This is a genomic window from Pseudomonas sp. B21-047, assembly GCF_024748775.1.
GTDB classification, from domain to species: domain Bacteria; phylum Pseudomonadota; class Gammaproteobacteria; order Pseudomonadales; family Pseudomonadaceae; genus Aquipseudomonas; species Aquipseudomonas capeferrum.
The window spans coordinates 2903236-2959446 of sequence record NZ_CP087169.1; the positions used below are offsets into that span (position 1 = coordinate 2903236).

General features: G+C 63.6%; 53 protein-coding genes and 1 pseudogene (1 of these 54 only partly in view). 18 read left to right on the top strand and 36 right to left on the bottom strand.

Features of this window, described 5'->3' with window-relative positions; translation table 11 throughout:
* Positions 1-281, top strand: partial view of a FadR/GntR family transcriptional regulator gene (locus LOY26_RS13040; protein WP_047583192.1) — the final stretch only. It extends 463 nt beyond the left edge of the window; 281 of the gene's 744 nt are visible here — the last part of the coding sequence; the start codon falls outside the window, past its left edge; its stop codon occupies positions 279-281.
* Here the strand turns inward: LOY26_RS13040 and LOY26_RS13045 are convergent.
* The 8 genes from LOY26_RS13045 to LOY26_RS13080 all read right to left on the bottom strand — a co-directional run bounded on the left by LOY26_RS13045 (position 269) and on the right by LOY26_RS13080 (position 10328).
* On the bottom strand, positions 269-2065 hold the full coding sequence (locus LOY26_RS13045) for a glycoside hydrolase family 28 protein (RefSeq protein WP_258714866.1): 1797 nt from the start codon (positions 2063-2065) through the stop codon (positions 269-271). The two genes, LOY26_RS13040 and LOY26_RS13045, sit on opposite strands and share 13 nt — an antisense overlap.
* Before the next feature lie 41 nt (positions 2066-2106).
* Complete coding sequence (locus LOY26_RS13050) at positions 2107-2883, bottom strand: ABC transporter ATP-binding protein (protein ID WP_258714867.1); 777 nt, start codon at positions 2881-2883, stop codon at positions 2107-2109.
* A 10-nt stretch (positions 2884-2893) separates the two neighbouring features.
* Positions 2894-3733, bottom strand: a complete 840-nt coding sequence (locus LOY26_RS13055; RefSeq protein ID WP_033697926.1) for an ABC transporter ATP-binding protein — start codon at positions 3731-3733, stop codon at positions 2894-2896.
* Positions 3734-3744: 11 nt separating this feature from the next.
* Entirely contained in the window at positions 3745-4662 is a 918-nt protein-coding gene (locus LOY26_RS13060) for an ABC transporter permease (protein WP_033700042.1), read from the bottom strand.
* Positions 4663-4724: 62 nt separating this feature from the next.
* Entirely contained in the window at positions 4725-6335 is a 1611-nt protein-coding gene (locus tag LOY26_RS13065; protein ID WP_186653351.1) for an ABC transporter substrate-binding protein, read from the bottom strand.
* Positions 6336-6389: 54 nt separating this feature from the next.
* Positions 6390-7427 (bottom strand): ABC transporter permease, encoded by a 1038-nt coding sequence (locus LOY26_RS13070; protein ID WP_033697928.1) that lies wholly within the window; start codon positions 7425-7427, stop codon positions 6390-6392.
* A 66-nt stretch (positions 7428-7493) separates the two neighbouring features.
* Positions 7494-9053 carry an ABC transporter substrate-binding protein gene (locus LOY26_RS13075; protein ID WP_227697305.1) on the bottom strand — a complete coding sequence of 520 codons (1560 nt, stop codon included), beginning with the start codon at positions 9051-9053 and terminating at the stop codon, positions 7494-7496.
* Positions 9054-9173: 120 nt separating this feature from the next.
* Positions 9174-10328 carry a mandelate racemase family protein gene (locus LOY26_RS13080; RefSeq protein ID WP_033697930.1) on the bottom strand — a complete coding sequence of 385 codons (1155 nt, stop codon included), beginning with the start codon at positions 10326-10328 and terminating at the stop codon, positions 9174-9176.
* 359 nt (positions 10329-10687) lie between these two features.
* Here LOY26_RS13080 and LOY26_RS13085 point away from each other — a divergent pair, with 359 nt between their 5' ends.
* On the top strand, positions 10688-11413 hold the full coding sequence (locus LOY26_RS13085) for an oligogalacturonate-specific porin KdgM family protein (protein WP_186653364.1): 726 nt from the start codon (positions 10688-10690) through the stop codon (positions 11411-11413).
* A gap of 78 nt (positions 11414-11491) precedes the next feature.
* The gene (locus tag LOY26_RS13090; protein ID WP_095064466.1) at positions 11492-12322 is read left to right on the top strand and encodes an NAD(P)-dependent oxidoreductase; all 831 of its coding nucleotides are present in this window, start codon (positions 11492-11494) and stop codon (positions 12320-12322) included.
* 20 nt (positions 12323-12342) lie between these two features.
* On the opposite strand, the gene LOY26_RS13095 is transcribed toward LOY26_RS13090, so the two are convergent.
* Positions 12343-13260, bottom strand: a complete 918-nt coding sequence (locus LOY26_RS13095; protein WP_258714868.1) for a LysR family transcriptional regulator — start codon at positions 13258-13260, stop codon at positions 12343-12345.
* Positions 13261-13365: 105 nt separating this feature from the next.
* On the opposite strand from LOY26_RS13095, the gene araD1 reads away from it, so the two are divergent.
* From araD1 to LOY26_RS13140, 9 genes are all read left to right on the top strand, one after another.
* Positions 13366-14364, top strand: coding sequence for an AraD1 family protein (araD1, locus tag LOY26_RS13100; RefSeq protein WP_258714869.1), 999 nt, complete (start codon positions 13366-13368; stop codon positions 14362-14364).
* Between the two features lie 64 nt (positions 14365-14428).
* Complete coding sequence (locus tag LOY26_RS13105) at positions 14429-15748, top strand: MFS transporter (protein ID WP_177447951.1); 1320 nt, start codon at positions 14429-14431, stop codon at positions 15746-15748.
* A 28-nt stretch (positions 15749-15776) separates the two neighbouring features.
* Positions 15777-17330, top strand: a complete 1554-nt coding sequence (locus LOY26_RS13110) for a UxaA family hydrolase (protein WP_258714870.1) — start codon at positions 15777-15779, stop codon at positions 17328-17330.
* 43 nt (positions 17331-17373) lie between these two features.
* On the top strand, positions 17374-18954 hold the full coding sequence (locus LOY26_RS13115) for an aldehyde dehydrogenase (NADP(+)) (RefSeq protein WP_258714871.1): 1581 nt from the start codon (positions 17374-17376) through the stop codon (positions 18952-18954).
* Positions 18955-19086: 132 nt separating this feature from the next.
* On the top strand, positions 19087-21582 hold the full coding sequence (gene ligD, locus LOY26_RS13120; RefSeq protein WP_258714872.1) for a DNA ligase D: 2496 nt from the start codon (positions 19087-19089) through the stop codon (positions 21580-21582).
* On the top strand, positions 21582-22625 hold the full coding sequence (locus tag LOY26_RS13125; RefSeq protein WP_258714873.1) for an acyl-CoA dehydrogenase family protein: 1044 nt from the start codon (positions 21582-21584) through the stop codon (positions 22623-22625). The genes ligD and LOY26_RS13125 overlap by 1 nt, the downstream gene beginning before the upstream one ends.
* Positions 22622-23371 (top strand): PIG-L deacetylase family protein, encoded by a 750-nt coding sequence (locus LOY26_RS13130; protein ID WP_047583198.1) that lies wholly within the window; start codon positions 22622-22624, stop codon positions 23369-23371. The genes LOY26_RS13125 and LOY26_RS13130 overlap by 4 nt, the downstream gene beginning before the upstream one ends.
* 10 nt (positions 23372-23381) lie before the next feature.
* Positions 23382-23981 (top strand): bifunctional 2-polyprenyl-6-hydroxyphenol methylase/3-demethylubiquinol 3-O-methyltransferase UbiG, encoded by a 600-nt coding sequence (locus LOY26_RS13135; protein WP_258714874.1) that lies wholly within the window; start codon positions 23382-23384, stop codon positions 23979-23981.
* Positions 23978-24640, top strand: a complete 663-nt coding sequence (locus LOY26_RS13140; protein WP_033697942.1) for a glycosyltransferase family 2 protein — start codon at positions 23978-23980, stop codon at positions 24638-24640. Before LOY26_RS13135 ends, LOY26_RS13140 begins: the two co-directional genes overlap by 4 nt.
* A 98-nt stretch (positions 24641-24738) precedes the next feature.
* Here LOY26_RS13140 and LOY26_RS13145 read toward each other — a convergent pair whose 3' ends face one another.
* The 10 genes and pseudogenes from LOY26_RS13145 to LOY26_RS13190 all read right to left on the bottom strand — a co-directional run bounded on the left by LOY26_RS13145 (position 24739) and on the right by LOY26_RS13190 (position 33565).
* A complete protein-coding gene (locus tag LOY26_RS13145) occupies positions 24739-25599 on the bottom strand; it encodes a Ku protein (protein WP_258714875.1) in 861 nt (286 codons plus the stop codon).
* A 112-nt stretch (positions 25600-25711) separates the two neighbouring features.
* Complete coding sequence (locus LOY26_RS13150; protein WP_033697944.1) at positions 25712-26293, bottom strand: nucleosidase; 582 nt, start codon at positions 26291-26293, stop codon at positions 25712-25714.
* A gap of 72 nt (positions 26294-26365) precedes the next feature.
* On the bottom strand, positions 26366-27487 hold the full coding sequence (locus tag LOY26_RS13155) for a carboxylate-amine ligase (RefSeq protein WP_258714876.1): 1122 nt from the start codon (positions 27485-27487) through the stop codon (positions 26366-26368).
* 3 nt (positions 27488-27490) lie between these two features.
* The gene (locus LOY26_RS13160) at positions 27491-28444 is read right to left on the bottom strand and encodes a class I SAM-dependent methyltransferase (RefSeq protein WP_258714877.1); all 954 of its coding nucleotides are present in this window, start codon (positions 28442-28444) and stop codon (positions 27491-27493) included.
* Positions 28444-29778, bottom strand: a complete 1335-nt coding sequence (locus tag LOY26_RS13165) for an iron-containing redox enzyme family protein (RefSeq protein WP_258714878.1) — start codon at positions 29776-29778, stop codon at positions 28444-28446. The genes LOY26_RS13160 and LOY26_RS13165 overlap by 1 nt, the downstream gene beginning before the upstream one ends.
* Before the next feature lie 17 nt (positions 29779-29795).
* The gene (locus tag LOY26_RS13170) at positions 29796-29993 is read right to left on the bottom strand and encodes a hypothetical protein (RefSeq protein ID WP_258714879.1); all 198 of its coding nucleotides are present in this window, start codon (positions 29991-29993) and stop codon (positions 29796-29798) included.
* A 62-nt stretch (positions 29994-30055) separates the two neighbouring features.
* Positions 30056-30175: pseudogene (locus LOY26_RS13175) on the bottom strand (general stress protein); the annotation flags it as partial.
* 222 nt (positions 30176-30397) lie between these two features.
* The gene (locus LOY26_RS13180; protein WP_258714905.1) at positions 30398-31681 is read right to left on the bottom strand and encodes an NTP/NDP exchange transporter; all 1284 of its coding nucleotides are present in this window, start codon (positions 31679-31681) and stop codon (positions 30398-30400) included.
* A 4-nt stretch (positions 31682-31685) separates the two neighbouring features.
* Positions 31686-32594 (bottom strand): aldo/keto reductase, encoded by a 909-nt coding sequence (locus LOY26_RS13185; protein WP_186665412.1) that lies wholly within the window; start codon positions 32592-32594, stop codon positions 31686-31688.
* Positions 32595-32683: 89 nt separating this feature from the next.
* A complete protein-coding gene (locus tag LOY26_RS13190; RefSeq protein ID WP_186653410.1) occupies positions 32684-33565 on the bottom strand; it encodes a Dyp-type peroxidase in 882 nt (293 codons plus the stop codon).
* Positions 33566-33761: 196 nt separating this feature from the next.
* On the opposite strand from LOY26_RS13190, the gene LOY26_RS13195 reads away from it, so the two are divergent.
* Positions 33762-34661 (top strand): bile acid:sodium symporter family protein, encoded by a 900-nt coding sequence (locus LOY26_RS13195; RefSeq protein ID WP_186665414.1) that lies wholly within the window; start codon positions 33762-33764, stop codon positions 34659-34661.
* A 2-nt stretch (positions 34662-34663) separates the two neighbouring features.
* Here LOY26_RS13195 and LOY26_RS13200 read toward each other — a convergent pair whose 3' ends face one another.
* Entirely contained in the window at positions 34664-35131 is a 468-nt protein-coding gene (locus tag LOY26_RS13200) for a sterol desaturase family protein (RefSeq protein ID WP_186665424.1), read from the bottom strand.
* 414 nt (positions 35132-35545) lie between these two features.
* On the opposite strand from LOY26_RS13200, the gene LOY26_RS13205 reads away from it, so the two are divergent.
* Both LOY26_RS13205 and LOY26_RS13210 read left to right on the top strand, forming a co-directional pair.
* Positions 35546-36259, top strand: coding sequence for an MgtC/SapB family protein (locus tag LOY26_RS13205; RefSeq protein WP_033697956.1), 714 nt, complete (start codon positions 35546-35548; stop codon positions 36257-36259).
* A 34-nt stretch (positions 36260-36293) separates the two neighbouring features.
* The gene (locus LOY26_RS13210; RefSeq protein ID WP_186653433.1) at positions 36294-36800 is read left to right on the top strand and encodes a GNAT family N-acetyltransferase; all 507 of its coding nucleotides are present in this window, start codon (positions 36294-36296) and stop codon (positions 36798-36800) included.
* A gap of 27 nt (positions 36801-36827) precedes the next feature.
* Here LOY26_RS13210 and LOY26_RS13215 read toward each other — a convergent pair whose 3' ends face one another.
* From LOY26_RS13215 to LOY26_RS13225, 3 genes are read right to left on the bottom strand one after another with little or no spacing between them, the layout of a single operon-like run.
* Complete coding sequence (locus LOY26_RS13215) at positions 36828-38396, bottom strand: sensor domain-containing diguanylate cyclase (protein WP_186665426.1); 1569 nt, start codon at positions 38394-38396, stop codon at positions 36828-36830.
* Positions 38397-38439: 43 nt separating this feature from the next.
* Positions 38440-39234 (bottom strand): exodeoxyribonuclease III, encoded by a 795-nt coding sequence (gene xth, locus LOY26_RS13220; RefSeq protein ID WP_186653439.1) that lies wholly within the window; start codon positions 39232-39234, stop codon positions 38440-38442.
* Entirely contained in the window at positions 39231-39473 is a 243-nt protein-coding gene (locus LOY26_RS13225; protein ID WP_033697960.1) for a hypothetical protein, read from the bottom strand. The genes xth and LOY26_RS13225 overlap by 4 nt, the downstream gene beginning before the upstream one ends.
* A gap of 169 nt (positions 39474-39642) precedes the next feature.
* Here LOY26_RS13225 and LOY26_RS13230 point away from each other — a divergent pair, with 169 nt between their 5' ends.
* A complete protein-coding gene (locus LOY26_RS13230) occupies positions 39643-40143 on the top strand; it encodes a DUF4142 domain-containing protein (protein ID WP_033697962.1) in 501 nt (166 codons plus the stop codon).
* A gap of 8 nt (positions 40144-40151) precedes the next feature.
* Positions 40152-40403, top strand: coding sequence for a hypothetical protein (locus tag LOY26_RS13235; RefSeq protein WP_186653441.1), 252 nt, complete (start codon positions 40152-40154; stop codon positions 40401-40403).
* A gap of 37 nt (positions 40404-40440) precedes the next feature.
* On the opposite strand, the gene LOY26_RS13240 is transcribed toward LOY26_RS13235, so the two are convergent.
* From LOY26_RS13240 to codB, 5 genes are all read right to left on the bottom strand, one after another.
* The gene (locus LOY26_RS13240; RefSeq protein ID WP_167334456.1) at positions 40441-40611 is read right to left on the bottom strand and encodes a DUF6021 family protein; all 171 of its coding nucleotides are present in this window, start codon (positions 40609-40611) and stop codon (positions 40441-40443) included.
* Positions 40612-40677: 66 nt separating this feature from the next.
* Positions 40678-41670, bottom strand: coding sequence for a DNA-binding protein (locus LOY26_RS13245; protein WP_258714880.1), 993 nt, complete (start codon positions 41668-41670; stop codon positions 40678-40680).
* Between the two features lie 246 nt (positions 41671-41916).
* Positions 41917-43158, bottom strand: a complete 1242-nt coding sequence (codA, locus tag LOY26_RS13250; protein WP_186665430.1) for a cytosine deaminase — start codon at positions 43156-43158, stop codon at positions 41917-41919.
* A 4-nt stretch (positions 43159-43162) separates the two neighbouring features.
* A complete protein-coding gene (locus tag LOY26_RS13255; RefSeq protein WP_186653467.1) occupies positions 43163-44380 on the bottom strand; it encodes a PucR family transcriptional regulator in 1218 nt (405 codons plus the stop codon).
* Positions 44377-45642, bottom strand: a complete 1266-nt coding sequence (gene codB, locus LOY26_RS13260) for a cytosine permease (RefSeq protein ID WP_186665432.1) — start codon at positions 45640-45642, stop codon at positions 44377-44379. Before codB ends, LOY26_RS13255 begins: the two co-directional genes overlap by 4 nt.
* A gap of 320 nt (positions 45643-45962) precedes the next feature.
* Here codB and LOY26_RS13265 point away from each other — a divergent pair, with 320 nt between their 5' ends.
* Complete coding sequence (locus LOY26_RS13265; protein ID WP_033697968.1) at positions 45963-46928, top strand: endonuclease; 966 nt, start codon at positions 45963-45965, stop codon at positions 46926-46928.
* A gap of 18 nt (positions 46929-46946) precedes the next feature.
* Here LOY26_RS13265 and LOY26_RS13270 read toward each other — a convergent pair whose 3' ends face one another.
* The 8 genes from LOY26_RS13270 to LOY26_RS13305 all read right to left on the bottom strand — a co-directional run bounded on the left by LOY26_RS13270 (position 46947) and on the right by LOY26_RS13305 (position 56064).
* Complete coding sequence (locus LOY26_RS13270) at positions 46947-47921, bottom strand: D-glycerate dehydrogenase (RefSeq protein ID WP_186665440.1); 975 nt, start codon at positions 47919-47921, stop codon at positions 46947-46949.
* Complete coding sequence (locus LOY26_RS13275; RefSeq protein WP_033697970.1) at positions 47918-49225, bottom strand: MFS transporter; 1308 nt, start codon at positions 49223-49225, stop codon at positions 47918-47920. The genes LOY26_RS13270 and LOY26_RS13275 overlap by 4 nt, the downstream gene beginning before the upstream one ends.
* 63 nt (positions 49226-49288) lie before the next feature.
* Positions 49289-50239 carry a sugar kinase gene (locus LOY26_RS13280; protein ID WP_186665441.1) on the bottom strand — a complete coding sequence of 317 codons (951 nt, stop codon included), beginning with the start codon at positions 50237-50239 and terminating at the stop codon, positions 49289-49291.
* Complete coding sequence (locus tag LOY26_RS13285) at positions 50232-51005, bottom strand: sugar phosphate isomerase/epimerase (protein ID WP_258714881.1); 774 nt, start codon at positions 51003-51005, stop codon at positions 50232-50234. Before LOY26_RS13285 ends, LOY26_RS13280 begins: the two co-directional genes overlap by 8 nt.
* Positions 51006-51069: 64 nt before the next feature.
* The gene (locus LOY26_RS13290; RefSeq protein WP_258714882.1) at positions 51070-52092 is read right to left on the bottom strand and encodes a LacI family DNA-binding transcriptional regulator; all 1023 of its coding nucleotides are present in this window, start codon (positions 52090-52092) and stop codon (positions 51070-51072) included.
* 138 nt (positions 52093-52230) lie between these two features.
* Positions 52231-53514: a c-type cytochrome gene (locus LOY26_RS13295; RefSeq protein ID WP_408980773.1), complete on the bottom strand. Its 1284-nt coding sequence runs from the start codon at positions 53512-53514 to the stop codon at positions 52231-52233.
* Positions 53515-53535: 21 nt separating this feature from the next.
* Positions 53536-55320: a GMC family oxidoreductase gene (locus tag LOY26_RS13300; RefSeq protein ID WP_186653491.1), complete on the bottom strand. Its 1785-nt coding sequence runs from the start codon at positions 55318-55320 to the stop codon at positions 53536-53538.
* A gap of 3 nt (positions 55321-55323) precedes the next feature.
* Positions 55324-56064 (bottom strand): gluconate 2-dehydrogenase subunit 3 family protein, encoded by a 741-nt coding sequence (locus tag LOY26_RS13305; protein ID WP_258714884.1) that lies wholly within the window; start codon positions 56062-56064, stop codon positions 55324-55326.
* Positions 56065-56211 lie beyond the last annotated feature (147 nt).

Here is a 56211-nt window from a genome sequence, read left to right on the forward strand (position 1 = left end):
ACCTGAAAATCGCCAAGGCCGCTGGCAACCCCTACCTGATCGACATCATGAAGCACCTGGGTACCAAGCTGATCCCCCGCACCCGGATGAACTCGGCCTACACCGGGCAAAGCAATCGCAGCACCTACCTGGCAGGCATCAACGCCGAACATCAGCAGATCTTCGACGCCATCGTCAGCAGGCAGGTCGATGCCGCCCGTGCGGCGATGTTCCTGCACTTGAGCAACAGCCGCATGCGCCTGCGTGAGGCGCAGAAGCTTCAGGCGGTCTACAGCGAGTGAGCGGGCTCAGGGGCTGGCCGTACATCCTTGAACACCAGCCCTTCGCTGCTACCGACCTGCCAGGGGTTGCCGGTGCCGGCTTCGCTGAAGTGAACCGCCTCGAACCGTGAGCCTTGCAGGCCGTCGATCTTCACCTTGGCGGGCCCGCTGAAGCGCACGCGCTCGAAGGCCAGGCCTTGGTGATAAGCGCCATGCAGGCTGTCGCCCTTGACCTCGATCGCCGCCAGTTGGGCGTTCTCGACGGTGACATCGCTGACCCGCACATCGCGGAACTGCCCCGCTATCGTCGACTTCTGGTAGTCCAGCTTGGCATTGGGGTCGTTGTAATCGAGGGTAAAGATAAACGCCTGCTTGACCGTGTTGCGCATCGCCGAATCGCGGAATACCACGTTACGCGCCCCACCCCCCATGAAGTTGGTGCTCTTCATGCGCAAGCCGGTATCGGTGCCGTCGGAGACGTTGTCCTCGGCCAGGATGTTCTGGATCCACGCCCCGGTGTGGCTGCCGGCGACGACCATGCCGTGGCCCTTGCGGAAGTAGTTGTTGAAGATCCAGGCGTCTTCCTGGGGCTTTTGCCTGACCGCATCGGCGCCCGTGCCGGCAGCGAAGTTGACGCAGTCATCACCGGTATCGAAGAAGTTGTTGAACACCATGGCGCCACGGCTGTTGGCGAACTCGATGCCATCGCCGTTGTTGGCGTCGTAGGTCTTGTGCGTGGTGTTGGCCAGCACCACGTTTTCGGTCTCCAGGTTCATGATGCCGTGGTAGGCCGGGTTAAGCACGGTGAAGCCACCGTAGAAGACGTTGGTGACATTGCGCAAAGTGACCAGCGACGAGCGCATCTGGCCATAGGCGTCCTTGACGTTCATGCCCTCGGCTACTGCTCGTTCGACCTGGGCTTTGGCCAGCAGGCCGTCCTGCAGGTAACGGGTATTGTCGCTGGGCAGGTAGAACGGCAGCGCCTGGCCACGCTCGTCGAGCACGTCGGCGTGGCGCTTCCAGCCGTTGCCGTCGATGACGCCCTTGCCGACAATGCGGATGTTCTCGAATGCCTGGTGCTTGCGTGGGTCACGCGGCAAGGCGTTGATCAGCGAGGCCGGGCGCACGGTGGTGGAGTACGGGTACTGGATGTAGCCTTGGCGTGGATAGTCCTCGGCGCGCTCGGAGCCCAGCAGCGTCGCGCCCTCGGCGATTTCCAGGGTCATGTTGCTTTTGAGGTACAGCGAGCCGCTCTTGTAGGTGCCGGCGGGCAGCAGCACTTTGCAGCCTGCTGTGCAGGCATCGATGGCACGCTGGATCGCGACAGTGTCGAGGGCGCGGCCGTCTCCCTTGGCGCCGTACTGTTTGACATCGAACAACGCCGGCACGGCGGTGGTGCGTTGGGTGATGACGGGGCTATCAGCCGACTCTTTGCCGTCGCGGCCCACCGAACGCACGGTGAAGCGGTATTCGGTGTCGGGCGCCAGGCCCTGCGCGGTGTAACTGTGGATGGCGATGCGGTGATGGAAATTGCGCGTGTCCTGCTGGTAGAAGTGGTCGATGTAGGGTTTGGCGGGCGATACCTGGCCGTTGTTGGTGTTGCTGCCACCGAGCAGCTTGCCGTTGGCGTAGACGTGGTAGTCGGTGATGGCGGCGTGGTCGGCCGGTTTTTCCCAGACCAGGATGATCTGCTGGTCGTCATAGGCCAGCGTCGGCACCTGCAGCTTGGTGGGGGGCTCCATCGCCCACAGCGGCAGGCTGCAGCTGATGGCCAACGTGGTCAGAAGTGGTCTTGCGTACGGCATTTTTATCTTCCTTGTAGTTGCCATTGCGGTGAGGTGGCTGATCAGGCGGATGCCACGCGCGGCGACTCGGCACTGAAATCGCGGCTGGCTTGCACCAGCATGCGGGTGTAGTCGTGGCTGGCCAGGTCCTGGCTCAAGGCCTGGCTGTCCAGGCGCTCGACAATCCGCCCCTGCTGCATCACCGCCACCTTGTCGCACAGGTGGCTGACCACACCCAGGTCGTGGGTGACCATCAGGTAGGTCAGCTTCTCGCGCTGACGCAGGTCCGCCAGCAGGTTGAGAATCTCGGCCTGCACCGACACATCCAGCGCCGACGTCGGTTCATCCAGCAACAGCACGCGCGGTTCGAGGATCAGCGCCCGGGCGATGGCCACGCGCTGGCGTTGCCCGCCCGACAACTGGTGCGGGTAGCGGTAGCGGAAGCTGTCGTTAAGCCCGACCTTGAGCAAAATGTCGTTGATGCGGTCGTCGCGTTCGCGCATGCCATGGATGGTCAGCGGCTCGCGCAACGCGGTGTCGATGGTGTGCCGCGGGTGCAGCGAGCCGTAAGGGTCCTGGAAGACCATCTGCACCTTGCGAAAATGTTCCTTGCTGAGCTTGTGTTGCAGGGGCGCCCCGGCAATGCTCAGCGCCCCGCTCCAATGCCGGTACTGGCCGGCCAGGCAGCGCAAGACCGTGGTCTTGCCCGAGCCCGACTCGCCGACCAGGCCGAACGACTCGCCGTCTTCTACCGTCAGGTCGACGTCGTGCAGCACCTGGTTGCAGGCAGCGCCCACACCGAAGCTCAGGTTCAGCGATTGTGCTTGGATCATGGTCATGTCAGTTACCTCAGCAGGTGAGCCACAGCGGGTCGCGTTGCAAGACCGGCAAGCGCGGCCGGCGGTTGTCCATGCTCGGCAAGGCTGCCAGCAGGCCACGGGTGTACGGGTGTTCGGCGTACTGCAGGTCGCAGGCGGCCAGCGATTCCACCACCCGCCCGGCGTACATCACCAGCACCCGGTCGCAGTAGTTGCGGACCAGGTTGAGGTCGTGGCTGACGAAGATCAGGCCCATCTGCTGCTCGACCACCAGCTCTTCGAGCACGTTGAGCACTTGCTGGCGTACCGACACATCGAGTGCCGAGGTCGGCTCGTCGGCGATGATCACTTCCGGGTTGGTGATCACCATCATGGCAATCATGATGCGCTGGCCCATGCCGCCGCTGACTTCATGCGGGTACAGGTTGTAGACCCGCCCGGGGTCACGGATATGAACCTTTTCCAGCATCAGCAAGACCCGCTCGCGCGCTTCGCTGCGGCTGGCCTTGTGGTGCGCGAGGTACGCCTCGGCGATCTGCTCGCCGACCTTTACCACCGGGTTGAGCGAGTACTTGGGGTCTTGCATGATCATCGAGATGCGCTGGCCGCGAATCTTCTGCATGGCCTTCTCGCTGGCGCTGAGCAGGTCGACATCACCGAACTGCAGGGCCTTGGCGGTGATCTGCGTGCTACCGGGGTGCAGCTTGAGCAGGCTGCGCCCGACCGTGGACTTGCCCGAGCCGGACTCGCCGACGATGGCCAGTTTTTCCCGGCCCAGGGTGAACGACACGTCGCGCACCGCATGGGTTTCTTTCTTGCCATTGACGAAGCGCACGTTGAGCGAATCGACAGTGAGTTTGAGCGTCGACATAAAGCCTCCAGTTACTCGCTACGCGGGTCGAGAATGTCCCGCAGGCCATCGCCCAACAGGTTGAACGCCAGGCTCACCAGCATGATCGCGGCCCCCGGCACGGCTACCAGCCACCAGCATTCGAGCATGTAGCGCCGGCCGGTGGAGATCATTGCGCCCCACTCCGGCAGCGGCGCCTGCGCACCCAGGCCAAGAAAGCCCAGCGCAGCGGCGGTCAGAATGATGCCGGCCATGTTCATGGTCAGGCGGATGATCACCGACGACAGGCACATCGGCACGATGTGGCGCAGGATGATCCGCGTCGGCGAGGCGCCCTGCAGCTCGACCGCGACGACAAAGTCGGCCTTGCGCAACGACAGCGTTTCGGCGCGCGCCAGGCGTGCGATCGGTGGCCACGAGGTCAGCGCGATGGCGACCACGGCATGTTCCAGGCCGGGGCCCAGGGCCGCGATGAACGCCAGCGCCAGGACCAGGCTGGGGAAGGAGATGAAGATATCGGTGATGCGCATGAAAACGGTGTCGACGACGCCGCCGAAGTAACCCGACACGGTGCCGATGAACAACCCGATCGGGCCGACGATGACGGTTACCAGGGTAATGATGTACAGGGTGATGCGTGAGCCATACACCAGCCGGCTGAAGATATCGCGGCCGTATTCGTCGGTGCCGAACCAGTGCGCTGCACCGGGTGCCTGCAAGGCATTGGCGAGGTTTTGCACCACCGGGTCATGGGTGGCGATCCAGGGTGCGAAGGCAGCCACCACGACCAGCAGCAAGGCCACCAGCAGGCCCGCCAGGGTCATCGGGTTGCGCAGCAGGTGGCGCAGCACCCGCAGGCTGCTCTTGTACAGCGCGTCGACGCTCGACGCGGGTGCGCGGTCGGCCTGCGCCTTGTCGCTTGAAACGGTAGAAGACAGGTTGGCAATCATCGGCATGCTCTCGATGTGAACTCATGGCCACCTGGGGCACCCGCAGGCGCCCTCGGCAGTGTTCAGCGTTGCTTGTAGACGCCCAGGTAACGGGTCGCCTCGGCGTCATCGCCGGTGAAGCCCTTGACGTCCACCGCGCTGACTGCGGTGTCGGTCATCTGCGAAATCATCATGATCGGGCCGACCTGTTCGTCGTAACGCTTCTGCGCCTGGTGGTACAGGTTCAGGCGCTTGCCAGGGTCTCGCTCGACCCCGGCCTGCTCGATCAGCGCATTGAGCGGTTGATCGAAGAACGATGCACGCCAGCCCTGGAAGTTGGGCAGGCCGGCCGCGTCACTGTTGTCGGGGTTGTAAGCGAAGGTGCGCAGGCTGAAGTAAGGGTGCGGGTAGCGCTCGGCGCCGCGGGCGACGATCATCTCGAAGTTGCGTGCGCGCATTGCGCCGTACACCTGGTTGCCGGTACCGGTGACGATGCTGGCCTTGATGCCGCCCTCGGCCAGGGTCGCTTGCATGCGTGCGGCAATGTCGATGAAAGGCGGTTCGGACAACGTCCGCAGGGTGGTGCTGAAGCCTTGCGGGTAGCCAGCTTCGCTCAGCAACGCCTTGGCCTTGGCCACGTCGAGCCGGTAGCCAGGGTCTGGCAGGCGTGCGTCCAGGCCCAGTTGCATCGGCTGCTGGTTGAGCAGGCCATAGTGCGGCATGACCTGCTCGTCGATGCCTTTGTAGTCGATCAGGTAGCGCACGGCCTCGCGCACTTTCGGGTTGGCGAACTCGGGCTGTTTCATGCTCATCGCCACGTAGTACAGGGTGCCCCGTTGCAAGGGCTGAACCTGCAGCGTGCCGGTGCGCTCGACGGCCTTGATGTCGGGCGCGGCCATGCCATAGGCCAGGTCCAGGTCGCCGCGTTCAAGCATCAGGCGCAGCGACTGTGATTCGGTCATGTGTCGCACCAGCACCCGCTTCATCTTTGCCGGGCCTGCCCAGTAGCCGTCGAAACGGTTCATCACCAGCGCATCGTTGGCGCTCCACTTGGCCAAGGTGAACGGGCCGCTGCCGGCTTCGTTGGTGACCAGCCAGGCGGCGCCGAGGTCGCCATTCTTTTCATGTTTCAAGGCCTGCAGGCGGTCGACGATGACCGCACTGGGCGAAGTTGCCAGCGAGTCGATCAGCAGCAGCGGGTCGGTCGGCTGTGGCAGGCCGATGACCAAGGTGTGTGCGTCGCTGGCGCGAATCAGTGCCTGAATGTTGTCGACGGTGTAGCCGTAGGCCTTCCAGGTAGTGGCCAGGCCGTAGTTGAGCTTCATCACGCGGTACAGCGACCAGGCCACGTCCTCGGCGGTAAGGGGGTTGCCGGAATGGAACGTAACGTCAGTGCGCAGGTGGAAGGTGATCTGCTTGCCGTCTTCGCTGATGGCCCAGCGTTCGGCCAGCTGTGGCAGGTGTTTTTCCGGGTTGCCCTGGTCGCGCTTGACCAGCGTGTCGTACAGGTTGGCATTGACTCCGGAGGCATCCAGGCCCGGCGCGTTGGCCGGGTCGATGGAAAACAGGTTGACCATGCTCATGCCGACGATCAACTGGTCGGCGGGGGTCTTGGCCTGCACGGCAGCCATTGGCCCAAGCGCCAGGATCGCACCCAGCAGGCTCATGTGCAGCGGGGGGAGTACAGTCTTCATGTGGGCGTCCTTCTTTTTATAGTTATGCAATGTGTTCACGCGGCCCGCTGGGGCTCAGCGGGTCCTTGGGTCGAACACCTTGTACAGGGCATCGCTGATCAGGTTGAGGGCGACGAAGATCAGGCCGATCACCAGCACGCAGCCCATCACCGCGTTCATGTCACCGAGCATCAGGCTGCTGGTGAGGTATTGGCCGAAACCGGGCCAGGCGAACACGGTCTCGATCAGTACCGCGCCTTCGAGCAGCGAGCCGTAGGCCAGCGCGACGACGGTCAGCAACTGCACGAGGATGTTGCGAAACGCATGGCCCCAGACCACCTGGCGCCGCGACAGGCCCTTGACCCGCGCTGTGATGATGTATTCCTGGGAGAGCTGCTCGAGCATGAAGCTGCGCGTCATGCGGCTGATATAGGCCACCGAGTTCAGCCCGAGGATAAGCCCCGGCAAGATGATGTGGCGCAGCGCACTGCTGAAGGCTTCCCAGTCACGCGCCAAGGCAGTGTCGATCAGCAGCAGGCCGGTCACGTCGGGGACCATGCCGTCGTAGGCAAGGTCGATGCGCCCTGCCCCGCCGGCCCAGCCAAGCCAGGCGTAGAACACCAGCAGGCCCATCATGCCGACCCAGAAAATCGGCGTGGAGTAGCCGAACAGGGTGATGACCCGCGCCACATGGTCGCCCAGCCGGCCCTGGTTGCTGGCGGCGACCACGCCCAGTGGCAGGCCGATGAGGATGCCGAACAGGATCGCCAGCGTGGCCAGCTCGATGGTCGCCGGGAACACCCGCTTGATGTCGTCCAGCACCGGGTGGCCGGTGAGCAGCGCATTGCCGAAATCGCCGTGCAGCAAATCGTTGAGGTACAGCCCGAACTGGGTCCAGATCGGTTTGTCCAGGCCCATGGCCTGGTAGACCTGCTCATAGGTGGAGCTGTCGGCATCCGGACCGACCACGGCCAGCACCGGGTCCAGCGGCATCACCCGACCAATGAAGAACGTCAGCGCCAACAGGCCAAGCAAGGTCACCAGCACCGTGCTGGCCCGTCGGGCAGTGGCAGACACGCGGGTGCCCAGCACAGAGGCAGTCGAAAGCAACATAACAGGCTCCTGAAAAAGCGTTCAGCAAACACCGAGGCGTCAGGGGCGCGCACGCCCCCGTCCCGCTCATCGCGACTTGTAGACGTCTTTGTAACGGGTGGTGGCCGCGCTGTGGGCCTGATAGTTCTGCACGTCGTGGTACAGCACCACGGTGTCGGTCATCTGTGAAACCGGCAGGATCGCGCCAACCTGGGTGTCGAGCGTGTTCTGGATCTGCTGGTACTGGGCCAGCTGCCGGGCCTTGTCGGGTTCGACTTCGGCCTGCTCGATCAGGCTGTTCAGCTCGGGGCTGTAGAACGAGGTGCGCCAGCCCTGGAAGTTGCTCAGCTTGGCTTCGTCACGGTTGTCCGGGTTGTACACCAGGGTGCGCAAGCTCGAATGCGGGTGGCGCTCGGCACCGCCGCCGCCACGGCCAACCAGGATGTCGAAGCTGCGTTCGCGCATGGCGCCGTAGATCTGGTTGCCGGTACCGGTGACGATGGTGGCCTGTATACCCGCCTGGGCCAGGGTGGCCTGCAGGCTGGAGGCAATGTTGATGAAGGGCGGCTCGGTGAGCACGCGGATGGTGGTCTTGAAGCCGTTGGGGTAACCGGCTTCGGCCAGCAGTTGTTTCGCCTCGGCCACGTTCAGGCGGTAGCCTGGGTCGTCCAGGCGTGCCGGCAGGCCCAGCGGCAGTGGCCGTTGATTGAGCTGGCCGTAATGCGGCATGACGGTCTGGTTGATGCCCTGGTAGTCAATCAGCGAGCGTACCGCCTTGCGCACGCGGGCGTCGTCGTAGGGCTTTTGCTTCACGCTCAGCGCCACGTAGTAGAGGGTGCCGCGCTGCACGGTCTCGGTACGCACCTTGTCGGACTTCTCCAGCGCTTCGATGTCTGGGGCGGACATGCCTTTGGCCAGGTCCAGGTCACCGCGCTCCACCATCAGCCGCAGCGACTGCGATTCGGTCATGTTGCGCATGACGATGCGCTTGAGCTTGGCCGGGCCGCCCCAGTAACCGTCGAAACGGCTCATCAGGATCACATCATTGGCGCGCCAGTCATTGAGGATGAACGGCCCGCTGCCGGCAGCATGTGTGGTCAGCCAGGCGGCGCCGAGGTCATCGCCCTTCTGGTGCTGCTGGACTACCTTGCGGTCGAGAATGAAGGCACTAGGCGATGTCGCCAGGGTGTTGAGCACCAGCAGCGGGTCGGTCGGCCGCGGCAGCTCGAGGACGAAGGTGTGCGCATCACTGGCACGCATGTACTGGGCGACATTGCCTGCCGTGAAACCGTAAGCCTTCCAGGTCGAGGCCAAGGCCAGGTTGAGCTTGAGGATGCGTTGCAGCGACCAGACGACGTCCTCGGCACTGAAGGCATTGCCGGACTGGAACGTGACGCCCTCGCGCAGCTTGAACGTGAGGGTCTTGCGGTCATCGCTGACCTGCCAGCTTTGCGCCAGCGCCGGCACCAGTTGGTCCGGTTGCTGCGCATCCTGCACCAGCAGCATGTCGTACAGGTTGGCGTTGACCTCGGAGACGTCCAGCCCGGTGGCACCGGCTGGGTCCAGGGACAACAGGTTGATCATGCTCATGCCGACGATCAACTGGTCGGCGGGTGTCTTGGCCAAAGCAGTGGGTGCCGAGGTCATTGCCAGCGATGCGGCAAGGACCCCTGCCCAGAATGTGGGAAGTACGCTCATGTGAGATTGCCTTTTTATAGTTATTGGACTCTCGGGCGGCGCGCACTGTCGCGCGCCGCCATGCACGGGTCAGAAGCGCTGCAATGTATGGGTCTCGACGTAGTCGAAGTCGATCTCTTCACCCAGGCCAGGCAGGTCCGACAGGTGGACGAAACCGTCCTTGTCCATCGGGTCGACCAGGCGTTTGAGGTAGGCCGGCACCTCGTCATAGTCGAGGAACGGGTGCAACAGGCCGCGCTCGTACCAGGTGCAGTTCTTGATGGCCCCGACCACGGCCAGGTTGGCTGCGCCGTTGCCGTGGATTTCGCAATCCATGCCGAACGCTTCGGCCATGTGCGCCACTTTCAGGCACGGTGCAATACCGCCGACCCCGGCAACCCCGGCGCGCAGGATGTCACACACGTCATGCTTGACCCAACTGGCCCGGCTCAGGTGCTTGCCACCCAGGCTTTCCGGGCCCAGCACCGGGATGTCCAGCTGGCCGGCGAGCCAGGCATAGGATTCGGCAGAGTCTTCCATCATCGGTTCTTCGAACCAGGCGAAGTTGAGCTTTTCCAGGGCGCGGCCGATGGTCAGGGCGTCGGTACGGCTGTACCAGTGGTAGCCGTCGATCATCAGTGCGATGTCGGGGCCGACCGCTTCGCGCACGGCGGCGCAGGCCTTGATGTCCATGCTCACGCTGGGCGCGAAGGATACCGGCGGCATCCAGGTGTGCAGCTTGATTGCCTTGTAGCCACGCTTGACCAGGGTTTCGGCAAAACGCCCGTATTCCTCAGGGGTGGACAAGCCGCCTTCGAGCTCGTCGCCACACATGGTCGAGCCATACGCAGGCACCTTGTCGCGGTAACCGCCAATCAGCTTGTGCACCGGCACGTTCAGCTTGCGCCCGGCCCAATCCCACAAGGCCTGCTCGACCAGTGCCAGGGCGCGATCGGTCAACTGGCTGGCGCTGCCGCGTTGCCAGTGTGCAAGGTCGTGCCAGATCTTCTCGCGATCAAAGGCATTGGCGCCTACCAGCACTTTGCGCACGAAACCATCGAGCACGTAGGGGCGGATCAGTTCAGGGGCACCCAGTGCATAGCCTTCATTGCCGCATTCGGTGGTGATGCGCAGCAACGCCATCTTGGCCTGGGTCACGTCACCGGGGTGGGCATGGCCGGCACTGTCGACAGCGCGGCGCGTGGGGTAGGAAAAAACCTGGACGTTTACAGCAGTGATGATCATGGACGTCTGAGCCTTCTTATTGGATTTGTGGCGGGTGAGTCACGCTCTGGAGGCAATCCTACGTCATCATACAACTTTTGAAAAGCACCCCTTTAGAACTTTCAGATCCGGCCTTTGCGAGCCCCTATTTTCGTCTTTTGGGACGTGCATCGCATTTTAATGTTCGTATAGAACCCTCTAGAAAGCGCATTTCAGGCGCTTTAAAAGAAGTCATCCGACAACCACCCAAGAAATCGTAGACAACCCAAATGTTGTACGATAACTTTGCCGCATCTGATCGCGGCACCTACCCCCCACCGCATCCGATGGTGACCACCCGCTTCAAAACGACCTCAACAAAAACAAGAAAAGAAGATCGAATGAACACCACACTCCGCAATCTCATTGCTGTCAGCACACTCGGCCTGTCTTTCTATGCCTGCGCAGACTCGGCCAGCCTCAACTACCGCCACGGCTACACCGAAGACGACAGCATCCATTCCGACCGCATCAAGCTGAATTACCGGATGGAAACCGGCCTGGGGTTCGCCGCCGAGATCAAGTACAAGACCGCCGGCGACCGTGAGGACGTGGCCTACGACAACATGGTCAACAACGGCCATGAGTTCACCGTGGACTACAACTACAAGCTGAGCCCCAAGTCGACGCTCACCCCGGCGTTCCAGATGGACAGCTCCAAGGACGCCACCGCCTACAAGTTCGGCTTGAAGTACAGCTACAAGATCAGCGACACCTGGTACGTCGCCACCCGTGTGCGGCATGACGCGCGCAACCTCGACCGCGACCAGATCGATCATTCCAAGGCGGACCGAGCCAAGGACAACCAGAACACCACGCGCCTCGAAGGTTGGCTGGGCTACACCCCGAAAGGCCCGTGGGCCTTCGAGTACCAGTACATTCACTTCGATACCGACTACATCCGCTACGACAACAAGAAGAGCGACTACGAGCAGAACCTGAGCATCAAGTACAAGCTCAACAAGCAGTGGGCGCCGTTCATGGAGGTGGGTGACATCAAAGTCAACGCCTATACCGATGACCGCCAGGCCCGCTGGCGTCTGGGCGTCCAGTACAACTTCATGTAATGCCGCGCTGCCGGGGGCCTGCCAGGTAGCCCGGCGTCATCGCTACCCCCAACGACCTTTAAAGCCAAGGTGCTGACCATGACCACACTCGCCTCGCCCACTTCGGGCAAACCCTTCAACCGCTTGCTGCTGACCGGCGCTGCCGGCGGGCTCGGGCAGATCCTGCGCGAAGCCTTGCAGGCCCACGCCACTGTCGTGCGCGCTTCCGATATCAGTGCGATGGCGCCAGCGGCTGGCGACCATGAAGAGGTGATCAGTTGCAACCTGGCGGACAAGGACGGGGTACTGGCGCTTGCCCAAGGCGTGGACGCCATCGTTCACCTGGGGGGCATTTCCACGGAGCGTGCGTTCGAAGACATTCTCGACGCCAATATTCGCGGCACCTTTCATGTCTATGAGGCTGCACGCAAGCACGGCATCAAGCGGGTTGTGTTCGCCAGCTCCAACCATGTGACTGGCTTCTACCCGCAGGACGAGACGGTGGATGCGCAGTCTGTGCGCCGTCCGGACTGCTACTACGGCTTGTCCAAGTCGTATGGCGAAGACCTGGCCACCTTCTACTTTCACCGCTACGGCATCGAAACCGTGAGCCTGCGCATCGGCTCGTCATTCCCCGAGCCACGCAACCTGCGCATGCTCTCGACGTGGCTGAGTTATGCGGACCTTGCGCACCTGGTAGAACGTGCGTTGCTCGCCGAAAACGTTGGCCACACCGTGGTGTATGGGGTTTCGGCAAACCGTGAGCTGTGGTGGGACAACCGCTTCGCCGCGCACCTGGGCTTCAACCCGCAGGACAGCTCGGAGCGCTTTCGCGAGAAGCTTGCGCAACAGCCCAAGCCTGCTGCTGACGATGCCAGTGCGCACCTGCAAGGTGGCGCGTTCACCGCCGCCGGCCCTTTCGGTGACTGAAGGCGCCAACGCCAGCGGGCTCAGGCCATCAGGATGCTCACCAGCATCTGCGTTGGTGTGCTCAGCTCCACGTCCTTGCGCGTAACCACTTCGTACGGCTCACTGCGTGACTTCAACTGCAACGGCAGGCGCACCAGCATGCCGTGGTCCACCGCGACCTTGGCGACATCCCACGGCATCACGGCCAGCAACCCAGGGTCTTGCAGCAGCATCGACAAGGTGGTGAAGGTAGAAGAGGTTTCAATCGGGTACTGCGGAAAGCTCAGGCCCGCTTCGCGAAATTCGCGCTCCAGGGTCAGGCGCATGGGCATGTTGACCGGGAACACCAGCCAGCGTGAGCCGGCCAACTGGCCCAGGCTTAACGAATCACTGCCGGCCAGGGCGTGCCCAGGGTTGGCCACCAGCACCAACTGTTCTTGGTGCTTGGGCCGGCTGTCGTACGCGGCTGGGCGCGGGCTGACGCTGGTCCGGCAGATCACCACGTCCAGGCGGCCTTGGTCGAGTAAGTTGAGCAGGCGGTCGCTGGTGTCCTCGACCACCGAGACCGACAGGTCTGGCTGACTGTCGCGCAGGCGCGCCAAGCCTTCCACCAGTATCGGTACCGCGCCCATGATGGTGCCAACCGACAAGCGCCCCCCATGGCCTTGCAGAATCCCCAGCATTTCTTCCCGCAGGTGTGCCAGGTCATTACTGATCAGTCGCGCATAGCGCAGCACGCACCGCCCCAGGTCATTGGCTTCGAGGCCCTTGCTGGTGCGCTCGAACAGCACCGCGCCAAGCGTTGATTCAATCTCGTTGAGGGCCTTGGTTGCACCGGGCTGGCTGATGGACATTGCCTCGGCCGCTTTATGGATGGAGCCCAGCTCGTCGAGGCTGATCAATAGCCGCAACTGGCGCAAGCGAAGGCGAGAGGCCATGGAACTCAAGGATGGCAGCATAGGGGATCACTTAAAGTTATCACGGGGTCAGCAGCTCTCATTAGGCAGCAACGCCGGGGAAAATTAAAGTGTCGGCATCCCCACAAGAACAACACAGGAGCCAGCATGCGCCTGATCCAATTTGAAACCACCCCAGGCCAACGTCACGTAGGCGTAGTTGAAGGCGACCTGATCCAGGTCGTGCATGATACCCACTCCACGCGCGAACTGGCCTTGGCCGCAATCGGCAAGCAGCACAGCCTGGCCGCCGAAGTACACGAGCGTGGCCTGTACAGCACCGAACAACGCTACAGCCAGGCCTTGAGCGAATGCCGGGTATTGCCCCCGCTGGACCACGAAGACCCGGCCCATTGCCTGATCAGCGGCACCGGGCTGACCCACCTGGGCAGTGCCTCGACCCGCGACAAGATGCACCAGCAGAAAACCGACGATGCCGCCACGCTGACCGACACTGCGCGGATCTTCCAGTGGGGGATCGAGGGCGGGCGCCCTGCGCCAGGCACCGCGGGCGTGCAGCCGGAGTGGTTCTACAAGGGCGACGGCTCCATCGTCGTTCGGCCCGGCCAGGCGTTGCAGAGCCCGGCATTTGCCGAGGATGCCGGCGAAGAGCCTGAACTGGCCGGCCTGTATGTGATCGGCGATGACGGCCAGCCCTACCGCCTGGGCTTTGCCATCGGCAACGAGTTCTCCGACCATGTGATGGAACGGCGCAACTACCTTTACCTGGCTCACTCCAAGCTGCGTAGCTGCTCGTTCGGCCCCGAACTGCGGGTGGGTGAACTGCCCCGCCACCTGGACGGCATCAGCCGGATTCGTCGCGACGGCCAGGTGATCTGGGAAAAGGCCTTCCTCAGCGGTGAGGACAACATGTGCCACTCTCTGGACAACCTGGAGTATCACCACTTCAAGTACGCCCAGTTCCTGCGCCCGGGCGATGTGCACATTCATTTCTTCGGCACGGCGACCTTGTCGTTCGCCGACCAGATCAAGCCCGTCGAGGGCGATGTGTTCGAGATCAGCCTGCCCGATTTCGGCGCCCCGCTGTGCAATGGCATTGCCGTGACGCCTTCGGCCATCTCACCTGGCGAGGTGAAGACGCTCTGAACCGATGGCGGCGCAGGGCCGCGCCGCCGCGGCATTTCATAACAATCACAAAAGTGAGATGAGCATGAAGAACACCCCTTACACCGCGGCCTCGGCCGCCGCCACGGCCAGCTCAGACACCGCCAGACCGACTACTGTGCGCTGGCGGATCTTCCTGATCCTGCTGTTGCTGGCAGCGATCAACTACATCGACCGGGCTTCGCTGTCGGTGGCCCTGCCGTTGATTTCTGCCGAGTTCGAACTTACGCCCGCGCTTGAAGGGTTGATCCTCAGCGCGTTCTTCTGGTCTTACGCGCTGATGCAGATCCCGGCCGGTGTGCTGCTCGACCGCTTCCAGGTGCGCAATATCATCGGTGTCGCCACCATCGGCTGGGGCGCGTTCCAGGCACTGGGCGGCTTTGCCCATAACTGGATCACTCTGCTGGTCACCCGCATCGGCCTCGGTGTGGCCGAATCGCCGATCATGCCGGCGGGTGCCAAGCTCAACGGGGCCTGGCTGACCCCCAACGAACGTGGCCGAGGGGCGACCCTGGTCGACGGCGGCGCGCCGCTGGGCACCGCGTTTGGCGCCATCATCATCGCGGGGCTGATCACCTGGTTCGACTCCTGGCGCATCGCCTTCATCATCGCCGGCGTCGGCACCGTGGCGGCAGGTATCTGGGCCTGGTGGTACATCCGCAACCACCCCAGCGAACACCCGCAGGTGAACGCTGCCGAGCTTGCCTACATCACCCAGGCCAACGATGCCGCGACCCAAGCCAACGGCAACCGCAAAGCGGTGCTCAAGGAACTGCTCAAGAGCCGCTCGGTGCTGTGCATGTTCGCCGGCTACGCCTGCTACAACAGCGTGTTCTACGGCTTGTTGACCTGGATGCCGAGCTACCTGCACCAAGCCCACAACCTCGATATCAAGGCCATGGGTGGCGCCACCTTCCTGATCTTCATGTGTGGTTTTATCGGTGAGCTGATCGGCGGCTGGATCTCGGACAAGTGGAAAGCCAACGGCGGCCAACCGAACACGGTGATGCGCAGCATGTTCGCAGGCTCGGCCGCCGTTGCCGCGCTGTGCATCCTGCTGGTGGCGTATACCCCGGATGCCGCGCGGGTCATCGCGCTGCTGTGCGTGGCGCTGTTTTTCATCCGCTGGTGCGGGATGTACTGGTGCCTGCCGGCCATTCTCGGGGGCAAGTCCAAAGCTGGCGTGCTGGGTGGCAGCATGAACTTCTGCGGCAACATGGTCGGCGTGCTGGTGCCGATCCTGATCGGCTTGATCGTGCAGTTCACCGGTTCCTACTTCCTGGCCCTGATCTTCTTCGTGGTCATGGCCTTCGGCCTGATGCTGTTCTCTGGCCTGATCGACTATCGCGAGCGCGGGCTGGCCTGAGCCCCGCACCCTATTTGAGGTGATTGTCATGCAACTCATTACAACAACAGGCAGCGAACACACTGCCAACGCCGTGATCCGACTCAACCCGCTCGATGACGTGCTGATTGCCCGGCAGGCACTGCCCGAAGGGCTGCTGCTGGACGAAGGCATCACCGTTTGCCAGGCCATCCCCGCCGGGCACAAGGTCGCTGCGCGCGACATGGCTGTCGGCCAGCCTTTGCGCCGCTATGGCCAGATCATCGGCTTCGCCAGCCAGGCCATCGCAGCGGGCCAGCATGTGCACGTGCACAACCTCGCCATGGGCGACTTTGCCCGCGACTACGCCTTTGGCGTCGATGCCCGGGGTGTACAGGCGCCCAACGATGACACCTTCATGGGCATCGTGCGGGCCGATGGCCGGGTCGCCACGCGCAACTATGTGGGTATCCTTACCTCGGTGAACTGCTCGGCCACCGTGGCCCGGGCGATCGCCGACCACTTTCGCCGGGACATCCACCCCGAGGCGCTGGCGCCGTATCCACAGGTCGATGGTGTGGTGGCGCTGACCCACGGGGTTGGCTGCGCCGTCGATCCCTCCGGCGAAGCCTTGGCCATGCTGCGCCGTACCTTGGGTGGCTATGCCGTGCACGCCAACTTTGCCTCGGTGCTGCTGATCGGCCTGGGCTGCGAAACCAACCAGATCCCCGACCTGCTCGCCGCGCAGGGGCTGGAAAGCAGCCACACCCTGCGCACCTTCACCATCCAGGGCAGCGGCGGTACCAGCAAGACCATCGCCAGCGGTATTGCCCAGGTCAAGGCGTTGCTCGCCGAAGCCAACCAGGTCGAGCGCCAGCCGGTCAGCGTGCGCCACCTCACGGTCGGCCTGCAATGCGGGGGCTCGGACGGCTATTCCGGGATTACCGCCAACCCCGCCCTGGGCAATGCCGTGGACCGGCTGGTGGCCGCAGGCGGCACCGCGATACTGTCGGAGACCCCGGAAATCTACGGCGCCGAGCATTTGTTGACACGTCGCGCGGTAAGCCAGCAGGTCGGTGAAAAACTGATCGCGCGCATCCAGTGGTGGGAAGCCTATTGCCAACGCATGGGCGCCGAACTGAACAACAACCCCTCTGCCGGTAACAAGGCCGGCGGCCTGACCACCATCCTGGAGAAGTCACTGGGGGCGGTGGCCAAGGCTGGCTCCAGTGACCTGGTGGATGTCTACGAATACGCAGAACCGGTGCGCGCCCATGGCCTGGTGTTCATGGACACGCCCGGCTACGACCCGATCTCCGCCACCGGCCAGGTCGCTGGCGGGGCCAACCTGATCGCCTTCACTACCGGCCGCGGTTCGGCCTACGGCTGTGCGCCCTCACCGTCAATCAAGCTGGCGACCAACACGCGCCTGTGGGAAACCCAGGAAGATGACATGGACGTCAATTGCGGCGGCATCGCCGACGGCAGCATGATCATCGAAGAACGCGGCCAGCACATCTACCAGATGATGCTGCGCATCGCCTCGGGTGAACGCAGCAAGAGTGAACAACACGGCTACGGGCAGAACGAGTTCGTGCCTTGGCAGATCGGCGCCATCACCTGACGGTTCGCTTCACGTACCCGTTTTAACGTTTATTGGAGCTTTCATGACCCAGATTCTTGGTCACAACTACATCGGCGGCCAGCGCTCGGCGCAAGGCGGCACCCGGCTTGTAAGCCTCGACGCCAGCACAGGGGAAGCATTACCGGGCGTTTTCAGCCAAGCCACCGAAGCTGAAGTGGATGCGGCTGCAACCGCTGCAGCCGCCGCCTTCCCGGCGTATCGCAACCTGCCTGCCGAACGACGCGCAGTGTTTCTGGATGCCATTGCCGACGAACTCGATGCGCTGGGTGACGACTTCATCGCCACGGTCTGCCGCGAAACCGCCCTGCCCGCTGGCCGTATCCAGGGCGAGCGGGCCCGCACCAGTGGCCAGATGCGCCTGTTCGCCAAGGTGCTGCGCCGGGGCGATTTCCATGGTGCACGTATCGATCGGGCCCTGCCGCAGCGCCAGCCACTGCCGCGCCCGGATCTGCGCCAGTACCGTATCGGGGTCGGCCCGGTGGCCGTGTTCGGGGCCAGCAACTTCCCCCTGGCATTCTCCACTGCTGGTGGCGATACCGCCTCGGCGCTGGCCGCAGGCTGCCCGGTGGTGTTCAAGGCGCACAGCGGCCACATGGCCAGCGCCGAAGCGGTTGCCGATGCCATCTTGCGGGCGGCGGTACGCAGCGCGATGCCTGCGGGCGTGTTCAACATGATCTACGGCGGCGGTGTCGGCGAGTGGCTGGTCAAGCACCCGGCCATCCAGGCCGTCGGTTTCACCGGCTCGCTCAAGGGCGGTAACGCGCTGGTGCGCATGGCCGCCGAACGGGCGCAGCCGATTCCGGTGTTCGCCGAGATGTCCAGCATCAACCCGGTAATCCTGCTGCCTGAGGCGCTGGCACAGCGAGGCGCCACACTGGCCCGCGAACTGGCGGCATCGGTGACCCTTGGCTGCGGCCAGTTCTGCACCAACCCCGGCCTGATCCTGGGGCTGCGCTCAGCCGCATTCAGCCAATTTGTCGCGCACCTGCAAGCGCACATGGCCGACCAGCCGGCGCAAACCATGCTCAACGCCGGCACCCTGGCCAGCTATCGCCAGGGTTTGCAGCACCTGCACGCTCACCCCGGCATCAGCCACCTGGCAGGCGCCGAGCAAGGCGAGCGCCAAGCGCAGCCGCAGCTGTTCCAAGCGGATGTCGGCATGCTGCTGAACGGCGACCCGCTGTTGCAGGAAGAAGTGTTCGGGCCTGCGACCCTGATCATCGAAGTCGAAGACCAGGCGCAACTCAAAGCGGCCGTGCAGGCCCTGCGCGGGCAACTGACCGCCACGCTGATGGGCGAAGCAACGGAGCTGCCGGGCTTCGGCTGGCTGAGCGAGCTGCTGCAGGAAAAGGTCGGCCGCATGTTGCTCAATGGCTACCCGACAGGCGTCGAGGTGTGCGATGCGATGGTGCATGGTGGCCCGTACCCTGCCACCTCGGATGCGCGCGGCACGTCGGTGGGCTCGCTGGCCATCGACCGCTTCCTGCGGCCGGTGTGTTTTCAGAATTACCCGGATGAGCTGCTGCCGCCGGCGTTACAGAACGCCAACCCGCTGGGGATCTGGCGCTTGGTCGATGGCGAGGCTAGCCGTTCAGCCTGCTGAGGGCCGCCGTGCAGCCGCCCCGACGAACACTGGGGTGCCCTGAGGGGGCGGCTGCCTATACGGAAATTTTGAACTCCCTTCGCACCGCCCTCTCCCACCTGAAGAGCCCCCGCGATTCTTCAGGACCCCGCCATGGCCAAGCCCCTGCAGGAGTACCAGCGCAAACGCAACTTCAATGCCACGCCCGAGCCCAGCGGTAACCGTGGCCGAGGCAAGCAGCCCCATGCCCTGCAGTTCTGCATCCAGAAGCACGACGCCAGCCACCTGCACTACGATTTTCGCCTGGAGCTCGACGGTACCCTGAAAAGCTGGGCAATCCCCAAGGGCCCTTCGCTGGACCCGAAGGTGCGCCGGCTGGCCGTACACGTCGAAGACCACCCGCTGGACTACGCCGACTTCGAGGGCAATATCCCGGAAGGCCACTACGGCGCAGGCGACGTGATTGTCTGGGACCGGGGCATCTGGGAGCCCGAGGGTGACGCGCAGCAGGCCTATACCAAGGGCAAGCTGCGTTTTCGCTTGCAGGGCGAGAAACTCAATGGCGTATGGAACCTGTTTCGCACCCACCTTGGGGGCAAGAAAGAACAGTGGATGCTGGTCAAGTCGCACGATGGCGAAGCCCGCAGCGAGGCCGAGTACAGCATCGTCGAGGCTCAGCCCGACAGCGTGCTCAGCGAGCGGACCCTGGTCCCCAGGGTGCGAAAAACGGCCGGCAAGGCGGCGCCCCGTAAGTCACGCAAACGCAAGGCCAGCGCCCAGCAGGCCGCGCTACCCGATACGCTGCAACCGCAACTGGCCACGCTGGTCGACTCGCCACCGGCCGGCGATTGGTTGTACGAGGTGAAGTTCGACGGCTACCGGATTCTCGCGCGCATCGACGGTGATGACGTACGCCTGTACACCCGCAACGGCCATGACTGGACTGCCAAGCTGCCGCATCAGCGAGCCGCGCTGCGCAGCCTTGGCCTCGATTCCGCCTGGCTGGACGGCGAAATGGTGGTCAACGACGCCCATGGCGTGGCGGACTTCCAGGCCCTGCAGAACGCCTTCGATAGCGAAGACGATCAGCACATCCTCTATTACCTGTTCGACCTGCCCTTTCTGGGCGGCCAGGACCTGCGCCAATTACCGCTGCAAGAGCGGCGCAACACCCTGCAGCAGTTGCTGGACCAGGACGATTCGCAATGGCTGCGGTTTTCCGAAGGCTTCGATCAGCCAGTCGACTCACTGCTCGACAGCGCCTGCCGCATGAAGCTCGAAGGCCTGATTGGCAAACGCGCCGACAGCCCCTACACCGGCCGGCGCAGCGCCGACTGGATCAAACTCAAGTGCCAGCAACGCCAGGAATTCGTGATAGTCGGCTACACCGACCCCAAGGGCAGCCGCAGCGCCTTTGGCGCGTTGCTACTGGCCGTGCACGACGAGGGCGGCGCGTTGCGCTATGCCGGCAAGGTGGGCACCGGCTTCAGCGCGGCCACCTTGGGCAGCATTCATGCGCGGCTCAAGCCTTTGCAAACGGCCAAACCACCCTTGAGCCAACCACCGACCGGTGCCGAAGCGCGGGGTGTGCATTGGCTCAAGCCGACCCTGCTGGCCGAAGTGGCCTACGCCCAGATGACCCGCGACGGTGTGGTGCGCCACGCGGTGTTCCATGGGCTGCGGGATGACAAACCTGCCACCGCCATCGATCTGGAGCACGCCATGCCTGGCAAGCCCGTCGCCAAGCCCAAGGCTCAGCGCAAACCCGAGGCGCTGGGCGAACTGCGCCTGACCCACCCTGAGCGCATCATCGACGCCACCCGCGCAACCACCAAGCGCCAGGTGGCCGAGTACTACGCGCAGGTCAGCGAGTGGATTCTGCCGCAACTGAAAAACCGCCCCGTGGCGCTGGTACGCGCCCCCGATGGCCTGGCGGGTGAGCTGTTCTTTCAGAAAAACGCCGACCAGTTGCACATCCCCAATGTGGTCAGCTACGACAAGAAAGCGGCCGGCCAGGCCGCCATGGTCATCAACCGCGCCGACACCCTGCTGGGCGCGGTGCAAATGAACATGCTCGAACTGCATACCTGGAACGCCACCGACAAGGATTTCGACAAGCCGGACCGCTTCATCCTCGACCTGGACCCGGACCCTGCGCTGCCGTGGAAGGCGATGCTGGAGGCCACGCAACTGACCCTGACCCTGCTCGACGAGCTTGGCCTGAAGGTGTTCCTCAAGACCAGCGGCGGCAAGGGTATCCACCTCGTCGTGCCACTGACCCGCAAAGCGGGCTGGGACGAGGTGAAGGATTTCAGCCATGCCATCGTCGATTACCTGGCCAATCTGTTTCCCGATCGGCTCAGCGCCGTGTCGGGGCCGAAGAACAGGGTCGGGCGCATCTTCATCGACTATCTGCGCAATGGCCAAGGCGCTACTACCGCCTGCGCCTACTCATTGCGGGCGCGTGAAGGCCTGCCGGTGTCCGTGCCCATCTGGCGCGAAGAGTTGGCGCAACTCAAGGGCGCCAACCAATGGCACATCGGCAACCTGCACGAACGCCTTGCCGAAGTGGACGACCCATGGGCCGACATGGGCAAGACCCGTCAATCGATCACCGCGCGCATGCGCAAACAGCTAGGGCTGGGCTGATGAGCATCATTCAGGACTTTGATCTGAACAACCTTGACCGCCTGTTGCGCGCCTTTACCGAACGGCCGCAGGCGCTCAACCTCGATACCCAGCTGCCAACGCTGATCCAGGCGTTGCAGGCTGACCACCTTGACCTGCTGCCCTTGCCGGGCCAAGGTAACACCTTGCGGCGGTGGCAGAGCCTGGCACGCATCGCTGGCTGTGACATGGCCCTGGCCAAACTCTACGAGGGCCATACCGATGCCTTGGCGATCCTTGCCGAATGCGGCGCCGCGCACCACGCCCAGGAGGGTATCTGGGGCGTGTGGGCTGCCGAACCGCCGAATGCCCGCGCACGTATCGTCGAACGCCAGGGCGAGCAGGTGCGCCTGGCTGGCCGCAAGGCTTGGTGTTCAGGTGCCTTGCAGATCGACCGCGCGCTCATCACTGCCTGGGGTCATGACGAACAACCGCAGCTGGTAGCGATAGAGCTGTCGCACCCCAGCCAAGGCTTGAACATCGAGCACTGGCAAGCGGTGGGCATGGCCACCACGGCAAGCGTCGAGGTCGAGTTCAACCATACACCCGGCATCGCCATCGGCAAGCCGGGGCAGTATCTGTCGCGCCCGGGCTTCTGGCACGGCGGGGCTGGCATTGCGGCCTGCTGGTACGGTGCGGCGGAGGCATTGGCCGATTACCTGCGCGAACACTGTCGCAACCCGCGCCCCGACCCGCATGCCGACGCCCACCTGGGCGCGGTCGACGCGGCCTTGCTTGGCGCCAGGGCAGCGCTGCGCGAGTGTGCAGCCTGGATCGACCGCGAGCCAAGCGCGGATGCCAGCTTCGAGGTGCGGCGCACCCGCGCGCAGGTCGAACAGGCCGTCGAGCAGGTGATCCATCACGTGGGGCGGGCACTGGGTGCCTCGCCGTTCTGCCGCAGCAGCCACTTTGCCCGGTTGAGCGCCGATTTGCCGGTCTTTATGCGCCAGAGCCACGCCGAGCGTGACCTGGCGGCCCTCGGACAGCAGCTGGCGAACCTGCCAGCAGGAGCTTGGCAGTTATGAATTTGATCGCGTCCAGTAACGGCACCCCCTGGGCTGACTGGCAGCATGCCGCGCACCTGGCCAGGGCCACCTGGATCGACCCCGGGCAACTGTGCCCGCCGGGGCGTCGCCTGGTACTGATCGCCCCCCACCCAGATGACGAGATTCTCATGGCGGGCGGCTTGCTGGCGGGCTTCCACGGGCGCGAAGAAGACTTGGTGCTGATTTCGGCCACCGATGGCGAGGGCAGCCACCCAGGCTCCAGGCACTGGACCGAGCACCGCTTGCGCAGGCAACGGCCGCTGGAGAGCCGCCACGCCCTGCAACAGCTCGACCTGGACCTCAACCGCCTGGACTGGCGCAGGCTGCACCTGAAGGATGGCGCGCTGCCGCGTGACGAGGCCTTTCTGGTCAACCACCTGAGCCAGCTGCTCAAGCCCGACGACCTGCTCATGGCCACCTGGCGCAACGATGGCCATTGTGATCACGAAGCGGTTGGCAGGGCCGCCGCGCAATCGGCACTGGCGCGCAAGGTGCAACTGGTGGAGGTGCCGGTATGGGCTTGGCACTGGGCGCAACCGGACGACCCTCGCCTGCCCTGGCCGCGGGCTCATCGCGTGCAGCTCGATGAAGCCCGCCTGGCCCGCAAGCGCAAGGCCCTGGCTGCGCACGCCAGCCAGCTGGAGCCGGATGACGGCCAACCGCCCGTGCTGCCCGCCGCTTTGCAGGACTGCCTGCTACAGCCATTCGAACTGGTGTTCTTGTAAGGGAATCGATATGAGCCTCGACGCGCAATACTTCGCCGACCTCTACGCCAGCAGTGAAGACCCCTGGGCCTTCCGCACCCGCTGGTATGAAAAGCGCAAACGTGAGCTGGTCATGGCCAGCCTGCCTCGCCAATGCTACCAGCGTGTATTTGAACCGGCCTGTGCCAACGGCGAACTCAGCGCCTTGCTGGCCGAGCGTTGTGCCGACCTGCTGTGCCAGGACCTGGACCCGACCGCGGTGGGCCTGGCCCGTGAACGCCTCGCGAACGTAAGCCACGCCTCGGTTGAACTAGGCAAGCTACCGGGTGACTGGCCCGGGCGGCGCTTCGATCTCATTGTGTTGAGTGAACTGGGTTACTACCTCGACCCGACAGACTGGCTGCAGGTTATCGAGCAGTCGGTCGCCAGCCTGAGCTACGACGGCGGCTTGCTGGCCTGTCACTGGAAACACCCGATCGCGGGCTGCCCGCAGGATGGCCGCGAGGTGCACCGGATGCTGGGCAAGCATCTACCGCTGTATCCGGTGTATCGCCACGAGGAAGCGGACTTTCTACTCGAATACTGGTCATGCCAGCCCAGCGTGGTGGACCTTGACGAGACCTGCCCATGATCGCCGTGGTGATCCCCGCGCACAACGAGGCGCGACGCCTGGGCCGGTGCCTGAAGGCGGTCAAGGTCGCTGCCGCGCAGGCCGAACAAGCGGGCTACCAGGTCAGCATCCTGGTGGTGTTGGACCGCTGCAGTGACGGTAGTGCGGCGGTGGCCAGGCGTCATGGCGTGCAGACGCTGGACGTTCACGCCGGCAACGTTGGCATGGCACGCAGGGCTGGGGCCGCCAAGGTGATCGAACAAGGCGCCAGCTGGCTGGCCTGTACCGATGCCGACAGCCAGGTACCGCCGCACTGGCTGCTGTCGCAACTGGCGTTTGGGGCAGATGTGGTCTGTGGAACGGTGCATGTGGAATGCTGGCAGCCTTGGCAGAAGGCTGCCTTGCGTCGGCTGTACCTGAGCCGCTACGAGGCGCGTGAAGGGCATCGGCATATTCACGGTGCCAACCTTGGGGTCAGCGCGCAGGCTTATCTGCAGATTGGGGGCTTCCAGCCGTTGCCAGCGCATGAGGATGTACAGTTGGTGCGCGACCTGGAAGCGCAAGGGGCGCAGATTTCGTGGACGGCACGGCATAGCGTGGCCACCAGCAGCCGGCGGGACAGCAGGGCGCGGGAGGGATTTGGGGATTATTTGGCGAGCCTTGAGGTGACGGTGTCGTGATTGGGGTCCTGGGGCTGCTTTGCAGCCCTTTCGCGACGCAAGGCCGCTCCTACACCGATCGCGTTCTTTTGGACTGCCCCCAAAATCTCAGCCATGGCTCAAGAAGCCTTGCGCGTACGCTTGGCAGGTTTCTTCTCGGGCTCGGGCTTTTTCTTCCCCGCCGCCGCACCCTTGCCGCCCAAGCTGCGTTTGAGCAGTTCGGTAAGGTCGATAATATCGGCACCTTTCTCTGCAGTACCGCCCTCGCCCTTCTCCACCACGCTGATCTTGCCCTTGCTGGCTTTCTCTTCCACCAGGTCCATGATGGTCTGGCGAAAGGCATCCTGATACTCATCCGGCTGCCATGAGCCGCTCATGTCCTCGACCAGCCGCTTGGCCATGTCCAGTTCACGTTTGTCCACTGTGGTATCGGTCACGCTCTTGTCCAGCTCCAGCGTCTCCAACCCGCGCACTTCCTCGGGCCAGCGCAGGGTGATCATCACCAGGGCATCATCCAGCGGGCGCAGCAGCGTCAAGTGCTGACGGGTATGCAACACCACCGTGGCCAACGCCACCTTGCCGGTGCTGGCCAGCGTTTCGCGCAGCAACGCATAGACCTTGCCGCCGCGGCGGTCGGGGCTCAGGTAATACGGGGTATCGAAATGCTGCAGGGGAATTTCGCCGGCATCGACGAACGAGAAGATATCGATGGTCTGAGTCGCTTCAGGCCGGGCCGTGCGGATCTCTTCCTCGCTGATCACCACATAACGGCCTTTCTCGTACTCCACACCTTTGACGATGTTGTCCTTGTCGATCTCTTTGCCGGTGACCTTGTTGATCCGCTTGTAACCGACCGGCTCCATGCTGCGTTTGTCCAGCCAGTCGAAATCGACCCGCTCGGTGCGCACCGCAGTATTCAGCGAGACGGGGATGTGCACCAGCCCGAAACTGATCGCGCCCTTCCAGATTGCCCTTGCCATGGTTAAGTCACCTCCCTCCAGCCCTGCGCCTATCGGAGCCTCTACTTGAAGTGACTGCGGCGCGCTGGGAAGGTTTAGTCAGGCTGCCCTGCGGCGGGCAGCGACTCGGTGCTTAGCTGAACAGCACGCGCTTGAAGGCCTCGGCGGCCAGGTGCACTTGCACCGACCAATCGTCTGCGGCTTCGCTGCCGGCATCGTCGGAAATGTACTTGAGGCAGACGAATGGAATGCCTTCGCTGCGGGCGATCAGCGCCAGTACGTAAGCCTCCATGTCGACCACATCGTAAGGTGCCTTGCCGTGGCTGGTCTCGAAATTGTCACCTGTGCCGCAGGTTTCAAGGGCAAGCCCTGGGATTGGCTCGCCGTGTTCGAGCAGAACGGGGATGTCCGACAGTGGCGTCTCGTAGCGGGCGAAGCCCAGCGGCGTGACATCCATGTCGCGCTGGACGAAACGGGTGCAGCACACCACTTCACCCTTGCCATGGCCCTGGCTGCCGGCCGAACCCAGGTTGACGATCAGCTTGGGCTTGCGCTGGGCGATGGCCTTGGTCAGCGCGATGGCAGCATTGACCTTGCCGATGCCAGTGAACACGGTGTTCACCTCGGCAAACACAGTGCCAGCCTCGGCCTCGAGGGCGAAGACAAACAGCGTGTCATCCAGGGAAATGTCGGGGAATTGCTTGATCAGCATCATGGCGCAGGGGTTCCGGGTGGCTGCAAAGGGCGCGGCCATTTTCGGACAACCCTGGCGAATTGCAAGCCCCGGCTACCGTTGCGTATGCCCTTGCCTGATCACCTGCTCGACCACGGCCTGTAGCGCTTCGGTAGCGTTCTTCCCGGCGGCGCACGCCTGCCCCAGGCGTTCAAGCTGTCGGTCGGCACTGGTGCCCTCACGCAGGATACGCCGGGCATGCTCGAAGGCGCGTTCGGCGTCCACGGTGTCGACGGGGAACTGCCCCTGCAGCTGCGCCAGCCAGCCTTCGGCCGTGACCGGCTGTTGCTCCTGGGTACCAATGAACTGGCCTTGGCGGCCGTAGCGCAGGGCGCGCCAGTAATTCTCCTGCGCGACCCAGCGCAACGCCCGGTTGAGGGGGGCGCGCGCTTGCCTTGGCTGCACGCTGTGCTCCACCAAGTGGCGAAACACCCCGGCGATGCTCAAAGCGTCCTCAAGGCAGGGGCAGCCATCACAGATACGCAGCTCGACGGTGGGGAAACGTCGCGACGGTCGGATGGCCCACCAGAAGTCACCATCAGCAGCCAACGAGCCGGTGCGCTGAAGCAAGGCCCGGTAGCGTTCATAGGCAGACCAGTCGGCCAGCGGCTCGGGTAACCCCATGTGCGGCCACTCGCCACAAATGACCCGCCGATAGCTCATGTAGCCGGTACCCTGGCCCAGCCACAAGGGCGAGGATGTACTGAGAACCAGCAGCAGCGGCAACCAGTGCACCAGCCGATTGATCAATTGCATGCGGTCGCAGTCCGCCGGCACCCCCACGTGCACATGCAAGCCATTGAGCAGGCTGCGCCGCGCCACGTGCTGGTAGTCATCGAACAACTGGTGGTAGTGCGCACACGGCGCAGGCTTGTGCCGCAGCCAGGCTGCATTCGGGTGGCTGCCCGCGCCATACAGGCCCATGCCTTGTGCCGCCAGCACCTCGCTCAATCGCTGCCGGGCCTGCAAGAAGAACTCGCGCGCCTCGAACAGGTTGGCGAACACGGGTGAGGCGACTTCTATCTGGCTGCGGAACATCTCCTGGGCAAAATGCTGCCCCAGTACTTCACGACACTGCCTGACCAGGCTCGAGGCAGGCATCGCCGGCACCTTGCCGGTAGCCAGGTCCACCAGCAGGTATTCCTCCTCGATGCCAAACGTACAAGGCCGGGCCATGCTTCAACCGTTACGGGTGACGGTAAGCGCAACGGCGGCAATGCGCTCGACGTGTTCATAGCCGGGTTCGTCAAGCTGTTCGCCAAACACGTCGGGGTCGATTTCCCGGTATACCCAGGACCATTGCGGGCCCGCCAGGCGCAGGCGAACAGCCTCGAGCAGCGCGTCCCGGCCTTCGACAATCGCCACCCCGGTGTAGAGCAACAACGTGCCTCTCATGCTCAGGCGTTCCCGGGCCTGTTCGACGATGCGCAGTGACAGCTCGGCGCCCAGCGCCCCGCCCCCGTGGCGGTAGGTGCGCGCATTGTGGTCGAGCATGTAGGGCGGATTGGCCACGATCAGGTCGAAGGTGCCGGTAACGCCGTGAAGCAAATCACTCGGCTCCACGGACACATTGCTGATGCCCGCCAAGGCCGCGTTGATGGCGGTACAGCGCAACGCCAGCGGGTTGATGTCCAGCGCGCTGACCTGTGCATGGGGGGCGGCGCGGGCGATGAGCAATGCCCCCACGCCACTGCCGCAGCCAATATCGACCGCGTGTTCCACGCGATCCGGGCAGCGTTGCAGATGGTCATGAATGACCTGGGCAAAGCGGTAGCTGTCGGGGCCGAAGAACACCGCGTCACTGGCGTGTGTGGGGTACGCCGAATGCACCAGCAGCAGGTCGTCCAGGCTCGACCAACGCACCTTGCTGGCCAGCAGTTCACCGCGCTGCTCCAGCACCTGCGCATGCTGCAGCGCTTGCAATTCGTCGGCCGAAAGCAACGAAGGCGCAAACGGCCGGCTCCAGCCGAACACGTCGCGCAAGTTGCTGGCCTGCCGGGCGCTCTCACGGGCGTTGTTGCGTGCATGGGTGGCGGGGGTTACACAGGTGAAGCGGTAACCGTCCGCACGCAAGCGCTTGCCTAGCTGCAGCAGTGCCAGGTCTGCCTGGGCTTGCTCTGGGTCTAACATCATCACTGACATCCTTCTTGAACCAGGCCCGTGGCGTTGATGAAGGCCTGAGTGGCCAACAACCCCTCCGGCGACGCGTGACGGTTGCCGGCCATGCGCTGCACCAGGGCTTCCACAGTCTCTGCGCGCTGGCTGACCATGGGCCTGTCATCGGCCGACACGTTGATGTGCCAGCTACCCGGCATGACGCGCCGGATAGGCGCCTGCCAGTCGTCAGCGATCCAGTCGTGCCACAACTGCTTCTCGTAGGCCGTGAATACACCGAACATGGCCGCAGCAGGCCCGTCGATCAGTTGCCACCAGCGGCTGTTTACCGGGTTCTCCCCGCGCCGGATCCACCCCTGGGCCTGCAGCGCGTCGACGAAGGCCGGCATGGCGCCGGGCTCGGCCAGCCACTGATTGATGGTGCGCTTTTGCAAACGGCAGTGATCGGCGTGCATGAACTGGCCGTATTGGCGCTTGCGCTCCAGCGCTGCGAACAGCTGTGCCTGCAGGTCGAACTCGGCGACCAATGCGGTCGCTGAAGTGCCCAGGTCGTTCAACCGGTAGCCGCGCCGCACCCGTTGGTAGAAGTGCTGTGCGTCCTGTGCCGGGCACAGTTGTCGTAACGCCTGGAGGGACAGCTGGGCATGGCCGCTGGCGGCGTTGTCGATGGTGACATGCAGCTGAAAGTAATGGCCGTCGATGCCCAGCTCCGCCAGTTCATAGGTGGTAATCAGCAAATGCAGCGGCGGTTGCTCGTAACCCAGGTTGTACCCCAGCACTTCCGGCAGGAATGCGTCACCGTGCTGCCCAAGGGCCAGTTGCACGGCACCTTGCAAGTAGCGCTGGTCATCCAGTTGCGGCAGTTCCAGGCAGCCCAGGCGGCTCAGCAGCCGCTGGTAGATCAGCACATGGTTGCAACGCGGGTCGCCATTACCCAGCTCTTCCAGGTAGGTGCGGATCAGCCCGTGGTAACGGGGGTCGCGCCAGTGCTGCAACGTGCCGTGCAGCCAGGCACCGTCCACCGCCTTGGTGGGTGCAACCTGCTGCAGAAACCACAGGGCATGGGCGCGGTTGCTGAAGAAGTGGCGTGGCGCACCTTGGCGACGTTGCTGCAGGTAGTCGGCATAGGCCTTGGCGACTTCGCCGGCATGATGATCGCTCCAGGCAGGGAGCTGTGCGGGGGTGTCAGGCAAATCGTCCGGCCAGTGTTCAACGCGCGCGATTTGTTCACCCAGCCAGGCGGCGCTTGTGGCGTCCGGGCCTTCCAGGAGGTTCTGGTAGCGGTGTTGCAGGCTCAGGTGTGCTGCGCGAGCCCCTGCATCAGCAGCGGCCTTGCGGGTAATGACCGTCATGCCGAGCTCCTCTGAACTTATTGGGCCGATTTTTGCCCCGGCATAGGCTCGGGGTCAGGCGCAGGCTGCGGCGCTGGCAGATCATCCGGTTTTTGCATTTGCAACGATGGCTTGCTGGGGTCGGCGTCTTTGCCGGGGTGATTGTTGTCTCGGTCGAAACAACCACCCATCAGCGTCATGGCGCCCACCAGGGCGACCCAATGAGTCAATCGCATGGGAAGTCCTCCGTTGTGTTCAATTGCAGTGCCAGGTCGCCCCGGCACTGCGTATTCCTCAATTACGAACGGCCGCCTTTACGGCTGGTGTCGTGAGGCATGTTGCCCCCCGAAGACTGGCCACCTTTACGCCCCGCTTCAGAGGCCTTCTCGCGGTCGTTGGCGAAGTTGCCCGGGTTTTTGCTGCCGCCTTGGCTGCCTTCCTTGCCCTGGGTGCCGGTGCGGCTGTTCTCTTTGTTAGCCATGGTCGTGAAACCTCATATGACTTCAGGAAGCACGGCACTGTGCCGTACATAGGTTCGGAGTTCGGCGATATGGAGGGATTCGTTTTAATGCGACAGGTTCGGACCGGTGGCATTAAATAAGCGGCAGCTGCATATTTGGTGCACCAAGTGACGTCTGGCTCACTCGGTATCCGTTGTATCGAGCCGCGCCTGCCGCCGCCCCAGCCAGCCGCCGGTCGCCGCCCACCCCAGGGCTATCGCGGCCCCCATCAGCATCGCCAGTTGCGGATGCTCGGCCATCACGTCCAGTACCCGCTTGACCCAACCGCTCAGGGCGTCACCGCCGCGGTAGACCACCGTGTCGATGAAGTTCTTGGCCTTGTACTTGTCTTCTGCCGGCAGGACCGTAAAGAGCATCTCGCGCCCTGGCCGCACCAGCGCATACTCGCCGGCCCGGCGCACCACCATGACCACGACGAAGGCGGCGAACACCGGCGCCAGTGCCAGCCAGACAAAACCTGCAGCCATTACCAACGGCACCGCCACGAGCAGCACCCCCACGCCCATCCGTCGGGCCAGGCGTCCGGTCAGGAACACCTGGGTGAGGATCGCCAAGGCCTGGACCACAGTGTCGATCAGGCCGAACACCTGGGTTTGCCGTGTGCGGTCGGTGAAGGTCTCGCTGACAATGCGCGCCTGTTCGAAGTACAGGAACGTGCTGACGCTGGCCAGCAGTACCACGAACAGCGCGATACCCAGCAGATAGGGAGAGCGCAGTACCGCCGTGGCGCCGGCGAACGGGTTGCCACCCAAGGGTTTCGACGACGAGCGCTGCTGGTGCGCCGGCAGTGGATGACGGGCCCGCCAGCGCTGCAAGTACAGCGTTGCGCCTGTGCTGCCCAGCAAGAACACCCCCGCCAGTACCAACAGGCCGGCATGCCCCAGCGGGCCCACCAGCACGGTGCCCAGGATCGGCCCACTGAGCCCGCCCAGGCTGGCACCGGCCGCCAGCAGGCCGAACAGGCGTTTGCCTTGCTCGGTGGAAAACAGGTCGGCAAGCACGCTCCAGCCCAGCGAGATGGTCAGCAGGTTGAACACCGACAGCCAGATGTAGAACGCCCGTGCCGTCCACAGACCGTCTGGATCACGGGCAAAGAGCACAGCGAAGAGCAGCAGGTTGCTGGTGAAAAAGCCATAGGTCCACGGCAGGATATGCCGCCGACGCACTTTCGACGCCAGCCAGCCAAACAGCGGCAGGCACGCCAGGGTGGCAACGAAGGTGCCGGTAAACAGCCATTGCAGGTTGTCCACGCCACCGGCCACACCCATGGTCTCGCGCACCGGGCGCAGCATGAAGTAACCGGTGAACAGCAGGTAGAATAACGACAGCCCGGCAAGCACTGCGGGCCCTTCACCCGGTTGAATGTTCAAGCCGTTGCCCAGGCGCCGCCGCCAGCTTTGCATGGCGTCAGGCAAACTGCTCTATCAGCGCCTGTTGCTGCGCCTGGCTGAGCAGCGGTGTGTGGCCGGCCTTGAGCTGATCGAGCTGGCGATCCGGGCGGCTGGTGGCGGGTATGACCGTAGTTACTGCCGGGTGGCTGATGGCGAACTTGAGAAACAGCTGCGCCCAACTGCCGATGCCTGCCTCTGCAGCCCAGCCAGGCAAGGGCTGGCCCTTGACCTTGGCGAACAGCCGGCCATCGTCGAACGCCCGGTTGATCAGCACCGCAACGCCCTTGTCCTGGCACAGCGGCAGCAGTTCGCGCGCGGCATGTGGCGCATTGACCGAATAGTTGATCTGGATGAAATCCAAGGGCTCGCTGCGCACGATCCTGGCGACTTCATCCTGGCCGCTGTTCAGGTAGTGGGTGATGCCGACGTAGCGGGTCTTGCCCTGCTGCTTGAGTTCACGGGCATAGGGCAGCTGGGTCTGCCAATCGCGCAGGTTGTGGATCTGCAGCAGTTCGACCTTGTCGGTGCGCAGGCTGCGAAGACTGCCGGCCCACTGCGCTTGCGCATCGGCGAGGCTGTCAGCGGCGATCTTGGTGGCAAGGAAGCACTGCCGGCGCCAACCGCCTTCTTCCAGTAATTGGCCAAGGATACTGTCGGCGCCGCCATAGTTGGGCGAGGTGTCGATGACCCTGCCGCCACCCTGGAAGAAGGCCTTGAGCACCGTGGCCAGCTGTTGGTATTCGGCAGTGCCGGCTTCGACCTCGAAACTGCCAGAGGTACCGGCACCGATTACCGGCAGGGCTTCACCGGTGGACGGGATCTTGCGGGTCAGTAGCCCGCTGGGTGCGGCAGCGTGCAACCAGGGGCTTGCGGCCAGCAGCCCCAAAGCTGCGCTGGCGCGCAGGACATCACGACGTGCGTACATGGAAAAGCTCCCGTCATGAATCGGAAACTTTCAAGGCTAGCCGCTCTACCCTGCGCCGGCGAGTGATTCTGTATCTGGATGTTTAGCGATCAGGCCTGCAACAGCAGGCGCAGGTCCAGGCCGGTATCACCCAGGGGTGGGCACCAGTAGTAGCCGCCGGTCAGTGGCCGACTGAAACGGTAGAGGCCATCGATGATGCCGTCTTCCAGGCCGCTCATGCGCCGCAGTTGCACTTCGAAGGCATCGAAACTGTGGCCCAGGGCAACGAAGGCAAGGCCTGCGCCTCGCGCGTCGGCCCAGGCGACCGAACGACGGACCATGAACGCTTCAGGTTCGAAGCTTTCCTGGGCGGTACGCTTGACGTGTGCGGATGCCGGGGCGTCGTCGAGTTCTTCGTTGTCGGCCAGGCGGCGGCCGATGATGTTGTCCTGGTCTGCCTGGGGCAGCGACTTGAAGTACGTCAGGTCATGCTTCCACAGCTGGAACGCGGCAAAGCTGGAACCCCTGAGGCCTGGCTGGCCAGCGTCGACGATGGCCGCTTGCACAGCCTCTTCGTCCACCGGGTTTTCGGTGCCGTCTTCATAGCCGGTCAGGTCGTGCCCGCCCCGGTGAAGGAAGCCGTCGATGCTGTCAGCCAGGTGCAGTGCCGGTGCCAGCGCTTGCTCCAGGGCCTGGGCGCGCAGCAACAAGTCACCCCGCTCGTTACCCCGCAGCCACAGCCACAGGGCGTGCTGGGTACTTGGGTTCTCGACCGCAGCATCCAGCAGCGGGAAGGCACGCAAGCCCGGGACTTCACGGCCCAAGGCCTTGGCCAAGGGTGCGCCGACGCCAAGGATCAGCTGTTCGCCATCGACCTGCGGCAGCAAGGCGTCGAGTGCAGCGGGCAACGCTTCGGGGGAGTGCAGCGTGAAGAACAGGTGGCGGGCATGGGCCGGCACCGGCGTGGCAAGCAGACCTTGCTGAAACGGCATGACAGGCTAATCCTTGATAAAAGCGCGCATGCTACTGCGCCGGCACGCCCTTCGCAACGCGGCATGCAGACGCTGCAGGCGACCAGTTCGGTAACAAAAGGTTACCAAGAGATGGCGCTTTGCAATTAGCTATCAATACAGCGCGGCCTACACTTCTCGGAATCCTTCGTACGACGCCTTGATCCGAGAGCCCTCCATGACTGCCTCGCCCCTGCTTACCGCCTTCCTGCCCTTGGCATTGGGCATCATCATGCTCGGCCTTGGGCTGTCACTGACCCTGGCCGATTTTGCCAGGGTGGTGAAATACCCCAAGCCGGTCGTAGTTGGCCTGGCCTGCCAGATTCTGTTGTTGCCACTGGTGTGCTTCCTGATCGCCAACGGCTTTGGCCTGGAGTCTGCCCTGGCGGTGGGGCTGATGCTGCTGGCCGCCTCGCCGGGCGGCACCACGGCCAACCTGTTCAGCCATCTGGCCCACGGTGATGTGGCGTTGAACATCACCCTGACGGCGGTCAACTCGTTGATCGCGATCCTTACCATGCCGCTGCTGGTGAACCTGTCACTGGGCTGGTTCATGGCGTCGGACCAGGCCATCCCCTTGCAGTTCGCCAAGGTTATGCAGGTGTTCGCGATTGTGCTGCTGCCGGTGGCGTTGGGCATGTTGATCCGCCGTTTTGCACCGGGCTTCGCTGCACGCATGGAAAAGCCGATGAAGCTGGTGGCGGCGCTGTTTCTGGCCTTCACCATCGTGCTGGCCTTGGCCAAGGATTGGCAGACCGTGCTGGCGTATGCCCCAGTAGTCGGCCTGGCTGCCCTGCTGTTCAACCTGCTGAGCCTGTCGGTGGGCTACTGGGTGCCGCGGCTGCTGAACATTCCCAAGCGCCAGGCCATCGCCATCGGCATGGAAATCGGCATCCACAACGGCACCCTGGCGATCGCCTTGGCGTTGAGCCCTTCGCTGCTGAACAACCCGACGATGGCGGTGCCGGCGGCGCTTTACAGCCTGATCATGTTCTTTACCGCAGCCGGCTTTGGCTGGTGGGTAAGCCGTGGGCACGGCGCAACCACGGCAGAGGCCAAAGGCGAGCCGGTCAACTGAGCTCAGGGCCGGTCGCGACGGCTGTGCAATTGGCGCTTCAGCACCTTGAGCGGGGGGGCGTAGAAGAAGCCGAACGACACAGTGCCCTTGCGGCCCTTGATCGCATGGTGCAGACGATGGGCGCGATGCAGCCGCTTGAGGTAGCGATTGACCGGCCGCGGTTTCTGCGGCCAGTGGCGATGGAACACGCCATCGTGGGCCAGCACATACAGCACGCCGTACCCTGCCACTCCCCCGCCCACCCATTGCAGCGGTGCATACCCGCCTTTGCCCAGCGCCACCAGCCCGGCGGCGATCAGCCCGAGCGCCACCAGGTAGAGGTCGTTGGTCTCGAGCATGCCCAGGTGCGGCTCGTGGTGCGAGCGATGCAGCCACCAGCCACAGCCATGCATGATGTACTTGTGAGCCAGCGTGCCAACGCCCTCCATGGCCACCAGTGTGCCGAACAGCACGGCGAGATTGAACAGCATGTAAGGGCCCGGGCAGTATCAAGGGAAGGCGCAAGGGTAACGACTGCCGGCTTTTTTTTCCATGAAGCCGTGACGGGCTGTAGGCACTTTCTGGATGAAGCCGTTGTCATGTTTTTGCCCTTGACCTCGTCTACCTCGCGGCGTAAGGTCCGCGACGCAATTTCGCATCCCTGAACAGGAGTCCTGCATTGGACAGTAGCCCCAGTCGCTTGCGACAGGCCCACTTGGCGAGCTAGTCCGGCAGTGTCCTGCCACTGTCTCGCCGTCATGGTGTGATGGTGGTTTTCTCCAGCCTTCCTGGCTGAAGCCTTCCTCTTTCCCTACCCTTTGTGGCCCTGCGCATTTTCTGGTTATTCAACCACGCCAACACGTGATGGCGTTCATGCGGGCCTGTGCCCGTGGAAGAGGTTTGCTATGGATTGGAAAGTCTTTCTGCTGCGCGTCAGCGTCGCCCTGCTGCTGGGCGCACTCATCGGCGCCGAGCGTCAACTGCGTCAACGCCTGACCGGCCTGCGCACCAATGCACTGGTCAGTACCGGTGCCTGTCTGTTCGTGCTGATGACCCAGGCAGTGCCGGGCATGGCCGCCAACGATGCCTCGCGCGTTGCTGCCTATGTGGTGTCGGGCATCGGCTTTCTGGGCGGCGGCGTGATCATGCGCGACGGCTTCAACGTGCGCGGCCTGAACACCGCCGCCACCCTCTGGTGCACGGCCGCCGTTGGCGTACTGTGCAGCCTTGGCCTGCTGCTGGAGGCCACCCTGGGCAGCCTGGCGGTGTTGTGCGCCAACATCCTGCTGCGTGATATCGCCCAGCGCCTGGACCGCCAGGACATCGTGCCGGCCACTGAAGTGGAACAACGCTTCGAGGTGCGCGTGGTGTGCCGCGCCGAGGACGAAATCCAGGTGCGCAGCCTGATGCTGCACAGCCTGGGCGACCCTGAGCTGCGCCTGCAGTCGCTGCACAGTGAGGACCTGCCCAACCCGGCGCGTCTTGAAGTACGCGCCGAGCTGCTTGGCAACCCGCAGGCGCCGGCGCAACTGGAGCGGCTGGTCAGCCGGGTAAGCCTGGAAAAGGGTGTAAGCTCGGTGCGCTGGCAGCTGCAGCCGCAGGTGGCGGCGGCAGACTGACGCGCACCCACCCGACGGCTTGCAGGACCGACTTGTGCTTATACGCCCTACCCTTACCCGTGACATCCCCAGGCTCGCCGAGGTCGAGCGATCAGCCGCTCAGGCTTTCGCCAGCCTGCCGGCGCTGGCCTGGCTGGCTGCAGGTGATGTGCTGGATATCACCACCCATCAGGCCTGCGTCGATGCCGGTGCAAGCTGGCTGGCCGAGGCTGACACCGGGCAAATTCTGGGTTTTGCGTGCGCAGGGTATGAGCAACAGGCATTGCACATTCATGAGATCTCCGTGCGCCGTGACGCGCAAGGGCAAGGTATCGGGCGCAAGCTGCTCGATCAGTTGGTCACGGTGGCCCGCGCATCAGGCGCCCGGGAACTGACCTTGACCACCTTTGCCGACGTGCCCTGGAATGCGCCGTTCTACAGACGCTATGGCTTCGAAACCCTTGACGAAGGCCCGCTGTGCGCGCGGCTGCGGCAGATTCTGGCCAGCGAAGCTGCCCACGGGCTCAAGGGCCGCTGCGCGATGCGCCTGCGTATCGACTGAGCTGCGCACCCTTGCTGTCATGACAGTTCAGGGGTCTACACCTGCCGCCACGCTATCCGCCAGGCAGTAACGGTCCCGGCCCTGCCGCTTGGCCTGATACAACGCCCCGTCCGCCGCCGCCATCAGGCGTTCGGCGGTGATCGTGTCGCGGGCCAGGTCGCCGATCGCAATCCCAGCGCTGAACGACACACGCCCCAGTGGGCTGCCGCCATGCTCGATCACATGCCGGCGCAGCAGCTGTTGCAGCGCCTGAACGACCAATTCGGCGCCCGGCCCATCAGTGTCGGGCATCAGCAGCGTGAACTCCTCGCCGCCGTAGCGCACCGCCAAGTCCGCCGGACGCCTCAATGCCTGTTGCAACAGCTCGGCGAAACGCTGCAGACACTCATCCCCGGCAAGGTGCCCATAACGGTCGTTGTAAGCCTTGAAGTAGTCCAGGTCGAGCATCACCAGCGCCACCGAGTGCCCCTGCCGGCGGGCCCGCCGTAGCTCCGGTGCGAGCACCGCATCCAGCCGCCGACGATTGCCAAGCCCGGTCAGGCTGTCGGTCAGCGCCAGTGAGCGCAAAGTCTGGTGCGCCTGGTGCAGCGCGCGCTCGATGACAATGCGCTCGCGCAGCTGGCGCAAGACCACCCCGCCAAACGCCGCCAACCCCACCAACAACAGCAGCAAGGCAGCCACCGACTTGATCGCATCGTGCCGCCACGGTGCCACGATGGACTCCCGGGAAAGCCCGGCTTCAACTACCAGCGGGTAACTCGACAAGGCACGGTAGGCATACAGCCGTGGCGTGCCATCCACTACCGCCACCGCCTCGGCCAGCCCTTCGTTGGCATAGGGCAAGTGGTTGCGAAAGATCTCGCTGTTGGCCAGTGTCCGCCCCACCATTCTGGACACGAACGGCCGCCGAACCAGAATGGTGCCGTCGCGCTTGGCCAGTACCAGCGCGCCACGCTCGTCGATCTTGAAATCGCCGTAGTAGCGCACGAACCAGTCCACTTTGATGGTGCCCAGCAATACCCCGGCAAAACGCCCATCGCCATACTCCAGGCGCCGGGAGATGGGGATGATCAGGTCGCCCGTGGAGCGGCTGCGCACCACCGAGCCGATGCGTACCTGATGGCCGGCATGGGTGCGGTGATAAACGAAATAGTCGCGGTCGGCATTGTTGGCATTGGGCGGTATGGCCGCCTGGTCGGTGACCAGCCAGTTGCCATCGGGGCCATACACGAACAACCCATGCAACTGCGGCATCAGCGCCTTCTGCTGGGCCAGCAAGGCATGCAGCCGCGGGCGGTCCATATGCTCGAAGCCGTCACCTTCCAGGCGTTCGGCCAAGGATGCGGTCACCACATCCACCTGGCGTATGGCGTCTTCGGCATGTTGGGCCGTGGCGCGGGCCAGGTTGGTCACCATGTTCTCGGCGTTGCTGAAGGCATGGCGGTAGTCGCGCCAGATGCGCCAGCCCTCCACCACCACGAAAGCCAACATCACCACCACCATGAACGTCAGGACCAGGCGGAACAGCCCCACGGCGCGGCCCTCGCTGGTTACCGCGAGGTGCCCTTCATCATCCTGTTGCCTGGCTGCGCACATTCTATTCCCTTGCGATCCCGCGTTCGCCGCTTATGACTATAGTTCAGCGCCGCTTGCGTGAAGCCAGTTCGATCCACACCGGGGCATGGTCGCTGGCCTTGGGTTCGTTGCGCACCCAGGCATCTACCCCGGCGGCCTTGAGGTAAGGCGCAAGTTCCGGGTTGAGCAGCAGATGGTCGATACGCAACCCGGCATTACGCTGCCAGTGGTTACGGAAGTAGTCCCAGAAGGTATAGACCCGCTCGTCCGGGTGCAAATGGCGTAGCGCATCGGTCCAGCCCTGGCTTAGCAAGCGCTGGTAGCAGGCTCGGGACTCAGGCTGCAGCAGCGCGTCCTTGAGCCAGGAGCGCGGGTTATAGATGTCGAAATCGGTGGGCACGACGTTGAAATCGCCCGCCAGCAACACCGGGTGCTCACTCGCGCGCAAGCGGGCTGCATGTTCGATCAGGCATTCGAACCAGCGCAGCTTGTAGTCGAACTTTGGCCCGGGTTGCGGGTTGCCGTTGGGCAGGTACAGGCAGCCGATGACCAGCCCTTGCACGGCGGCCTCCAGGTAGCGGCTCTGCTCATCCGCCTCCATGCCTGGGAGGCCGCGCCGCACCTCCAGCGGCTCGCTGCCACGGGCGAGAATCGCAACGCCGTTCCACGAAGGTTGCCCCTGATACAAACAGCCGTACCCCACGGCTTCGAGCGCGTCGCGGGGGAACTGCTGATCGGGCGCTTTCAGCTCCTGCAGGCAGGCGATGTCAGGCTTTTCTCGCTCCAGCCAGGCAATCAAAGCCGGTAGCCGACTGCGAATACCGTTGATATTGAAGGTGGCGATCTTCAGCGCTTTCATGCGTCCGGGTCTTCCACATGCGCCCGCACCGCATCTGCGAGCGCGTTGATGTGCGCCTGGTCGGCCATCGCCTTGAGTTGCAGCCAGTCATCCCAGTCGATGGCGCCATCGTCGCGCAGGGCTTCGGCCGTGCGCACCAGCTCATGATGGTAGGCGTCCGGCGACTCGCGCCGGTAACTGACATCGTCATACTGGGCGTACCAGGCCTCAAGCTCGGGGATGCTGCGGTCAATGCTCATGTGCGTGGCTCCTCGCTGCCTGCTTTGAATGTGTGAGCCCTGCCCTCGCTCAACGTTCAACCTTGCTGGCGAGGTGAGCGCCAGTCGGGAAAAACTTTAAACCTTTAGCGCCTGCGCATGCTCAACCGTACGCGACACTGAAGTCGCGCCAACGGTTAAGGAGTGAAGCATGAGCAGTCTGTTCATCAAGCGCGTGGGGCTATCCATGGCGCTGGGCCTGGCGTCGGTGCATGCAATGGCAGCGAGTTCCGATGATTTCGTCGACGCGGCGACCGAAGCGGGCATCGCCGAAGTGGTAACGGGCAACCTGGCCAAGGAGAAAAGCCAGAATGCCGACATCAAAGCGTTCGCCCAGCAGATGGTCACCGACCATACCCAGGCCAACCAGAAACTCGGCGACATTGCCCGCAAGCTGGACATTTCGGTGCCCGATGAGGCGGCACTGACCGACAAGGTCAAGAAGATGATCCTGGAATGGCGTGAAGAATCCTTCGACAAGTCCTACATCAACAACCAGGTCGACGCCCATGAAAAGGCCGTCGAACTGTTCAAGAAAGAAGCCGCATCGTCCGACAAGGCTGAGCTGAAGGCATTCGCCAGCGACACACTGCCTAAACTCGAACAGCACCTGGAGCATGCCAAGGCGCTTCAGGCCAAACACGGCAAGTGAGGCCAGACATGACTAATGATGCATTGCGCGCTGAAGTGTTGACCCGTCTGCTGCACGCCCACCCTGAGGGGCTGGGCAAGGAAGTGCTGGACAACTACCGGGGTGAAAAAGTGGTAGCCGGCATGCTCAAGACGCTTCAGGACGACGGATTGATTCACGACGGCAGCGTCGCTGTCGATGGCAACCACCAGGTCAGCCTGCACTACCCGATCAAGCTGTCCGCTTCGGGCGTGGAAGCCGCCAAGCAATCGCAAGGCTAACCACGGTGAATGCGGGGCCGCTCGGCGGCCCCGTAGCTCACTGGTCTTTCTCGACGTCCCGGGGCGCGATGGCCGGGCCTTGCGGGTCTACCTGGGGGTCTTCCAGGTCTGGCGAGTCGGGGTCAAAACCCAAGTCTTCCTTTTTATCCGCGTGATCGGACGAGTGAGGCCCCTTCTCCGGGGTTTGCTTTGGTCCTGGCGTATGCATGGCACTGTCTCCTGTGAAGGTCTACGGAAGAAAGCACCCGCCCGAGGAAGTTTGATTTATCTAAGGCTATTTGGCTTGGGTGTATTCGCTCAATTGCGTGTGGCAGGCCTTCAGCGCCTCATCGCGCTCCAGTAGCTCAGCCTCCAGATGCTGCACCTGGCGCCCCTGTTCGGCGTGCAGCTCGCGCTTGGCGTCAAGCAACTGCGTTTGCACGTCCAGTTGCCGGCGCATCTCCTCACTGGCGCCTTGGGCCTGGGCCAGGATCGTGCGCAAGCCCTGGATCTGCGCGTCACGCTGCTCCAGCAGTTCGTCACGCGCCTTACGGTCGCTGCTGGCCTGCCGGTGTTCGCCCAACAAGCGCTCGTTATCGCGGTGCAGTCTGGTCAGTTCATCCTGCTTGATGATCATGCCCTGCTGCAGTTGGCGTATTTCTACTTGCAGTTGCTGCAGCTGCGCCTCGTGGCGGCGTTGTTCCTGCTCGCGCTGCTCACGGCTAGCGCTGCGGTAATGCTCCAGCGCATCGCGGGCGTGGCGATGCTTGTCTTCCAGTGAGCGCACCTGCTCTTCCTTGTCGCCCAGGCGCACCTGCAACTCGCCCAATGCCTGGTTGAGGCTGGCGCTGCGCAGTTGTTCGGCCTGCAAAGTGCTCTGGGTCGAAAGCAGTTTTTCCGACTCGGCAGCCAGTGCGGCGGCCTGTATCTGCTGTTGCTGGTGGCCCGCAGCCAGGGCCTGCTGGGCCAGTTGCAACTGCCCTTCAAGCTGCTCGCGCTGCTGGGTGAAAACAGCTTCGGCCTCTTCGATGCGCGCGTCCGCTTCTTCCTGCAGTTGGCTGGCCAACTGCCCGACAAAGCGCCCAAGCGTCTCGCTCAACCCTACGGGCCCTGCCTTAGCCACGGCCTGCTGCTCGTTGAGCTCTTTCAGGTAGCGGTGAATGGTGCTTTTCGAGCCCGTATTCCCCAGCTCGATGCGTACTGCATCAATGCTGGGGTTCTCGCCACGGGCGATCAGAGCCTGACGCGCCTGCTGCACTACCACCTTGTTGATACCGCCCCGGGCCATGCTTGCTCCTACGATTTTGTACCATGGTACGTAACATGTAATTACGTACTAATTTTGACTGCGCTGCGAGGGTATTTCAAGTACTAAATCACATGGAATAATCACGGCTTATCGCATGTGAGGCGCTAGAAATGACAATTTCGAGTGGGAAACGCGCACGGCAGTCGTCGAGTAGCGTCACGCAGAATGCAAAACGCCCCGCCAGGCCAAAGCCTGCGGGGCGTTCGATTGAAGCCTGTAGCGGGGTCAGGCCAAGCGTTCGACCTGCGAAGGCGTACGCCGCATCAGCACCTTGCCATTGCGCACCGACACCAGCGCGTACCCTTGGCTGCGGACCATCTCGTAATCATCCGGCGCCGACAGCAACAGCAAGTTCGCTGGCCGCCCGACCTCGATGCCATAGCGATCCCCCAGGTTGAGCGTACGTGCACTGTTGTCGGTGATCAGGTCCAGGCAGCGCTGCAGGTCTTCATAGCCGAGCATGTGGCAGATGTGCAGCCCGGCCTCGAGGATGCGCAGGATGTTGCCATTGCCCAGCGGGTACCACGGGTCAACGATGGAGTCCTGGCCAAAACACACGTTCATGCCCGCCCGGTCGATTTCCGCCACGCGCGTTACCCCGCGGCGCTTGGGGTAGCTGTCGAAGCGCCCTTGCAGGTGAATGCTCTCGGTCGGGCACGACACAAAGTTGATGCCCGACATCTTGAGCAAACGGAACAGCTTGTAGCAGTAGGCGTTGTCGTAAGAGCCCATCGCCACAGTGTGGCTGGCCGTGACCCGGGCGCCCATGCCCCGCACGCGGGCCTCCTCGGCCAGCACTTCGAGGAAGCGCGACTGCGGGTCGTCGGTTTCGTCGCAGTGCACATCCACCAGGCAGCCGGTGCGCTCGGCCAGGTCCATCAGGAATTTGACCGACGACACGCCCTGGTCGCGGGTGTTCTCGAAATGCGGAATACCGCCGACCACATCGGCGCCGATGGCGACTGCTTCGGTCATCAGTGCCCGGCCGTTGGCGTACGACTCGATACCCTCCTGGGGGAAGGCGACGATTTGCAGGTCGACCAGGTGGCGCACCTCTTCACGCACTTCGACCATGGCCTTGAGCGCAGTGAGATTGGGGTCGGTGACATCGACATGGGTGCGTACGTGCTGAATGCCGTGGTCGACCAGCATGCCGATGGTCTTGGTGGCGCGGGTCTTGATGTCTTCGTGGGTGGTGATTTCCTTGCGTTCGGCCCAGCGCTCGATGCCTTCGAACAAGGTGCCACTCATGTTCCACTTCGGCTGGCCGGCAGTGAGGGTGGCGTCGAGGTGGATGTGCGGCTCGACGAAGGGGGCTACCACCAGGTTCTGCCCGGCATCCAGGTCATCGCTGGCCCCTGGTGCCACCGTACCGCTCTGGGGCTGGATGCTGGCGATGCGGTCGCCGTTCAGTTCGATGCGAAACAAGCCAGCCTTGCCCCGCAGGCGTGCGTTGATGATGTTCATGGCGTTACTCCTTGCCTTGAGCTTCGGTCATGCGCCAAACCAGCATGGCCACCGAAGCGTTCATACGAAAAAGCGGATCGTCCAGGGACTGGCCACTCAGTTGTTCGATGCGTTGAATGCGTTGGTTGATGGTATTACGGTGCAGCCCCAAGCGCTGGGCGGCCTTCAGCCCATTGCCATTCTCCTTGAGCAGGGCGTCGAGGGTATGCACCAGGGTATTGGGATGCTTGCGGCCCGGCGCGATCAACGGCCCAAGTGTCTGGGCGACGAAATCGTCGATCAACGAGCGATCGACGATACCTTGCAGCAGGCGCAGTACACCCAGTTCGCTGAAGTCGCAAAAGCCGTTGGCCGGGCGCAGGTTTTGCGCCACCTCCAAGGCCTGACGCGCCTCGTTGAGTGCATGGCGGTAGTGGGCACACTCCTCGGCACGGCTCGACAGGCCCATGTACAGGCCCAACTCCCCGGCCACAGCGACCAATTGCCGGTGCAGCGCGGCCAGCGTGGCTGGCAGGCCGGCAGCGTCCGGCAGCAACAGCACGAACAGGTCACCCGGCAAGTGCGCGGTCACGGTGCCCGGCCTGCCACGGCACCACGCTTCCAACTGGTCTTCCAGGGCCTGGCGAACGCCTTGCCACACCCGCTCGCCCTGGGCCAGCCCATGGCGCTCGAACAAGCCATCGACGCCCGACAAGCGCAGCGCCAGCAGGCGCCGCGGCTCGTCAAGCGCCAGTGCCAGGTGGGCTGCACGCTGCCGGGCGATCGCCAGGCTTGGATAGTCACCGGTCAACAGCTGGCCCAGGATATCGTTGCGCGAACGCCGCACCTGGGCCATCTGTACCAGCGCCGTCCCGATCAGGTGGGTGACCACCACCATCTTCAGCGCATAGGGCTGCTCGATCAACGGCAAGCCCAGTTGTTCGGCGCGCGTGAGCACGTTGGCCGGGATACCCTGGATGTACGTACCACCGGTAAGGATAACCAGGCCCGCGATGCCCACGGCCTCGCCGTCCTCCACCAGGCTCAGCAGGTTGGCCTCGCCACGGGGGTGGTTGATGCCCGTAACGAACACCAGCTCGCCGCCCATCACCCACTCGGCGATGCCTTCGTTCTCGGCTACATAAGGCCAGCGCACCCGCCGCTGCAGGTTGCGCGCGCCAGCACGCACGGTCATCTCCTCCAAGCCGGGCAGGTGCAGAATTTCATCCAGTGCCAGACTCACGGCTCGACACCCGCCTCGCCTACCACCCGGCGCCGCCCGCTCAGTTCATGCATGAGGATGTAACACAGCGCCGAAGCAGCGATGCCCACCAGCGGCGCGACCCAGGGCGAGGCATACGCCAATACCGCACCTACGGCATAAGCAAAAAGCCCCACCCGGTTGTAACGCGGCAGGCCCGTGGCGCCCAGTGCCGGGTACCGGCCGCGGTGGCGGTACCAGAAGTCGGCCATGATTACACCGCCCACCGGCGGAATCACCGACCCCAGCAGCACCAGGAACGGGATCAGCATTTCGTACATGCCGCCGATGGCCAGCATGATCCCCACCCCGGCCGCGACCAGTGTCGCGGTGCGCCGGCGCTCGCTGCGCAGCAGGTGGCAGGCCGCTGCCGATACGTTGTAGAGGGTCGGGCCCTGAATCGTCCACAGGTTCAGGCACAACATCACCACGGCCGCGAATGACAGGCCTTGCAGCATCATCACCTCGACGATGTCGGCCTGCTGATACACCATCGCGCACCAGGCCCCGGCCACCACCATCAGGCCATTGCCCAGCAGAAACGCAACGATGCTGGCCACCACCGCCACCCGCCCGCTGCGCGCCAGGCGCGTCCAGTTGGTGGCCTGGGTGGCGCCACTGGCGAAGGTGCCGAATACCATGGTCACGGCCGCCGAGAAAGTCATGGTTTCGTGCGGCACCACCGCGGCCAGGCCGGCAAAACCACCGGCATCGCGGGTGGCGATGTACATCGACACCAGCAGCAGCGCGAACATCAATGGCACCGAAACCCGTGATAGCAAGTCCAGGCCTTTAAAACCGATGATGGCCGTGATACTGAAGCCCAAGCCGAACAGCACCATCAAGGGCACGGCAAAGCCCCCTGCCAGTCCCAACAGCTTGACCAGCACGATTGCCACGGTGGCCGTGCCCCAGGCATACCAGCCGAGCTCAGCGAAACCCAACAGAAAATCCGAAAGCCGGCTGCCCGCCTCACCAAAGCAGAAGCGGCCCATCAGCACGGTGTTGAGCCCGCTGCGTGACGCGATGAACGCCAAGGTGGCGGCATACAAAGCCAATAACGTGTTGCCGACCGTGGCCACCCACAGCATGTCGGCAAAGTTGAAGGCCATGCCCAGCTTGCCACCGGCGAACATCGTACCGGTGAAGAATGTGAAGCTGAACAGCACCATGGCAATGGGCAACAGGCCCTTGCGGGAAGCGCGCGGGGCTTCGCAAAGCGGGAATTCGGTAGGTGAGCTCATTGCACGGGGCTCCGGGTGGTAGTTGGAGCAGGTAGAGCAATATGCGGGCCGCTTTCACAGCAGGTGGCAACCCTCGAAATGGGTGGCGAACGGCACAGCATAAGATGTGCACTGTGCCTATTAAAGCAGGGTGCATCCGAACAGGGTGTGTGCTTGATGCCTTGATTTGATGCAGCTACGCACCAAAGGTGAACAATACTGGGTAGTTTTTACCCAGCCCGGCGGCGTTGCCCAGGCGGCCTCATACAGCCCAGTAAAATCAGTTACTTAGGCTTTTTTTGATTACAATGCGTGCCCGTCTCTTAAATCTGCTTTCCCCCATGAAAAAACTGCTCTACGCCGTATCCCTGCTTCTCGCCGTCAACCTCCCCGCCTTCGCCAACCCGCCTTCGACCTTCACCGAAGCCAAGGTCGTCGCCAAACAGAAGATCTACCTGGACCAGGCAAGCAGCGCCATGGGCGACCTGTATTGCGGTTGCAAATGGACCTGGGTGGGCAAGTCGGGTGGGCGCATCGACGCCGCCTCCTGCGGATACGAGACCCGCAAGCAGCAAAACCGCGCCGAGCGTACCGAGTGGGAACACATCGTGCCCGCCTATACCTTCGGTAATCAGCGCCAGTGCTGGAAGAACGGCGGTCGCGAGCATTGTGTCGATGACGACCCGGTCTTCCGCGCCATGGAAGCCGACCTGTTCAACCTGTACCCGGCCGTGGGCGAGGTCAACGGTGACCGCAGCAACTTCAACTACGGCATGGTTGCCGGCAACGCCGGCCAATATGGCCAGTGCCCGACCAAGGTCGATTTCGTGCAGCGTGCTGCCGAACCCCGTGACGAAGTCAAAGGCCTGGTTGCCCGCACTACGTTCTACATGTTCGACCGCTACAAGCTGAGCATGTCGCGCCAGCAGCAACAACTGCTGATGGCCTGGGACAAGCAGCACCCCGTCTCGGCCTGGGAGCAGGAGCGCAACCGGCGCATCGCCGCCATCATGGGGCATGCCAACCCGTTCGTGACCGGCGAGCGCAAATGGACAGCCGACTACAAGCCCGTTGGCAGCGGCGTTGTGCAAGCCCTGCCGGCCAAGCCCGCCAAGGACGCGGCCAAGCCCAGCCTGGCCAGCAGCGCAGCGACCGGCGCAGTGCTCGGCAACCGCAACAGCCATGTCTATCACCTGGCCAATGGTTGCCCGGGTTACGCCCAGGTGGCCTCGAAGAACCAGGTGATGTTCGGCTCCGAAGGCGAGGCGCAGGCTGCGGGCTACCGCAAGGCTGGTAACTGCCGGTAACGGCCGCGCCCCGTCGGGTCAGCGCCTGGGCGTTTCGTTCACCAGGTTCGCCGGGCGTTCACCGGCCAGCGCGCTGAGCAGGTTGTCTACGGCGCAGCGCGCCATGGCCTCGCGGGTATCGTGCGTCGCCGAGCCGATATGCGGGGTCGCCACCACGTTGTCCAGTTGCAACAGGGGCGAATCGTTCGGCAAGGGTTCCTGAACGAACACGTCCAGGCCCGCGCCACGGATGCGCTTTTCACGCAAGGCCGCGATCAGCGCGGCTTCGTCCACCACCCGCCCCCGTGCAATGTTCACCAGAAACGCATGCGGCTTCATCAGTGCCAACTCGCGGGTGCCGATCAGGCCCTCGGTGCTGGTACTCAGCGGTACAGTCAGGCACACGAAATCCGCGTGTTGCAACAGATCGTCCAGGCTGCAATGGCGCGCGTCGTAAAGCGCCTCCACCTCTGGCTTGGGGCGTGGGCTGTGGTAGAGCACGCGCATCCCGAAGCCGGCCGCACCGCGCCGCGCCAGCGCTTGGCCTATGCGCCCCATGCCGACGATGCCTAAGGTCTTGCCATGCACGTCGCTGCCAAAATGCGCCGGCCCGAGGCTGGCCTGCCACTGGCCGTCACGCACCCAGCCCGCCAGCTCCACCACCCGACGCGCACTGGCCAGGATCAGGGCAAAGCCAGTGTCGGCCGTGGTTTCGGTGAGTACGTCTGGGGTGTTGGTCAGCATGATGCCACGTCGGGTCAGGTCGGCAATGTCGTAGTTGTCGACCCCCACCGACACACTGGCGATCACCTTCAATTGCGGGGCGAGGTCGAGCAGGCTGCTGTCCAGGCGCAGGCTCGCGCCCAGCAGCCCCTGAGCGCCGGGCAAGGCATCACGCAGGCGGGCCAGGCCGTCCGGCCGCGTGGTGTCCACCCAGGTCACTTCAACCTGTTGTTGCAGGCGCGCCATGAGGTCGTCGGACAGGCGTTTGTACAGCACGATTCGCTTTTTCATACCAGGGTTTCCTGTTGGCTCATCGCCAGGTGGGAGCCGCCCCGTTTGGCACGGCCAGGCGTTTGGGTTGTTTTCAGCGCTGCCGTGAGCGCGACGGCGGTCAGCAACGCGCCGCACATAAACAGATAAGAGGCGCCCGGCCCGCCGGTGGCGCCATTGAGGTAACCCACCAGCCAAGAGCCGCCGAAGGAACCCAGCGCGCCCATGCTGTTGATCAGCGCCATGGCGCCACCGGCAACGTTGCTGGGGAGGATTTCCGGGACAATCGCGAAGAACGGGCCATAGGGCGCGTACATGCAGGCCCCGGCGATCACCAGCAGTGCGTAGGACCACCAGAAATGCTCGCTGCCCAAGGCATACGAGCCATAGAAGGCCAGCGCCGCGATCAGCAAGGGTGGCCAGACGAAACGCTTGCGCTTCTGCAAGCGGTCCGAAGCCCAGGACACCCCGACCATGGCCAACACCGCTGCCAGATACGGCACCGACGACAGCCAGCCCGCCTGCACGATGTCGACGTTCGCCGCTTGCTTCAGAATCGAGGGCAGCCAGAGCACGAAGCCATAAACCCCGATGCTCCAGCAGAAGTACTGCATCGACAGGATGATCACCTGCGGCGAACGGAACGCCTCGCGGTAGTTTTTCACAGGCTTTATGCCCTGCTGTTCCGCTGCCAGGGCTTGCTCCAGGCTGGCCTTTTCCTGCGCGCTCAACCAGTTGACCTGGGCTGGGCGGTCATCCACCAGGCGCCACCAGAAGAACGCCCAGATCACGGCCGGCAGGCCTTCGATGATGAACATCCAACGCCAGTCGTAGTGTTTGATGAGGTAGCCCGACACCACCGACATCCACAGGATGGTCACCGGGTTGCCGAGCATCAGGAAGGTGTTGGCCCGCGAGCGTTCGGCGCGGGTGAACCAGTGGCAGAGGTACACCAGCATCGCCGGCATTACTGCGGCTTCCACCACTCCGAGCAGGAAGCGGATGCCGATCAGCATGTACACATTGCTGATCATGCCCGTCAGGGTAGCCAGGCCACCCCAGAGGATCAGGCTGACGAAGATCAGCTTCTTCACGCTGCGTTTTTCGGCGTAGATGGCGCCGGGTACCTGGAAGAAGAAGTAACCGAGGAAGAACAGCGCCCCCAGCAGCGATGACAGCACCGGGGTGATCTTCAGGTCGTCGGCCATGCCGGAAGCGGCGGCGAACCCATAGTTTGCGCGGTCGAGGTACGCCAGGCTGTAGGTGACGAACACGATCGGGATGATGTACCACCAGCGGCGGCGCGCGAGACTTGTCGTTTGCATGATGTGTGCTCCTGAGCTTTTTGTTTTTGTTGCAACAGGTACCAAGGGTTCGGGATCAGGCCGTCAGGCGCGCCTGCGCAGGTCGTGCTCCTCCAGTTCGCGGCGCAGCGGCAAGCCTTCCATATCGCCGCGCGACTGCACGGCGCGGCTGCCACACCAGTTGCCGCGTGCCACCGCCTGCGGCAGTTCGCGGCCTTCGAGCAAGGCACTGAGTACACCGACGGCAAAGGCGTCACCGGCGCCGACGGTGTCCACCACCTTGGCCACCGGCACCGCAGCCACCTGGCCCTCGCATCTGCCGGTGCGAAAATAGGCGCCCTCATCACCCAGTTTGATCACCACCAGCTCCACCCCTTTGTCGAGGTAGAACGCGGCGATGTCCGCCGGGGTGTGCTGGCCAGTCAGCAGGCGCCCCTCCTCCAGGCCGGGCAGCACCCAGTCGGCCTTGACAGCCAGGGCGTTGATCTCGCGGACCATGCACGTGCGGTCTGGCCACAGCGAGGGGCGCAGGTTGGGGTCGAACGAAATGCTGCGCCCGGCCGCGCGCATGGCGTCCACCAGCGTGTGGGACAACGCCCTGCATCCGGTCGAAAGCGCCAAGGGGATGCCGGTGGCGTGCAGATGCCGGGCCTGCAGCCAATGCGGGCGGACCTGGGTCGGCGATAGCAGGCTGGCCGCGGAGTGGCCGCGGAAGTACTCCACGGCGGGGTCGCTGCCATCCTCGCAGCGGGCCTTGAGCTGAAAGCCGGTGGGGTGTTTGCAGTCGACTTCGACATCAGTGCAGTCCAGCCCTTCGCGGCGCAGGCTGTCGAGAACGAAGCGGCCTAGCGAGTCGTCGCCAACGCGGCTCAGCCAGCGGACCTTGAAGCCGAGGCGCGACAGGCCGATCGCCACGTTGCTGTCGGCACCAGCGATACGCTTGCCGAACTGCCCGACCTGCGCCAGGTCGCCGGTCTGCTCTGCCACGAACATGGCCATGGTCTCGCCAAAGCACAGCACGTCATGCTCATGCATGGCTCACCTCCTCGCCCAGTTTGGACAGAGCGGCGACCTGAGCACGGGTCAATGTCAGCAAATCGTCGCTGACCAAGGGGTATTCCACCGCACGCACCACACCGGGCGTGAACTCGCCCAGCAAGGCCTCCCAGGCCAGCAGGTCTTCAACTTGCGGGGGCACTGCGGCCAGCCGACCGTCAGGCTTGCGTTCGACCGCCTTGCAGTGCACATAACGCACCCAGCGCCCAAGCGTGCGGGCCGCTTGCTGCGCCGATTGCGCTTGCCATTGCCAGTTACCGATGTCGAAGGTCATGCCCAGCGCCAGGCCAAGGTCGTCGGCGCGCTGGAAGAACCGGCGCATCGGCTCGATGCGCCCGCCCTGCTCGGTCTGGTCGTTTTCGACCAACAACACAGGGCCGTCGTGAGGTATCAGCGTTGCCAACGCCCCCACATCGCAGCGGTCGTTGTAGTGCCCCAGGGACACCTTCAACGCGACCGCGCCTAGTGCGCGCGCCAACGCCAGTTTCTGTGTCAGCCGGGCATCGGGCAGGCCTTGCTCGGTCCACAGTTCAAGGGGTGTCGAGTAAAGGCATTCGAGCTTTGACGCGGCGATGGCGTTGACCAGCGCGGCGGTGTCCGGCGCACTGTCGAACAGCTCTTCGCGCAATTCGACACGGGCAACGCCTGCGGCGGCCAGCAAGCCCAGAAAGTGCGCCTGGCCGCGCTGGCGTACCAAGGTGGCGCCGTAGCTGGAAAGACTGATGGAAACGGGGTTCGAGCGCATTGTTATTGTCCTTATGAAACCGGTTTCATTTTTCGGCACGGCCTAAACGCCACGTGCCTGTGGTTCATTCGCGTGAATGTGTTGAGCCTCGGATGATCAGGTCGGCTTTGAAGTCGATACGTCGGGGTGCCGCGCTTTCGCCGCGCAGGCGGTCGAGCAGGCAGTTGAAGGCGGCCACGCCGATTCGCTCGGTGGGCTGGGCCAATGCGGTGATGCCGCTACCGACCAAGGGGTACCAGTCCAGTTCGTCGAGGGCGATCAGGCCGACGTCTTCGAACAAGCTGCAACCCGAGTCGTGCAGGGCGCGGGTAACGGCCAGCGTGGCCACGCCGTTGCAGGTGAAGATGGCCTGCGGGCCATGGCCGCTGGCCGCAAGAAACGAAGCCAGGCCGGCTGCCAGGCCTGGGGTGACTTCCAGCACCTGGTGGCGCATCCCTGAACGCCGGCTGATGGACGCACCGAACGCCTGCACCCGCTCAACACGCGAACTGGTGCCGTCGAGGGGTTCGGTGACTGCCAGAATGTCGCGGTAGCCCTGCGCCTGCAGGTGGTCCAGGGCTTGTTCGACGGCATCGGCATTGTCCAGCCCGACCAGGTCGACCTTGAGTTCAGGTAATTGACGGTCGACAAGGACCATGGGGATTTCGCGCTGCAGGTTGAGCAGTTCGCCGGGATGATGGCCGAGGGTGTTCACGATCAACCCCTCGACGTTGTAAGACTGCAGGGCCACCAGGTGATGGCGCTCCTGCTCGTCGTCGCGGTTGGTGTTGCACACCACCAGGCTGTAGCCGTGCTGGCGGCAGGCGGTTTCGACGCCATGCATCACCGCTACCGAATAAGGGTTGAGGATGTCCGCCACCAACATGCCGATCAGCCGGGTCTGCCCGCGCTTCAGGCCCCTGGCCATCTGGTTGGGGCGATAGCCGAGGCGCTCGATGACCTCTGCCAGGCGCTTGGCGGTGGCCTCGGCCAGCAACTGGCGATCACCCCCGATGTAGCGCGACACGGTGGCTTTGGATACACCGGCGACACGGGCTACTTCGCTGATGGTCACCCGCTCGCGGGCATTGGCAGGCATGTCGGTCATCGGTGTCCCTTGTGATTATTGTCGGTGACGGTATGAAACCGGTTTCAATACATCAAAACCGGCGCATTTAGTCACCTACCGTTCGTCGGGATTTACCTTGAGCCAAGTGTGAGGGGCGCAGAGCGCCCCCCCTGAGGGTTAATGGGTTGTCACCTGCCCAAGGTCATCCCCAGACGTACGCTTCATGTCATCGGTCCGCAACTTGGCGACCTCGCCCGCCTTCACCGCCCCACCTTGGTTCCCCCAGCTGGTGCGTATGAAACTGACCACATCCGCCACTTCCTGGTCACTCAACCGCCAACCGAACGCCGGCATGGTCAAGTTCGACGGGGCCGTGTGTGTGGCAGGCACCGTGCCGCCGGCCAGTACCACATGGATCAGCGAGGTCGCATCGGCCGTCTGCAGCACCGGGTTGCCGGCCAACGCCGGGAATACCCGGGTATAGCCGTGCCCATCGGTACGGTGGCAGGCCGCGCAGTTGTCGATGTACACCGACGCGCCGGGCTTGCTGTCATCGCCGTTCCAAAGCGCTTGTGCGACCTGCTTGTCATACACATGCGGCTTGTCGTCAGGATTGCTCGCGGGCAACGTCTTGAGGTAACGGGCAATGGCGGTGAGGTCTGCGTCGCTCATGTACTGCATGCTGTGCTCGACCACATCGCTCATGCCGCCGAACACGGCGCTGCGCTCGCTTCGGCCAGTCTTGAGGAACTGCACCAGTTGCGCTTCGCTCCAGTTGCCCAGGCCATCCTTGTGGTCGCCGCGAAGGCTCTTGGCGATCCAGCCCTCAAGCGGGGCGCTACCTGCCAGAAACTGCTCGCCATCCTGCGGGCTCAGCGCCTTTTCCTGCATGGTCAAGGCGCGCGGGGTATGGCAGGCGCCGCAGTGGCCAAGCCCCTCGACCAGGTAGGCGCCGCGATTGACCACCGGGTCGGCAGCCGCCGAGGCCTGCCAGGCTTTCACTTCTGGGGCGAACAACCCGCGCCAGATCGCCAACGGCCAACGCATGCTCAACGGCCATGGAATATCCGTCGCCTTATTGGGCTGGGCAACCGGCTCGACGCCCTGCATGAAGTAGGCATACAGCGCACGCATGTCGTCATCGCTGACGCGCGCATACGAGGGGTACGGCATGGCGGGGTACAAGGTGCTGCCGTCCTTGCCAACGCCATGGCGCACGGCCTGGTCAAAGTCTTCAAAACTGTAATTGCCGATACCGCTGGCGTCAGGCGTGATATTGGTCGAGTACACTGTGCCGATGGGGGTTTCCATGGGCAGCCCGCCTGCGAACGGCTTGCCGCCTTTGGCCGTGTGGCAGGCCACGCAGTCACCTGCGCGCGCCAGGTATTCGCCCTGCTTGATCAGCGTATTGTCGGCATGAGCCGTCAGGCTTGCAGCGCACAGGGCCGTTGCGATCAACATTGTCTTCATGCTCATCGCTCCTCAAGCCTGAACCAGTGGGCCAGGGTTTTTCAGGTACTGCTCGCGGATCGCGCGGGCAGACCAATACGTCAGGGCCGCCACCAGCCCGGTCGGGTTGTAACCCAACCCCTGCGGGAACGCAGACGCCCCCGGGACGAAGACGTTGGGCACGTCCCAGCTCTGCAGGTAACGGTTCAGTGCGCTGGTCTTGGGGTCTGTGCCCATGATCGCGCCGCCGTTGAGGTGAGTGGTCTGGTAGCTGGCGGTGTTGAAGTGTTCCTTGACCTTTTTGCCCAGCACGGCAATGGACTTGGGGTTCATCGCCTGGGCGACCTTGCTGAGTTTGTCGACCATGAACTGGTTCATCTTGATGTCGTTTTCCTGCCAGTCGAAGGTCATGCGCAGCAACGGTTGGCCGAAGGCATCGCGGTAAGTTGGGTCCAGGTCCAGGTAGTTGCCCCGGTACGACTGGTGCGCGCCATGTGCGTCCATCGACACCTGGTGGGTGTAGTAGTCGGCGGTGGCCTTTTTCCAGGCGCTGCCCCAGGCGGGCGTGCCGGGCGGGTTGGCGATGCCGGCGATCGGGCGGCTGCCGGCCTGGTTCACCCACATGGGCGAGCCGCCGACGAAACCATATGGCCCGTGGTCGAAGTTATCTGCGTTGAAGTCATCGATCGCAATGCCGTTGCCACCGGCGCCGATGAAGTTGTTGGTGTAGGTGTCCTTGTCGAAGAACGCCTTGACCGTGCCCATGTTCTGGTAGGCGAAGTTGCGCCCGACCACGCCTTCGTTCTTGACCGGGTCGTACGGTTTGCCGATGCCGGATAGCAGCATCAGGCGCACGTTGTTGAACTGGAAGGCCGCGAGGATGACCAGGTCCGCCGGCTGCTCCACTTCCCGCCCTTGCGCGTCGATGTAGGTCACGCCGGTGGCGTTGCGTTTGCTGTCGTCCAGGTTCACCCGCAACACATGGGCGTTGGCGCGCAGCTCGAAATTCGGTACCTGGCGCAGCGCCGGCAGAATGTTCACGTTGGGCGAGGCCTTGGAGTACATGTAGCAGACGTAGCCACTGCAGAAACCGCAGAAATTGCACGGCCCCATCTGCGCCCCGTAGGGGTTGGTGTAGGGCCCGGAGGTATTGGCCGAAGGCAGGTTGTACGGTTTGTAGCCCAGGCTGGTCGCGGCCCTTTCAAACAGTTTTGCCGACACCACGTTCTTCTGTGCGGGCAGCGGGAACGGGCTGGAGCGATCAGCGGCATAGGGGTTGCCGCCCTTCCCCGCGCCGACCACCGTACCGTTGACGGTCCAGGCCTGGCCCGAGGTGCCGAAGACCTTCTCGGCAAAGTCGAAGTACGGCTCAAGCTCCTGATACGTGACGCCGAAGTCCTGAATGGTCATGTCTTCGGGGATGAACGCCTTGCCGTAGCGCTCTTCGTAGTGGCTGCGCATGCGCAGTTCGATCGGGTCTACCCGAAAATGCACACCAGACCAGTGCAGGCCCGCGCCACCTACGCCCTTGCCTGGCAAGAACGCGCCCAGCTGGCGGTTGGGCAACGCGACATCGTTGACGCTGTGGCGGATGGTGACGGTCTCTTTCGACACATCGACGAACAGCTTCTTGCGCACGCTGTAGGTGAGTTCATCGATCACCTGCGGGTAGCTGCCCTCGGGGTAGGTATCCTGCATCGGGCCACGTTCCAGAGCAACGACCTGCAGCCCTGCTTCGGTAAGCTCCTTGGCCATGATCGCGCCGGCCCAGCCGAAACCGACGATCACAGCATCAACTTTCTTCAACACATTCGCCATGGTTCAGGCCCTCTCGCCGCGGATGGACACCGCCGGAAACGGGTACGGCTCATTGCGCTCGACCCAGTCCATGAAGTCGGCCCGAGCACCGGGGAAACCGATCTGGGTCCAGCCCACCATGCCTTTGTTGCCACCGTGAACCGGGTCGCAGAAGAACCCTTCGCGGGTGTTCTGCACCAGTAAGCTGAAAAACAGCTTGGCCGGAAGCGCGTCGAAAACCAGCTCACCGGCTTCCACCTTGGCGAGAACACGGTCCCGGGTAGCGCTATCTTGCTCAGCAAAAAGGTGTCCGGAGTTGGCTTTGCACCAGTCATCCACGGCGGCGATGCCCAGGCGATAGATCTGTTGCGGGCTGAGTTGCAACTGATAACCCAATTCTGGGGCGGCGTCGGCATTGAACGGCCCCTGCATGTACCACTGCGCGCCGGTTGCATACGGGGTATTCATCTGGCGGTCGATGAATTCGGCGGCGCCGGCCTCAAGCGCGCCAGGGCCAAGCTCATCGGCGGGGATGATACGGGCAACAGCGGCTTGCAGAAACGCCCACTCCTCGACGGTGAAAAAGGTCGGCTGGTAGTGCCCCGCCGGCGGCGTGGCAGGCACTTTGGGTGCGTGCTGCGGGGCCGCAAGCAACTGGCTGGCACCCACGCCCAACCCCGTGCTGGCCACGGTCACGACGGGTATCAGGGTCAAGGTCTTGCGCAGGAAGTCCCTGCGTGGGTTATCGGGGGCATGTTCAGGCATTACGAATCCTCATCGGCTTGGGGGCGGCCTCGAAACGAACCGTCTGATGTTCAATGTGGGGGGGATCTTGATAGGCCATCAAGAAGACAGCCGAATAATCTAACGCTTTCAGAAATGTTTTGAAACCGGTTTCATGCTTGACTTTTT

Excerpts from the sequence above, each read along its gene's own strand:
- LOY26_RS13160 (WP_258714877.1), bottom strand. The coding sequence starts at position 28,444 with ATGATGTTAGACCCAGAGCAAGCCCAGGCAGACCTGGCACTGCTGCAG.
- LOY26_RS13195 (WP_186665414.1), top strand. The coding sequence starts at position 33,762 with ATGACTGCCTCGCCCCTGCTTACCGCCTTCCTGCCCTTGGCATTGGGC.
- codA (WP_186665430.1), bottom strand. The coding sequence starts at position 43,158 with ATGAACATCATCAACGCACGCCTGCGGGGCAAGGCTGGCTTGTTTCGC.
- LOY26_RS13060 (WP_033700042.1), bottom strand. The coding sequence starts at position 4,662 with ATGATTGCCAACCTGTCTTCTACCGTTTCAAGCGACAAGGCGCAGGCC.
- LOY26_RS13140 (WP_033697942.1), top strand. The coding sequence starts at position 23,978 with ATGATCGCCGTGGTGATCCCCGCGCACAACGAGGCGCGACGCCTGGGC.
- LOY26_RS13085 (WP_186653364.1), top strand. The coding sequence starts at position 10,688 with ATGAACACCACACTCCGCAATCTCATTGCTGTCAGCACACTCGGCCTG.
- LOY26_RS13305 (WP_258714884.1), bottom strand. The coding sequence starts at position 56,064 with ATGCCTGAACATGCCCCCGATAACCCACGCAGGGACTTCCTGCGCAAG.
- LOY26_RS13135 (WP_258714874.1), top strand. The coding sequence starts at position 23,382 with ATGAGCCTCGACGCGCAATACTTCGCCGACCTCTACGCCAGCAGTGAA.
- LOY26_RS13280 (WP_186665441.1), bottom strand. The coding sequence starts at position 50,239 with ATGCATGAGCATGACGTGCTGTGCTTTGGCGAGACCATGGCCATGTTC.
- LOY26_RS13080 (WP_033697930.1), bottom strand. The coding sequence starts at position 10,328 with ATGATCATCACTGCTGTAAACGTCCAGGTTTTTTCCTACCCCACGCGC.
- LOY26_RS13050 (WP_258714867.1), bottom strand. The coding sequence starts at position 2,883 with ATGACCATGATCCAAGCACAATCGCTGAACCTGAGCTTCGGTGTGGGC.
- LOY26_RS13200 (WP_186665424.1), bottom strand. The coding sequence starts at position 35,131 with ATGCTGTTCAATCTCGCCGTGCTGTTCGGCACACTGGTGGCCATGGAG.
- LOY26_RS13075 (WP_227697305.1), bottom strand. The coding sequence starts at position 9,053 with ATGACCTCGGCACCCACTGCTTTGGCCAAGACACCCGCCGACCAGTTG.
- LOY26_RS13090 (WP_095064466.1), top strand. The coding sequence starts at position 11,492 with ATGACCACACTCGCCTCGCCCACTTCGGGCAAACCCTTCAACCGCTTG.
- LOY26_RS13240 (WP_167334456.1), bottom strand. The coding sequence starts at position 40,611 with ATGCATACGCCAGGACCAAAGCAAACCCCGGAGAAGGGGCCTCACTCG.
- LOY26_RS13185 (WP_186665412.1), bottom strand. The coding sequence starts at position 32,594 with ATGTACGCACGTCGTGATGTCCTGCGCGCCAGCGCAGCTTTGGGGCTG.
- LOY26_RS13285 (WP_258714881.1), bottom strand. The coding sequence starts at position 51,005 with ATGCGCTCGAACCCCGTTTCCATCAGTCTTTCCAGCTACGGCGCCACC.
- LOY26_RS13105 (WP_177447951.1), top strand. The coding sequence starts at position 14,429 with ATGAAGAACACCCCTTACACCGCGGCCTCGGCCGCCGCCACGGCCAGC.
- LOY26_RS13275 (WP_033697970.1), bottom strand. The coding sequence starts at position 49,225 with ATGCAAACGACAAGTCTCGCGCGCCGCCGCTGGTGGTACATCATCCCG.
- LOY26_RS13055 (WP_033697926.1), bottom strand. The coding sequence starts at position 3,733 with ATGTCGACGCTCAAACTCACTGTCGATTCGCTCAACGTGCGCTTCGTC.
- xth (WP_186653439.1), bottom strand. The coding sequence starts at position 39,234 with ATGAAAGCGCTGAAGATCGCCACCTTCAATATCAACGGTATTCGCAGT.
- LOY26_RS13065 (WP_186653351.1), bottom strand. The coding sequence starts at position 6,335 with ATGAAGACTGTACTCCCCCCGCTGCACATGAGCCTGCTGGGTGCGATC.
- ligD (WP_258714872.1), top strand. The coding sequence starts at position 19,087 with ATGGCCAAGCCCCTGCAGGAGTACCAGCGCAAACGCAACTTCAATGCC.
- LOY26_RS13155 (WP_258714876.1), bottom strand. The coding sequence starts at position 27,487 with ATGGCCCGGCCTTGTACGTTTGGCATCGAGGAGGAATACCTGCTGGTG.
- araD1 (WP_258714869.1), top strand. The coding sequence starts at position 13,366 with ATGCGCCTGATCCAATTTGAAACCACCCCAGGCCAACGTCACGTAGGC.
- codB (WP_186665432.1), bottom strand. The coding sequence starts at position 45,642 with ATGAGCTCACCTACCGAATTCCCGCTTTGCGAAGCCCCGCGCGCTTCC.
- LOY26_RS13190 (WP_186653410.1), bottom strand. The coding sequence starts at position 33,565 with ATGCCGTTTCAGCAAGGTCTGCTTGCCACGCCGGTGCCGGCCCATGCC.
- LOY26_RS13215 (WP_186665426.1), bottom strand. The coding sequence starts at position 38,396 with ATGTGCGCAGCCAGGCAACAGGATGATGAAGGGCACCTCGCGGTAACC.
- LOY26_RS13145 (WP_258714875.1), bottom strand. The coding sequence starts at position 25,599 with ATGGCAAGGGCAATCTGGAAGGGCGCGATCAGTTTCGGGCTGGTGCAC.
- LOY26_RS13205 (WP_033697956.1), top strand. The coding sequence starts at position 35,546 with ATGGATTGGAAAGTCTTTCTGCTGCGCGTCAGCGTCGCCCTGCTGCTG.
- LOY26_RS13045 (WP_258714866.1), bottom strand. The coding sequence starts at position 2,065 with ATGCCGTACGCAAGACCACTTCTGACCACGTTGGCCATCAGCTGCAGC.
- LOY26_RS13115 (WP_258714871.1), top strand. The coding sequence starts at position 17,374 with ATGACCCAGATTCTTGGTCACAACTACATCGGCGGCCAGCGCTCGGCG.
- LOY26_RS13150 (WP_033697944.1), bottom strand. The coding sequence starts at position 26,293 with ATGATGCTGATCAAGCAATTCCCCGACATTTCCCTGGATGACACGCTG.
- LOY26_RS13230 (WP_033697962.1), top strand. The coding sequence starts at position 39,643 with ATGAGCAGTCTGTTCATCAAGCGCGTGGGGCTATCCATGGCGCTGGGC.
- LOY26_RS13110 (WP_258714870.1), top strand. The coding sequence starts at position 15,777 with ATGCAACTCATTACAACAACAGGCAGCGAACACACTGCCAACGCCGTG.
- LOY26_RS13180 (WP_258714905.1), bottom strand. The coding sequence starts at position 31,681 with ATGCAAAGCTGGCGGCGGCGCCTGGGCAACGGCTTGAACATTCAACCG.
- LOY26_RS13095 (WP_258714868.1), bottom strand. The coding sequence starts at position 13,260 with ATGCTGCCATCCTTGAGTTCCATGGCCTCTCGCCTTCGCTTGCGCCAG.
- LOY26_RS13295 (WP_408980773.1), bottom strand. The coding sequence starts at position 53,514 with ATGTTGATCGCAACGGCCCTGTGCGCTGCAAGCCTGACGGCTCATGCC.
- LOY26_RS13235 (WP_186653441.1), top strand. The coding sequence starts at position 40,152 with ATGACTAATGATGCATTGCGCGCTGAAGTGTTGACCCGTCTGCTGCAC.
- LOY26_RS13270 (WP_186665440.1), bottom strand. The coding sequence starts at position 47,921 with ATGAAAAAGCGAATCGTGCTGTACAAACGCCTGTCCGACGACCTCATG.
- LOY26_RS13265 (WP_033697968.1), top strand. The coding sequence starts at position 45,963 with ATGAAAAAACTGCTCTACGCCGTATCCCTGCTTCTCGCCGTCAACCTC.
- LOY26_RS13070 (WP_033697928.1), bottom strand. The coding sequence starts at position 7,427 with ATGTTGCTTTCGACTGCCTCTGTGCTGGGCACCCGCGTGTCTGCCACT.
- LOY26_RS13130 (WP_047583198.1), top strand. The coding sequence starts at position 22,622 with ATGAATTTGATCGCGTCCAGTAACGGCACCCCCTGGGCTGACTGGCAG.
- LOY26_RS13245 (WP_258714880.1), bottom strand. The coding sequence starts at position 41,670 with ATGGCCCGGGGCGGTATCAACAAGGTGGTAGTGCAGCAGGCGCGTCAG.
- LOY26_RS13300 (WP_186653491.1), bottom strand. The coding sequence starts at position 55,320 with ATGGCGAATGTGTTGAAGAAAGTTGATGCTGTGATCGTCGGTTTCGGC.
- LOY26_RS13165 (WP_258714878.1), bottom strand. The coding sequence starts at position 29,778 with ATGACGGTCATTACCCGCAAGGCCGCTGCTGATGCAGGGGCTCGCGCA.
- LOY26_RS13290 (WP_258714882.1), bottom strand. The coding sequence starts at position 52,092 with ATGACCGACATGCCTGCCAATGCCCGCGAGCGGGTGACCATCAGCGAA.
- LOY26_RS13225 (WP_033697960.1), bottom strand. The coding sequence starts at position 39,473 with ATGAGCATTGACCGCAGCATCCCCGAGCTTGAGGCCTGGTACGCCCAG.
- LOY26_RS13125 (WP_258714873.1), top strand. The coding sequence starts at position 21,582 with ATGAGCATCATTCAGGACTTTGATCTGAACAACCTTGACCGCCTGTTG.
- LOY26_RS13170 (WP_258714879.1), bottom strand. The coding sequence starts at position 29,993 with ATGCGATTGACTCATTGGGTCGCCCTGGTGGGCGCCATGACGCTGATG.